Origin of the sequence: Streptosporangium sp. NPDC020145 (genome assembly GCF_040631275.1) — a bacterium.
Taxonomy (GTDB): Bacteria; Actinomycetota; Actinomycetes; order Streptosporangiales; family Streptosporangiaceae; genus Streptosporangium.
Genome location: NZ_JBEXZT010000012.1, coordinates 1 through 56,190, shown reverse-complemented (window position 1 = coordinate 56,190; position 56,190 = coordinate 1). Strand labels below are relative to the sequence as shown.

Sequence of the window (56,190 nt, the reverse complement as noted above, 5' to 3'; positions counted from 1 at the left end):
CGAGGTACGTGTCACGGTGATCGCGGCCGGGTTCGACGAGCCCGTGGCGGAGGACAAGAAGGAGGCCGCGGCGCAGCCACCGCCGCGTCAGCAGCCCCAGGCACGCCCGGCCCAGGCCTCCCCGCCTCCCTCCGTGGGCGTGCAGATGCGCCCGCCCGCGCCGACGGTGAAGGCCGAGCCCAGGGTGGAGCCGAGGGCCGAGCAGCCCGCCGCCCAGGTCAGGCCGGTGGTCAGCACGCCTCCGCCGCCTCCGCCGCCCGTCGTGGAGACCCCGCCGCACCACACGCCCCAGCCGGTCCAGCACGTTCCCCACACGCCGCCCGCGGCTGAGCAGGCCGAGCCGCCCAGGGCGGAGGAGTCTCTCACCCCGCCGGTGTCGATCCCGCGTCCGGCGCCCGAGCCGCCTCAGCCGACCCCGATCTCCGCCAGGGTCCCCGACCCCGCCAGGCGGCGTCAGGTGGTCTTCGAGGAGCAGGAGGAGGAGCTCGACGTCCCCGACTTCCTGAAGTGACATTGCTCACGGCCAGGCGGGCGACGGGCCACCTGGCCGTGGCGGGAAGAATGGGCTCCGCCGGTTTCCCAGCGTTCGAGCGGCGGAGATGTGACGGAGACAACACGACGTGACGAGATCGCGGCCGGGATGGCCGTGGTCGAGGCGACCATCACCGAGGCCTGCAAGGCCGCGGGCCGTACCCGCGAGGAGTTGACGCTCGTCGCGGTGAGCAAGACCTACCCCGCCTCCGACGTGCGCCTGCTGGCGTCGCTCGGGGTGCGGAACGTGGGGGAGAACCGTGACCAGGAGGCCTCCGCCAAGGCCCGCGAGTGTGCGGACCTTGGGCTGACCTGGCACTTCATCGGTCAGTTGCAGACCAACAAGGTCCGTTCCGTGGTCGGCTACGCGGACGTCGTCCACTCGGTCGACCGCCCACGCCTGGTGACCGCGCTCAGCCACGAGGCGGTCCGGGCGGGCAGGGAGATCACATGTCTGGTGCAGGTGGCCCTGGACGACGACCCGGGGCGAGGCGGGGTCGTTCCCGCCCAGGTCACGACCCTGGCGGACGCCGTCGCAGAGGCCGGGGGGATACGCCTCGGCGGGGTGATGGCCGTGGCACCGCTGGGGCAGGAGCCCGGCAGGGCGTTCGCGAGGCTTCGGGAGATCGCGGAGGCCGTACGGGCGGACCACCCGGAGGCGGTCGTCATCTCCGCGGGGATGAGCGGTGATCTGGCGGAGGCCGTCGCGAACGGCGCGACACACCTGCGTGTCGGTACGGCGTTGCTCGGTCGTAGAAAGCCCTTCGTCAGGTAATGTCCCTCCAAGTGGACCTTGGCGTCCACATGCCCACACAGAGGTCGTTCGGTGGTGAGCTCCAAGGGGGTGCGGCTACCGCCCCAGACAGGTCGAGGTAAGGCGGAGGAAGAAGTAGCGATGGCCGGCGCGATGCGCAAGATGGCGGTCTACCTCGGTCTTGTCGAGGACGACCGTTATGAGAGGTACGACAGCTATCCCGACGACGAGTACGAGGATTTCGAAGACTCGCGCAGGCCCGGCGAGGAGAGGCCTGGCACGGTCCACGACCGTGAGGACGAGACCGACCCGGGGGTTCCCGCCCCGAGGCCCTCGACGGCCGTTCTGGAGCGCCGTACGACCGATCTGGCACGCATCACCACGCTTCATCCCAGGACCTACAACGAGGCCCGTACGATCGGTGAGCATTTCCGCGACGGTACTCCGGTCATCATGAATTTGACCGAGATGGTTGACAGTGACGCGAAGCGCCTTGTGGATTTCGCGGCAGGTCTTGTCTTTGGCCTACACGGCAGCATTGAACGTGTTACCAACAAGGTGTTCCTGCTGTCCCCTGCCAATGTCGAGGTGACCGCTGAGGACAAGGCTCGAATAGCGGAACGCGGGTTCTTCAACCAGAGCTAGAGTTCCACCATGAACAGTTACCGGCCGGACGGGTCCGTACGAGACCGGGGGCGGCGGAGCAGCGGAATGGAGGTGGGTACGGGCCGTGGGGATCATTAGCGAGATCGTGGTCGCCGTCCTGTCCCTCTACCTGGTTCTGCTGATCGGCAGGATCGTGCTTGAGATGGTGCAGTCGTTCGCCCGCCAGTGGCGTCCCACCGGGGTCGTCCTGGTCCTGGCGGAAGTCGTGTACACACTGACTGACCCACCCCTCAAGTTCCTCCGACGTTTCATTCCACCACTCCGGTTGGGTACGGTGGCCTTTGACCTAAGCTTCACCATGCTGTTCATTGGGGTCTTGGGCTTGATCCAACTCGTGTCCGCGCTTCGTTGATCGGGTACCGTCCTCCGGACAGACTCCAAGCGCGCCAAGGAGACCGAAATGCCGCTGACGCCCGCTGATGTGCGGAACAAGCAATTCAGTACCACCCGGCTGAGGCCGGGCTACGACGAGGAGGAGGTTGACGCCTTCCTCGACGAGGTCGAGTCCGAGCTCGACCGCCTCATCCAGGAGAACGAGGAGCTCCGCGCCAAACTGGCGGAGTGCCTCAGGGGCAAGGTGCCCGGCGGGATGGGCATGGCCATGGCGCCCGCCCCGGTGGCCGAGCCCAAGCCCGAGATGATGATGCAGCAGCCCGAGCCGATCAGGCCCCCCGAGCCGGCGCCGCACCAGCAGCCCGTCCCCGTCGCGATGGGCATGCCCCCCGCCGAGGACAACATGGACACCGCCGCGCGCGTCCTCGCCCTCGCCCAGCAGACCGCCGACCAGGCGATCGCCGACGCCCGCCGGGAGGCGGACGAGACGGTGACCAGGGCCCGCCGCGAGGCCGACGACATCCTCGGGAAGGCGCGCCGCCAGGCCGAGCAGGTCATCGGCGACGCCCGCGCCCGCGCCGAGACGCTTGAGCGTGACGCCCAGGAGCGCCACAGGCAGGCCATGGGGTCGCTGGTGCAGACCCGTGACGAGCTTGAGCGCAAGGTCGAGGAGCTGCGCAGCTTCGAGCGGGAGTACCGCAGCCGTCTGAAGCTGTACCTGGAGAACCAGCTCGCCGAGCTGACCGTCGCCGCTGAGGGCAGTGGTGGGTTCCCGATCGTGGGCGGCCCGCCCGCGATGTCCCACGCCGGCGCCCCCGGTGTCCAGCCGTCCATTCCGGCCGCCGCCAGCCCGTTCGGCGGAGAGCCCGCGCAGCACTCGGGCGCCTTCCAGGGAGTCGACGGCCCGCACAACGACCGCCGCTGACGACCGCCGCCGCTAGGGTTTCGGGTCATCCGTCTGACCCGTATCCAGGAGTTCCTCTGTGATCCTTATCAGCGCTGGGCTGGTGCTCACGGCCATAGTCCTGCTCATCGCGGGGTTCGTGATGTCCCAGCCGTTCCTGGTCATGTGGTCGATCGCGGTCAGTGTGCTGTCCGCGGTCTTCCTGGTGATCGGTGCGTTGCTACGCCGCCACGAGTTGTTCCCCGCTGGCGGACGCGGCGGGGCAGCTCCGCCGCCCCCGCCGAGGGGATCGGTCCCTCCGGGGCCGCCCGTGCCGAACCAGCCCGTCATGCGGACACCGCCGCCTACGGTGCCGCACGGTGTCAGGCAGACGGTTCCCGTCGCCCCCCAGCAGGGGCCGGGCCGTACGGCGGCCGCGAGGCGGGGTCACCTCGGTGACGACGCGATCGTCCTGGTGATCCCGGGCCGTAAGCGGTACCACGTCGCCGGGTGCCGCCAGCTGGCCGGACGGGATCATGAGGAACTCACTCACGAGGAGGCGCGGGAGGAGGGCTTCACGCCCTGCACCACGTGCCTGCCCGAGTTCACCGGAGGACTCCAGCAGGGAGCCCCGCCGGAGATTCGGGAACCCGTGTCCCCTTCCCCCCGGGGGCCGGGCTCCTCCGACCGGGCGGACGCCGCAGAGGCGGGCGTCCGTGACCCGGCCGGACTCGCCTCCCACGCCGCGGTCCCGCCGGACGTCCGCGACACCCCGGTGACCCGCCCCTACGTCCAGAGTCCCTCGGCTCCAGCCGAGCAGACCCGCAGGACGGAGCCGGAGCCGGGCCCCGCGCAGCCGCCCTCGGCAGGACAGCCGGACCGGCCACAGACCGAGGAACGGGTGGTACCGCCTCGCACCGCGGAAGCACCCGCCCACCCCCAGCCTTCGCAGGCCCCCGCCCCCGGTCCCGAGAAGACAGAGGACTCAGGGGAGGCGGAGGACCCCAACGCCACCAGTTGGTTCAGCCGTGACATCGTCCGGCACCTGGTGCCCGACGACGCCTCGGCTGAGTCCAAGGAGCCCGCGACCGGCCAGGAGAAGAAGGGCGTCCCCGCCGAGGCAGGCGACCGGGAAGCGGCCGAGGCTCAGAAGGAGCCCGCGGAGCCCGCCCGGAAGACGACGTCCCCGGCCAAGGCGGCCGAGCCCTCCCAGACCGAGTCCGCTCCTGTGAAGCCCGCCTCCACGGAACCGGCCGTCACGAAGCCCGCCGACGCCGGACAGGCCCCCGCGGAGGGAACCAAGCCGGTGGAGCCGGCCGAGACCGGACCCGGGCGCGCCGGGCGGCCGGTGCCGGTCGGCTCCACCTCGGCGGCCCCCGAGCAGGTCGCCGTACCCGAGAGTCCCGCGAAGCCGGAGGCCCAGGCGCCGGACGCGAAGGAGACCGGAGAAGGCGGTGCCGCGCCGGAGAAGAAGCCGGACGCGGGCGAGCCCGAGATGGTCAAGATCATCGTCGGCACCCGCCGCTTCCACAGCCCCACCTGCCCCCTGATCAGGGGCCTGGACGCCATAAAGGGCGTCGAGGGCAGCGGCCTTGAGACTATCTCCCTTGCCGACGCCGAGGCGGCGGGCATGCGCAGCTGCTCCGTCTGCCGGCCGATCACCTGAAGAACCTGAGGGTCCCCGGAAGGCCCCGGAAGCCCCGGAAGGCATGGTCTCCCGTGAGACGGACAAGGGGGCGGGTGGCGTATGACGCCACCCGCCCCCTTGGTTTCCCGAGCCGGATCAGACGCTACGGCGGAGCTTGAAGGTCAACCCCAGGTCGGCGTCGTGGTGGACGGGGAGGTCCTCGGCTGTGCCCTCGGTGCCCTCGGTGAGGGAGTCGGCGAGGATCTCACCGGCGACCGTCGCGCCCTGGGCCCGCAAGGCCTCGGCCAGTTCGGCGTCGGCGGCCGACCACCACACCTCGATCCGGTCGGTGATGGCCAGACCGGTGGACTTGCGGGCGTCCTGGAACAGACGGATGGCGTCGCGGGTCAGGCCCGCCCGGCGCAGTTCGTCGGTGATGGCCAGGTCGAGCGCGACGGTCTCGCCGGTGCCGGTGCCGATCGCCCCGGTCTCCACCGCCCAGCCGGCCTTCGGCTGCTCGGTGACGATCACGTCCTCGGTCGTCAGCTCGACCGTGCCCAGCTCACCGGCCTCGACCGTGACGGCCGATCCGGAGCGCAGCGCGCGGGCCAGCCCGGCCGCGTCGGCCGCGCCGACGGCCGAGGCGACCAGCTTGGTCTGCGAGCCGAACCGCTTGCCCAGGGCCCGGAAGTTGGGCTTGACGGTGAAGGAGACCAGATCGGCTCCGACGGCGCCGAGGTCCTCAAGCCGCTGCACGTTCAGCTCGTCGGCGATCAGGTCGCGCAGCTCCTGGGAGAGCGCGCCCCAGCCACGGGCCCCGACCAGCGCGCGGCCGAGGGGCTGGCGGGTCTTCACCCCGCTGGAGGCACGGGCCGAACGGCCCAGCTCGACCAGGCGGCGCACCAGAGCCATCTGCTCCGACAGCTCCCCGTCGAGCAGCTCCTCCTTCACCGTGGGCCAGGTGGCCAGGTGGACGGAGGAGGGGGCCCCGGTGTCGCGGAGCACGTCCCAGACGTAGTCGGTGACGAACGGCGTCACCGGTGCCATCAGGCGGGTGACGGTCTCCAGGCACTCGTACAGCGTGGCGAACGCCGAGGTGTCGCCGGACCAGAAACGGCGGCGCGAGCGGCGTACGTACCAGTTGGACAGGTCGTCGAGGAAGTCGGCCAGCCGCCGCCCGACCCTGGCGGTGTCGAACTCCTCCATCGACGCGGTGACCTCGGCCACCGTGCGGTGCAACTCGGCCAGCGCCCAGCGGTCGATCAGCGGGCGCTCGCCGTACGGCAGGGCCTCGGGGAGCTGGGACGGCGACCAGGACTCGGCGTTGGCGTAGAGGGTGAAGAAGGAGGCGGTGTTCCAGTAGGTCAGCAGGACCTTGCGGACGATCTCCTCAAGGGCGCCGTGCCCGACCCTCCGGGCGGCCCAGGGGGAGCCGGAGCAGGCCATGTACCAGCGCAGCGCGTCGGCGCCGTGCTTGTCCATCAGCGGGATGGGCTGCAGCACGTTGCCCAGGTGCTTGCTCATCTTGCGCCCGTCCTCGGCGAGGATGAGGCCCAGGCAGAGCACGTTCTCGTAGGACGACCTGCCGAAGACCAGCGTGCCGACCGCCATGAGCGAGTAGAACCAGCCACGCGTCTGGTCGGTCGCCTCGCAGATGAACTGCGCGGGGTAGGCCTGGGTGAGCATCTCCTCGTTGCGGTACGGCGCGCCCCACTGGGCGAAGGGCATGGAGCCCGAGTCGTACCAGGCGTCGATCACGTCCGGTACCCGGCGTGCCTCGGCCCCGCAGGTGGGGCAGGGCAGCGTCACGTCGTCCACGTAGGGGCGGTGCGGGTCGAGGGCGGAGACGTCCTGGCCCGCCAGTCTGCCGAGCTCCTCCATCGAGCCGACGCAGGTGATGTGGGAGTCGTCGGCCGAGCAGACCCACAGCGGCAGCGGCGTGCCCCAGTAACGTGACCGGGACAGCGCCCAGTCCACGTTGTTGCGCAGCCACTCGCCGAAGCGGCCCCACTTGATCGTCTCGGGGTACCAGTTGGTCTTCTCGTTCTCGGCGAGCATCTGGTCCTTGACCGCGGTGGTGCGGATGTACCACGCGGGCAGCGCGTAGTACAGCAGCGCGGTGTGGCAGCGCCAGCAGTGTGGGTAGCTGTGCTCGAAGTGATCGCCCCGGTACAGCAGGCCGCGTTCCCGCAGGTCGGCGGTCAGGCCTTCGTCGGCGTCCTTGAAGAACTGGCCGCCGACCTGGGGTACGTCGTCCAGGAAACGCCCGTCGGGACCGATCGGGTTGACCACGGGCAGGCCGTACCGGTTGCAGGTGGTCATGTCGTCGGCGCCGAAGGCGGGCGCCTGGTGGACCAGGCCCGTGCCGTCCTCGGTGGTGACGTAGGTGCCGAGCACCACGTAGTGCGCGCCGGGGATGTCGACCAGGTCGAAGGGGCGTGAGTAGGTGGTGTGCTCAAGGTCGCCGCCCAGGAAGGAGGCCAGCACCTCGGTGCCCTCGCCCAAAGCCGCGGTCAGCAGCGGTTCGGCGACGACCAGCACCTCGTCGGAGCCCGCGGGGCGCGCCGCGACGTAGGTCACCTCGGGGTGCACGGCCACGGCGGTGTTGGACACCAGCGTCCACGGGGTGGTGGTCCAGATCAGCAGCGAGGCGCCGAGCTCGGCCAGCGGGCCGGAGGTCGCGGGCATGCGGACGTAGACCGACGGGCTGGTCACGGTCTCGTAGCCGCCGGGCTGGCCGAGTTCGTGGTCGGACAGGCCGGTGCCGCAGCGCGGGCAGTACGGCGTGATCCGGAAGGCGCGGCTGAGGAGGCCCTTGTCGAAGATGACCTTGAGCGACCACCAGACGGACTCCACGTAGGAGGGGTCCATCGTGCGGTAGGCCTGGGAGAGGTCGATCCAGTAGCCCATGCGCTCGGTCAGCTCTTCGAAGGCGTCCACGTGCCGCAGCACCGACTCGCGGCACTTGGCGTTGAACTCGGCGATGCCGTACGCCTCGATGTCCTTCTTGCCGGACAGGCCGAGTTCCTTCTCGATGCCGACCTCGACCGGCAGGCCGTGACAGTCCCAGCCGGCCTTGCGGGGCACGTTGTAGCCGAGCATGGAGCGGTAGCGGGGGAAGAGGTCCTTGAAGACGCGGGCCTCGACGTGGTGCACGCCGGGCATGCCGTTGGCGGTCGGCGGGCCCTCGTAGAAGACCCAGTTGGGGCCGTCGGCGTTCTGCTCGACCGAGCGCTCGAAGACCTTGCCGTCCCGCCAGCGGCCGAGCACCTCGTGTTCGAGCGCGGGCAGATCGACCTGCGCGGGAAGAGAGCGGAAATAGGCGGACATGACCGGGCTGGACCTCCACGCTGGTGCTGGCAGTGGCGTGGAGGGACGAGACCGTACGGCCCCGCGGTACCACCCTCCTTGACCTTCGCGAGAAGGCCCTCTTCCTTTGAGTCTGCTGCCGGTTCTACTGGGCGGCGCCGTTCGCGCGGCCGTTCCTCCGGCGGCTCAGGGGTGATCTTCCCTCCGGGCATCGCCCCGGGCTCGCACCGTCCCCGGGTCGCTCGTGCGAGGGGCTCGGAGGTACTCGTCCCCATCAACGCCTTGCAGGCTCACACCCTAACGTACGTCCCCGCGCGAAACTTCCCGATTTTCTCCTGCGATGTCAAGGCGCGGGCGGAATCCGGTGAGGGGGACCGGATGTTACGGGAGTGGTAAACATCCCGGCGGGTCGTTTGCCGTTCCGTTATGGGGGACCTAAGCTGCCCGCACCGTTTACCACACCGGATACGGTCCGATCGAGCAAGGAGGCCGCCATGGCCGCGACCGTACGCGCGGACGAGAGCGCGGTAGCCCCGTCGGGGAACGGCGGCACCGTCACCTGGACGGCCGAGGAACTCGCCGAGGTCCGCACGAGGCTGAGCGTGGAGATCGACGAGCTGAACGAGGAGATCCTCAAGGCCGAGAGCGAGATCGCCTCGGGTGACGTCACGGACGGAGCCGGAGACGATCAGGCGGACGCGGGCGCCCGGACGTATGAGCGGGAACGTGAGATCGCCCTTACCCTGAATTCGCGCGACCTGGTCGCGCAGAACGAACGGGCGATCGCCCGGATCGACGCAGGGACCTACGGAGTGTGCGAATCGTGCCACAAGCCGATCGGCAAGGAGCGCCTTCAGGCGTTCCCGAGGGCGACGCTGTGCGTGGCCTGCAAGCAGCGGGAGGAGCGGCGCTGACGGGAGAGGCCGCCGGCTCGCGGACGCCTCCGCCCAGGAGGCGGCGTGTCGCGCTGCTGGCGGCTCTCGCGGTGGTCGTCTACGGCCTTGACCTGGCGACGAAGACGGCCGTGCTGCGGACCCTGGAGGGCAAGGACCCGCTCGTGCTGATCCCCGGGCTGCTGCAGTTCCGGGTGATCTTCAACGCGGGGGCCGCGTTCAGCATCGGCACCGGCATGACCATCGTCTTCACGATCATCGCGGCCGGCGTCGTGGTGGCCATCCTGCGTACCGCGCGCAAGCTGCGCAGCCTGCCGTGGGCCGTCACACTCGGCCTGATGCTCGGCGGGGCGCTGGGCAATCTGACCGACCGGCTCTTCCGTGCTCCCGGCGGGCTGCAGGGGCACGTCGTCGACTTCGTCGAGGTCTTCCCCAGCCATTTCCCGGTGTTCAACGTCGCGGACTCGGCGATCGTCTGCGGCGGGATCCTGGCGGTCTTCCTCGCCTGGCGCGGCTACCAGCTCGACGGCACGCGCGACGGCGGGCAGGAGACGGCGCCGGAGACCCACAAGGCCGAGGAAGGTTCCCAGGACAGGGCGGAGAGCAGGAATGATGGCTGAACAGCGGAGTCTTCCCGTCCCCGACGGGCTTGAGGGCGAACGCCTCGACGCGGCCCTGTCCCGGCTGTTCGGGCTGTCGCGCACCCGTGCGGCGGAGCTGATCGTCGACGGGGACGTGCTGGTCGACGGCTCGCCCGCGGCCAAGTCCGACCGGGTCCACGCCGGCGCGTGGCTGGACGTCACACTCCCGCCCCCGCCGAGCGCGCCCACCCCGGTCGCCGAGCCGGTCCCCGGAATGACGATCGTCTACGAGGACGACGACATCGTCGTGGTCAACAAGCCGATCGGGGTGGCCGCCCACCCGACCACGGGCTGGACCGGGCCGACCGTGATCGGCGGCCTGCTCGGCACCGGGCACCGGGTCGCGACCAGCGGCGCCGCCGAACGTCAGGGCATCGTGCACCGCCTGGACGCCAACACCACCGGCGCGATGGTCGTGGCCAAGAGCGAGCACGCCTACTCACGGCTGAAGCGGGCCTTCAAGGAGCGCACCGTGGACAAGCGCTACCACACGCTGGTTCAGGGGCACCCCGACCCGCTGCGCGGCACCGTCGACGCGCCGATCGACCGCCACCCGGCGGGGGACGGCCGTTTCGCGGTCGTGGCGGGCGGCAAGGACTCGGTCACCCACTACGACACGATCGAGGCCTTCCGGGCCGCCTCGCTGCTCGACATCAAGCTGGAGACCGGGCGGACCCACCAGATCAGGGTCCACATGTCGGCGCTGCGCCATCCGTGCGTCGGCGACATGATGTACGGCGCCGACCCCACGCTGGCCGCGCGGCTCGGTGTCTCCCGCCAGTGGCTGCACGCCGTCTCCCTGGCATTCGAACACCCCGTCACGGGCGAGTGGATGACCTTCACCACCGACTATCCCGACGATCTCGCGCACGCGTTGAAGGTCGTCGGCGAAGAGTCCCGGTAGCCAGGTAGGGGTCAGGAGAGCACGGCGAGGGCGTTCAGGGCGTCGCCCGGGGCCACCTCGCCCACCGGCTCCTGCTCCTGGTCGTCCTCGGGGGCAGGCTCCTGAGTGTCCTGGCCGCCTTCCTCGGGCGGACCGGCCTCCTGCCCCTCGTCCTCACTCTTGTCTGGTTTGTCATCCTTTGGGGGCTTTTCTTTCTTCGGGGGATCGGGGGACTCGCTCGGCTTCGGCTTCTCGGTCCTCTCGGGCTTCTCCGGGCTCTGTGGGTTCTGTGGCTTCTCGGGCGGCGCCTCGGGGACGGTACGGCGGTCGTCGCTCTCCTGCGTCCGCTCGGGGGCGGGGTCCTTCCTGGCCGGAAGCCGTGCCTGCTCCGGCTTCGTCGCGGGGGTGCGCCCGCTCGGAGAGACCCCGGCCGGGGTGGCCGGTCCCCGGGTCGCCGGGGGAACGGAGTTCATGGCGACCCAGGCCGCCGCGCTCGCGGTGGCGGTGACCGCGAGCGCCGCCGCGGCCACGACCGCCGCCCCTCTCCGCGGTCTCCGGGGGGCAGGAGGGCCGGACGCGGCCGCCTGTCCGGTCACGGCCACGCCCACGGGCCCGGCCACCGGTCCGGTCTCCGGCGGTGAAGGCGGTGAAGGCGGTGAGGGCGGTGAAGGCGGCGCGGGGACGGGCAGGTCGATCGGCATCGTCTCCTGCGGGGCGATCCCGTTCACGATGGAGCGCAGGCCGACCTGCACCTCCTCGGCGGACATCCGCTCGGCGGGGTCCTTGCGAAGCAGTCCGTGGATCACCGGCCCGAGCGGCCCGGAGAGCCGCATCGGGGCGGGTTCCTCGTGCATGACCGCGCTGAGGGTGGCCAGCGGATGGGCGCGTTCGAAGGGGGAGCGTCCCTCGACCGCCACGTAGAGCGTCACCCCGAGTGACCACAGGTCGGAGGCGAACACCGCAGGTCCTCCGCCCGCCCGTTCCGGCGCGATGAACGCCGGGGTGCCGATCAGGGCGCCCGTCCTGGTGACGGAGGAGTCTCCTTCGAGCACCGCGATGCCGAAGTCGGTCAGCACGGCCCGGCCGTCCCTGGCCAGCAGTACGTTGTCCGGTTTGACGTCGCGGTGCAGCACACCCGCGTGACCGGCGGCCACCAGCGCCCCGAGCACGTCGAGCCCGACGCGGGCCGCCCTGCAGGCGGGCAGCGGCCCGTCCTCACGGACCACCGCCCCGAGCGTCCTGGACTCGACGAGCTGCATGACGATCCACGGCCGTCCGCGCTCCTCGATCACGTCGTAGACCGTCGCGACGCCGGGATGGCCGATCCTGCCCGCGGCCCGCGCCTCCCTGAGCGTCCTGATCGTGAAGACCTCACGCTCCGGGCCGGTCAGGTCGGGAGAGGGGATGACCTCCTTGACCGCGACGTCACGGCCGAGTACCTCGTCCTTCGCCCGCCAGACCGTGCCCATTCCCCCGCGGCCGATGGGTTCGATCAGCCGGTAACGCGTGCCGATGACCTCTCCAGAGTCGGACATGGGCCTCGTCTACCCGTGATGTGTCCCGGTATTCAGGATGAACTACGCAGATCACCGCAATAGTTGGCGCCGGGGGTCGCCGTCACGCTCCGGGTACGGTTCCCGCTCAGCCGATCAGCCACCGCAGCGCCGCGGTGACGACGGCCGCACTGGCGAGCACCACCAGGAAGGGCGCGCGCAGCAGCAGCGCGACGACGGCGGCGCCCAGCCCGGCGGTGCGCGGCCAGTCCAGATACAGCGACTGACCGTGGGCGAACATCTGCACCGCGATCAGCGCGGCGAGCAGCGCGACCGGGACCAGCGCGGCGAAACGCTGCACCCTGGGGTGGTCGAGCAGCCTGCGCGGCGCGGAGATTCCGGCCAGCTTCAGCGCGTAGCACCCCGCGCAGGTGGCGATCACGGCCCACCACACGGCACTCATCGGGGCCTCCTCAGGGTCACCGCGAGTACGGCGGTCGCGGCGATCAGCACGGGAACCCCGGGCGGGGCGAAGGGGGTCACGGCCAGCGCGATCGCGGCGCCCGTCCCCGCGACCAGTCGTAGCGCGCCGGTCTCCCGGCCGCCGCCGGTGAGCCTGGGCCACAGGATCGCCAGGAAGGTCGCGGGCCCGACCACGTCGAGGCCGAGCAGCGCGGGATCGGCCACCCAGGAGGTGCCCGCCGCACCGAGCAGGGTGGTGAGGTTCCAGGTCAGGTAGAGGCTGGCGAACGTGACGAGGAAGCCCGTCCTGGCCGACTCCTCGTCGGGCTGGGCCAGGGCGACCGCCGTCGTCTCGTCGATCACGCCGTGGGCGGTGACGAACCTGGCACCGCCCCTGGCGCCGAGCACGTCGGCCATGCGCAGGCCGTACAGGCTGTTGCGGGCTCCCAGCAGCAGGGCGCCCGCGGTGCCCGCGACGAGGTTGCCGCCGCCCGCGATGACGCCCGCCAGGGCGAACTGTGAGGCTCCGGTGAAGGCGAACAGGCTCAGCACGCATGCCTGGGCGACGCTCAGCCCCGCGGTGACCGCGCTGGCGCCGAACGCGACGCCGGACAGCCCGACCGCGATCCCCACCCCCAGTCCGTCCCTTGTCGCTGAGGAACGAGTGGATATTTCCATGATGGTGAGGTTATGTGGAGTTTTCTGCCTCGGTCTTGTACGTTCCTGCACGTTGGTAGGCGGCCGGAGGGACACCGACGACCCGCTTGAAATGCCTGGTCAGATGCGCCTGGTCGGTGAAACCGACGTCCGCGGCGACCTGGGCCGCGGGTACCCCGGCGTCGAGCAGGCCACGCGCCCGGCTGACCCGCAGCGTGTTCAGGTAGGCGTGCGGCGGCAGCCCGGTGACCGCCTTGAAGGCCCTGATCAGCCCGAACGGCTTCGCCTTCACGGCCAGCGCCAGGTCCTCGATCGTGGGCGGATCGATGAGTCTCTCGTGCAGGATCTCCCGCGCGAGCCGTACGGCCAGGTCGTTGCCGACGGAGCGCGTCTCCGGCGGACGCCGGGCGGCGTGCAGGCGCAGCAGCGTGCCGAAGGCCGTACGGGCCAGCGTCGAGGAGGCCAGGCTGTCGCCGCGCTCGGCGGCGTCGTGCGCCCTCCTGAGCAGCGCGGCACCGCGCGCGCTGGAGACGACGGGTTCGGGGAAGTACGGCGTGCCCCGCCCGGCGAGCAGTTCCTCGGCGATCCCGGACAGGACCTCGACGGAGGGGTAGAGCATCCGGTACGCCCAGCCGTCCGGCTCACCCGCGTGACCGTTGTGCGCCTGGTCGGGGTCGACCAGCACCACGCTTCCCGCGCCCGCGCGGTGCCGGGCGCCCCGATAGTCGAACTCCTCGATCCCGGTTAGGATCACCCCGATCGCGTAGCCCGCGTGGGCGTGCCGGGTGAACCGATGGGTCACGTATCTCGCCTTGAGCAGATCGACCCCGGGCAGCGCCGGATTGCGCCAGAAGCGTGCCGCCTCCAGGCTTCCGCTCCCCGGCTCCAGCCCCGTCTCCGTCTCCGTCTCCAAGGACCGCGGTCGTGTCTCCAGTGGTGTCTCCCGGCCCGACCCCCGGCCGGTCACGGACGGAAGGTCTCGGTGAACCTGTCGAAGAACGCCCGGTCCCACTCGGACTCAGGACTCTCCCAGTAGATCGCGTAAGGACGGCCCGTGATCGTGTGGAACCCCCGGTCCAGGACGTGTGTCCGGACGCCGTTCTTCAGGTAGGTGAACTCCCAGTCGGCCGCCTCCACACCACGGTATCGCAGCGGGGTTATGCCGATGCGTTCGTAGCCCGGCCAGAGCTTCTTGACCACGCGGTCCTTCTCAAGGTTCTCCCAGTGTTTGACCGGGTCCTTCTCCGGATCGGCGGTCGACTCGATCCACAGCAGGGCGGACGAGCCGGGCCTCCTGAACTCCACCCGGTCACGCCCGGAGAAGCGCTTGCTCGTCCAGCCGCGCGGCAGGGCAACGGTGAAGCCCATCACCGGGTCCTTGTAGTACTGCCAGCCCTCGGGCAGCCTGGACGGGCGCACCGTTGGGGAGGCGGTGGGGGACGGGCGCGGGCTCTTCGACGGCTTGGCGGACGGAATCGACGGGGCGGAGGTGGCGGGGGGCGTCGGGGTCGCGGTCCGGCCGGCGCCGAAGTTGTCCGCCAGCAGCCACCCTCCGGCGCCGAACCCCGCGACCAGTACCGGTATCCCCACGATCAGAACCGCCCGCCGTACGGCCGGCCGTCGCGGGGACGCCTGCGAGCCGGGCGCGGCACGCCTGCCCCGCCGTCTGCCGGGTCCCTGGTGGGCCGGTTCGGTGCCGTGGGGGAGGCCGGGAAGGGGGCCGCCGAACGGGTTTTCGGGCAGCGGGTGTCCGCCCTGGCCGTGCGAGGACGGATCGCCGGGATGAGCCTGGCCACCCGGGTGATAGGCCTGGAAGGGGTCGTTGGGGTAGGACGGCCGCCCGACCCGGGTCGCGTCGTCACGGTAGGGGGAATGTGCCGGATCTCCCGGGTATGGCGCCTGCCCGGCGGACGACGGGTCGCCGTGAGAGGCCCCGGCCTGGCCGGTGTGCCACGAGGCCGCCTGTCCCGGCCCCACCGGCTGCCCGGCCGGCTGCCCGGTCCACGGGGAGGCGTCCCACGGGGCCGCGCCCGGCCGCGTTCCCGGCTGGGGTCCTGGTTGCGGCATCGGTTGCGGGCCGGGCTGGGGTGCCGCCTGCCGCCAGGGCTCGCCGCCGTGGCGAGGATCGGCTGTGTGCCCTCCCGCGTACGGGCCCTCGTTCGGGTGCGGGAAGGCGCCGTTGCCGGTGTGGGGCGCCTCCGCCGGGTGGGGGCGGCCGTGCCGGGGGGCCGGGCCCGCCTGGGGAAGGCGGTCGTCCGTACCCGCCGCGGCCCCCGGGGCCTCGGTGCAGGCGCGGGTGAGCAGCGCCTCGGCCGCGTCGGCGGTCAGCCGGGCCGCGGGCTCCCTGGCCATCAGGCCGAGGATCGCCGAGACGAGGGAGCCGGTGTGCGACATGGGGCTCGGCTCGCCGTTCAGGACCGCCATCATGGTCGCCGCGGCCGTCGGCCGTTCGAACGGCGGACGTCCCTCAAGCGCCGCGTACAGCGTCGCCCCCAGCGACCACAGGTCCGACTCGGGGGTGGCGGGCATGCCGTGCAGCCGCTCCGGGGGCAGGAAGGCCGGGGTGCCGACCATCCCCCCGGTGCGGGTGATCCCGGTCTCCTGGGTCATCGAGGCGATGCCGAAGTCGGTCAGCACCACCCGGCCGTCATCGGCGAGCAGCACGTTCTCCGGCTTGACGTCCCGGTGCAGCACCCCGGCCGTGTGCGCGGCCCGCAGCGCGCCGAGCACCTGCAGCCCGACCTCGGCGACCCGCGACGGGGGCAGCGGCCCACCCCGGCGCACCACCTCGCCCATGGAGCGCGAACGGACCAGCTGCATGACGATCCAGGGCCTGCCCTCCTCCTCGACCACGTCGTGCACGATGATCACAGAGGGGTGGTCGAGCCGTCCGGCGCTCCTGGCCTCCCGGATCGTCCGCCGGTTCAGGTCGGCCCGCGCGGCCTCGTCGATCCCGCGGTAACGAACCTCCTTGACCGCCACGACCCGGTCGAGAAGCTCGTCGTGGGAACGCCAGACGACGCCCATCCCGCCTTCGCCGATGGGTTCGAGCAGGCGGTACCGGCCCGCGACCTTCCGTTCGGTCATTCTCTCCAGCCCCTCCCAAACCCACGCATCGTAGCCGGTCGGGAGGCTCGCCTACTTTTTCGAGGAGAAGGTCTCCGTGAATCCCCTGAAGAGGGCGAGGTTCTTGTCCCACTCGTCGGCCATGGTGTGCCAGTAGATGGCGTAACCCCTGCCGCCCTCGGTCACGAAGCCCCGGTCGATCACCCGCGCCTTACCGGCGCTCGTGTCCCAGGTGAACTCCCAGTCGGCGGCCTTCTTCATGTAGTCGACCTTCTCGATCCGGATGCGCTTGTAACCGTTGAAGTTGCCCCTGCTGTAGCGCTCCTGGTCCTCCCAGTCCTTCTTCGGGTCGGAGTTGGGAGTGTTGGTGTACTCGATCAGCAGGTAGCTCACCCGGTCGGGGCCGCGGAACCACACCGAAGGGCCGGAGCGCCTGTCGACGTCCCACCCCTTGGGCAGGCCGACGGAGAACCCGTTGGAGTCCTTGTGCGTGCGCCAGCCTTCGGGAAGCCCGGAGTCCTTCTCCTTGTCTTCCTTCTTCTTGTCGTCCTCATCGTCTTCGTCGTCCTTGGTGGGACTCTCGACGGGGCTGGGACTCGCGCTCTGGGAGGGGGAGCGTTCGGAGATCGGCTCGGTGGTCGTCTCCGCGGGCCGGTCGGCCGCCCCCACGGTCTCACTCGACTCACTCGTCCTGGGCTCCGGCAGCCCGACCTCCCTGCCGTAGCGCATTCCGAGATAACCCGCGACGAGCACGATGATCACCAGTACGGGCACCAGCAGCAGCGACCACCGCCGCAGCGGTGGCATGGAGTCCCAGCTCCAGGAGGGCTTCCCCGCCCCGGAGGGCGACGTGGGGAAGAACTCCGCCGCCGAGGGCGGCGGAGTGACGGGCGGAACGGCGGGGGGAGCGGAGGAGGGCTCGGGCCGCGAGACGGGGACCGGCGGCCGTACCGGTGCGGGCTCACGTCTGGCCGAGGGCTTGGAGAGCGGCGGCTGAGCCACCTTCCCGGCCTGGGCACGCGGCGGCGCCGGAGTCGCGGAAACCGGCTTCGCGGCGGGCTTCGGCGTGACCTTCCGCGTCGCGGCGGCCTGCTGGGCCTGCTGCGAAGCCTTCGGCACGGCCTGCCGCGGGGCATTCTGGGCGGGTTCGGCGGCCGGTTTCCGCGCTCCCTGCGCGGCGGCTCCCTGCCCCGTGCCGGAGGGCCGGTCCCTGCGCGCCTGCGTCGGAGGCTCCTCCGCGGGGGTGGCCGGGGCGGGCGCGGCGGAGCCCAGCTTCAGCCCCGTCGCGGGCACCCCCTCCGGGCGGTACCGGATGTCGGGATCGGTCTCGGCACCCGCCTCACCCGCGACGGCGGGCATGACGGTCGTCCTCGCGGGCTGCCGCCGTTCCTGAGGCCCCTCGGCCACCTGGCGCAGCAGCCGGGCCGCCTCGTCGTAGGACATCCGCAGCTCGGGGTCCTTGCGCAGCAGCCCCTCAAGCACGGGCGCCAGTGGCCCGGCGTGGACGGGGGGCTCCGGCTCGTCGTTCAGCACCGCGTGCATGGTCGGCAGCGCCCCGCCCCGATCGTGCGGGGGCTTGCCCTCCACGGCGGCGTACAGCGTCGCCCCGAGGGACCACAGGTCTGACTCGCGTTGCGCGGTGCCGGTCTTGATCCGCTCCGGCGGGATGAACGCGGGCGTGCCCGCGATCCCCGTCATGGTCAGCGCGGTCTCCGTCTCCAGAGTCGCGATGCCGAAGTCGGTCAGGACCACCCGGCCGTCGTCGGCCAGCAGCACGTTCTCCGGCTTGACGTCCCGGTGCAGCACCCCCTGGGCGTGGGCGGCGCGCAGCGCCTCAAGCACCTGCGACCCGATCTCCGCCACCCGCCGGTACGGCAGCGGCCCCTCCTGGCGCAGCACCTTGCCGAGCGAGCGGGACTCGACCAGCTGCATGACGATCCAGGGCCTGCCGTCCTCCTCGACCACGTCGTGGACGACGACCACGTTCGGATGCGTCAGCCGTCCCGCCGCCCTGGCCTCCCGCTTGGTGCGGCGGTTGAAGTCCTCCTGGCTGTCCTCGCCGAGCATGTCGGCGTAGCGGACCTCCTTGACGGCGACCTCACGGTCGAGGAACTCGTCGTGCGCCCGCCAGACGATGCCCATGCCACCACGGCCGATGGGTTCGAGCAGGTGGTAACGGGAGGCGACGCGACGTCCCTCAGGCTGTGCTTCGGCCATCGATCGCACCTCCCCCTCTCTTGGCCCCTTTCCGGAACCACCGAATACTCTCATAGGCCGAGGAGGGTGATCGACTCTCCGGAGATCTGGATCTCCCTCCCCCCTGCAGCCCCCTGGCCTGCGAGTGGCGCCTGGGGCGAGGATGCCCTATCGTCGTTTTCATGACGTTCTACTTCGTGTTTACCGAGCCGGCTCCGGGGAGCCGGTCGTGACAGCGTGACGTAGCGACCGTTCGGAGCCGGCACCAGGCAGAGACAAGGTCTCTGCCTTTTTTGTTTCTTACGATTCGCCGGCCCGGGGATGCGTGCCGGCTGAGCATGGGAGCCGAGATGTCGTTGACCGCAGACCTGGAGCGAAACCTGGAACGCGGAGCCGTACGGGTGGGGACGCTCAGCGTGGGAGCGGGACCGGCCGTGGTGATCGGCGGAGAGGGTGCCGACGCCCGCTGGATCAGCCTGCGCGACCACCACGGGCGGGTGCCCGCGGCCCAGACCGTGGCCGAGGCACGCGCCGGGTGGTCCGGGCCGCTGCTGGTCGAGCCCTTCTCCGCGGCCGATCTGCCGGAGATCGCGGCCCACGCCGACGGGATCGTGATCGGTGCGGCATGGATGCAGGACTTCCAGCTGGTCAGGGCGGTGGCCAGACTCGGGCTCCCGGTGCTCGTGCAGCGAGGACCCGCCGCGACCCTCCAGGAGTGGCTGGCCATCGCCGACTACTGCGTGGCCGAGGGCAACGACCAGGTGGTGCTGTGCGAGAGCGGCAGCCGTACGCACCAGGCGGACACGACCCTGGACCTGGCCCTGATGCGGGCGGCGCGGCGGACTTCGGGCCGCCCGGTGCTGGTCGGCCTCGGCGAGGACCCCTCGCTGGCCGCGGCGGCGGTCGCCGCGGGGGCCGACGGCCTCCTGCTCGACCCCGGCGCTCCGGAACAGGCCGCCCTGGACGCCGGGGAGGTCGCGCGGATCGTCGGCGTGGTCGTCCGCAGGGAGACGCCGGGCTCGGTGCCCGAGGCGCGTGGCGCCATCGACCGGGTGGACGCCGTCCTGGCCGTCCTGCTGGAACGACGCGCCGAACTGGCGGGGACCATCCAGCGGCTCAAGCCCGTCGGCGGCTTCGCGGGGCGCGACATGGACCGTGAGCGCCGTCTCGTCGCCGAGATGGCGCGCCGCGCCCCCACCCTCGGTGAGGAGCGCCTGACCCCCATCATGAACGCCGTCATCGAGGCGGGGCTCCACCTCGCCGAGGAACGCGCCGGGACGCGCCGGGACTGACCGGGACTCACGGCTCAGGCGCGGGACGGAGGGCGAGACGGCGGCGGGCGGTCGCGGTGAGGCGGATCAGGCGGGCGGTCTCCTCGGTGAGGATCTCGCGGCCGCGCTCCGTCAGGTCGTAGTAACGGCGGTGACGGCCGTCGACGACCTCCTCGCCCGCCATGGTCACCAGACCGTCCGTGGCCAGCCGGTCCAGGGCGCCGTACAGCGTGCCCGCGCCGAGCCGTACCCGTTCCTCGGACAGTTCCCGCACCGTCTTGGTCACGCCGTATCCGTGCAGAGGCCCCTGTGAGAGGGCCAGCAGGATCAGATAGCTCTGCTCGCGTAAGCCCACGGTCGATATATATCGTGCAACGTACTATTGATCAAGAGGTGTTCCGGTGGAACGGCGTGAGCCGACGATCCGCCACCCGGCGGCGATCCCGGCGACCAGCAGCGGGACGCAGAAGAAGGCCACCCGCTGGTCGGCGTCGGCGAACGGCATCAGCAGCACCACCAGGCCGAGGAAGGCCAGACTGCCCCAGCCCGTGTACGGCGCGCCCGGCATCCGGAAGGAGGGGCGCACGAGCAGGCCCTTCCCGGCCGCCTCACGCAGGCGGATCTGGCACAGCAGCAGGGTCCCCCAGGTGGTGACGACGCCGAGGGAGGCGACCGCGGTCGCGATGTTGAAGGCGCGCTCCGGAACGAAGTAGTAGAGGACGACCCCGGCCACGAACACGCTCGCCGTGATGAGGATGCCCCCGTAGGGGACGTGGCGGGAGCCGATCCGGCCCGCGAACGCCGGGGCCTCGCCCTTGACGGCCATGGCCCGCAGGATGCGCCCCGTGGAGTACAGGCCGGAGTTGCACGACGACAGGGCCGCGGTGATCACGATGAGGTTCATGACGTCGGCGGCCCAGGGGGCGCCGAGAGCGGCGAAGACCGTCACGAACGGCGACTGGCCGGGGCCGTACGCGGTCCATGGCAGGACCATGGCCAGCAGCAGCACCGAGCCGACGTAGAAGATCGCGATCCGCCAGATCACACCGTTGATCGCCCTCGGGATGACCTGCCTGGCGTTCTTCGTCTCACCGGCGGCGATGCCGACCAGCTCGATCGCGGAGTAGGCGAAGATCACCGACTGCATGCTCATCAGGACCACGGGGAAGCCGTTGGGGAAGAAGCCCTTGTGCGCGACGAGGTTGCCCAGGCCCGCGGTGCCGCCGCCCAGCGAGGTGCCGAAGGCGACCAGGGCCAGGGCGACGACCAGGAAGGCGCAGATGGCCAGGACCTTGAGCATGGCGAACCAGAACTCGAGCTCGCCGAAGAGCCGTACCGACAGCAGGTTGACGACCAGCACGGACGCCAGCGCGATGAGCGCGGTGAGCCAGCGGGGGAAGTGCGGGGCCCACAGTCCCACGTAGGTGGAGATGGCGGTCAGTTCGGCGATGCCGGTGAAGGCCCAGTTGACCCAGTACATCCAGCCACTGGCGAAGGCGGCCCACGGGCCCAGGAAGTCGCCCGCGTACTCGACGAACGACCCGGAGGACGGTTTGTAGAGCACCAGTTCACCCAGGGCCCGCATGACGAAGAAGGCCACGAGCCCGCAGGCGGCGTACGACAGCACAAGGGCGGGACCGGCCGCCTGCAGCCGCCCGCCCGCCCCGAGGAAGAGGCCGACGCCGATCGCGCCGCCGATCGCGATCATCTGCACCTGGCGATTGCCGAGCGCGTGGACGTAGCCCTCGTCCGTCTTCATGGGTCCCCCCGCCAGTCACCAGGAAACGACGTTACGGACAGTATCCAATCGTCGCTCAGGGTGTTCGCGCCGGGTGCCCCGAAGGCCGGAGAAGGACGTCGGCCTCCCCTCGCTCTCACGTTCTGTGCGAGGGTTTCCGGGAGGTCAGTCTTCCGCGGAGGACTCGGCGCTCTCCTGCCGGTCCTCCGGGGAGAACAGGAGGGTGGGCTCGGAGAGGATGTCCCGGCCCGTCTCGCTGCGGTAGATCACGTCGACACTGCCGAAACGGGCCGTGGAGTAGTCGAATCCGAGCAGGGCCGAGGCCTGGCGGACCGCGGCCTCGTCCGGCCCCTCGACCTCGACGAAGGTCGGCAGGCCGGGCCAGGTGTCGATGTCGAAGACGACGTCGCCGAGTTTCCACTCCTCCCGGTAGTTCTCCTGGTAGCGGGCCTCCCGGAGGCCGAGACGCCGCAGGATCTCGGCCATGGCCCGCGCGTCGCCCACCTCGGTCTCGACCTCGACGGTGCCGTCGATGACGGTGGCGTCCGTGACCTGCTTGAGCGTGAGGGTCGAACGGCCCCCCTCGTCGCGCAGCCGGAGCCACTGGCCGTCGCCGAAGACGTCGCTCTCGAAGATCCTCCTGGTCAGGAGGGTGCGGGGGAACACCTGGACGGCCCCCAGGGAGATCAGCCTGGTCCGGAGGTCGGCGACTTCGACGGACAGGAACGTGGCCTCGTACTCGTGCTTCATGGTCTCTTTCCTCCGGTGCCGGTCGTCCGGACGCGCGGGTCCTTGCGGCAGGCGGTCCGATGGGGCTCGCCCGGGGAACCCGTCCGTCCTCAAGATCAGCAGGATCTCACGGCCAGGGGAGGGCGGAGCGACTTCAGACCGGGTGCCGGACGTCGCGTGGATCCGATGGTCCCGGCGGTTTCCTCTGGCTCTCCTGGCCCTCCTGGCCGGAGGTAAACGGTGAAGTACGGGGCGGGGCCGTGTCACCACGTATACGTGTTTTCCTTTTCCCGTCGTGCACCGATTGCACGGTGGGATTCTTCGATTTTGACCGGGCGGAATATTCGGGAGGAGAAAGCGGATTCCTCTGCCCCTCGCGGCTTCTCTGGCTTCGAGGAGAGGCCGCCGCTCGGCGCGCGGTCCCGGACGCCGTGGGAGGTGCGCATCGCCGCCCGCGCCGACGATGCGGGGCCACCCGTGGCGAACCGGTGACCGGCCACGAGGCCGGTGACATCCGTTTCGCCCGCCACGGCATTCGGCCAGACACGCGACGAGTCGCGGGCGGACCGGTACGCGGTCGTTCGGCGGCGATTGTCATTCCTGAGAACGAACGTCGATTCGTCCGGAAAGGGGAGGCCCCGGGGCGGTGATTTTGTGATCGTGATGAGGTCGTGTTCCCGGTTCCGAGGAGATGGCGAATGGCGGCCTTCATGAGGCGTCGTGGGGTTGTGATCGTTGGGCTTGGGCTGAGCGCCGCGCTCGTGGCGGGCGCCGCCCTGCCCGCGCAGGCGGCGGGGCCGCCGGAGTCCGGCCCGGTGGCGCCGCAGGATCTCGACCGCGAGGGACTGGAGGCGACCCTTGACGCGGTCCGTGACGCGGGCATGTACGGCCTCTACTCCAGCGTCCGGAACGGCAGGCAGGCGTGGGACGGGGCGGCCGGGGTCGCCGACGTGGAAACCGGCAGACCGGTACGGCCGGGCATGCGCCACCGGGTCGGCAGCATCACCAAGACCTTCACCGCGGTCGCGATCCTCCAGCAGGCCGGGAAGGGGCGCATCGACCTGGACGCGCCCGTCGCGCGTTATCTGCCGAGGCTGCTCCCCGCCGACCTCGGGCGGAGGGTCACGGTGCGGATGCTGCTCAACCACACCAGTGGCATCGGCGACTACGTCCTGGGCGCCTTCCCCTCCCTGGCCCAGGGGTCGGCCGCGAGCCTGGACGAGGAGCGCTTCCGTTCCATCGCGCCGGCGGAACTGGTGAGGCTGGGCCTGCAGGCCCAGCCGACGGGGGAGCCCGGGGAGCGCTGGTCCTACTCCAACACGAACTACGTCATCGCGGGGCTGTTGCTGGAGGCGGTGACCGGCGAACCGGCGCAGCGGTACATCACCCGTGAGGTCATCCACAGGGCCGGGCTGCGCGAGACCTCCTTCCCCCGCACGCCGGTCATCCCCGGGCCGCACTCCAAGGCCTACGAGTCGCTCTACGGGCTCATCGACCCGCCGCGTGACTACAGCGTCTACGACATGTCGTGGGCGTACACCGCGGGCGCCGTCGTCTCGACGACCGGCGACCTCGACCGGTTCTACCGGGCGCTGCTCGAAGGCAGGCTGCTGCCCAAGGCCCAGCTCGCCCAGATGCAGACCACGGTGCCCGTCACCGACGGTCAGGGCGACGTCCTGATGAACTACGGTCTGGGCGTCTACGCCCAGGATCTGCCCTGCGGCCGGTTCTGGGGCCACGACGGAGGGGTCTTCGGCATGGGCACCTTCTCCCTGTCCAGCCAGGACGGCCGCCGCCAGATCTCCCTCGGGATCAACCTGATGAAGTACCAGCGCCTCGACGCCCAGGGGATTCCGCAGCAGCATCCGATCGACCAGGCGCTCGGTGATCACATGCTGCGGGCGCTGTGCGGTCCCGGTGCCGCCCTGGCCCGGGGAACGGCCCTGGTGCCCTTCCCGACCCAGCAGGTCCTGGTCAAGAGGTAGGCCTTCGGGACCGTCCCGCGCGGGGGCGGCCCCGGGGCCCCTCAGCGGGCCCGGTGGCCGGGACCGGGCCGGTGATGTCGCTGCCGCCGGTGCGGCTGTTGCTGCCGCTGCTGGTGGCGGGGTTTCCTCCAGTGGGCCCTGCCGCCCCGGTAGCCGTGGTCGGCGCCGAGGCTGTGCCGTTCGTCCGGCTCCCCGGCGTCCTGCCCGTCCGCCCCGCCGTCCCCGTCACCGCCCCCGTTCCGGCCGTCGCGTTTCTTCTCGGCCTCCAGCAGTTTGTCCATGCCCGGGGTGTAGCCACCACCGAAGCGTGACATGTCCGGGTGGTGGAAGGAGGACGCCTCGACGTCGCGCAGGGCGGCCTCCATGGAGGAGACCCAGATGGGGCCCGGCAGGGAGGCGCCCTGCACCTGCCCGTAGTACTCGCCGCCGATCGTCACGTCACGCAGCGGGTAGCGGTAGGCGCCCCTGATGTCGCCGACACTGACCGCGGCGGCCAGGTCGGGGGTGTATCCGGCGAACCAGGCGGAGGTGTAGCCGTTGTTCGTGCCGGTCTTGCCCGCCGCGTCGCGCCCGATGTCCTGTCCCGTCATGGTTCCCTTGCTGAACACCCCGGACAGCACGTGGTTGACCGCGTCGGCCACGTCACGCTCGATCGCCTGCACACAGCTCGGCGGCACCGGGACGTGCGTGCCGTCCCGTTCGACGATGTCGACGATCGCCATCGGCCTGCAGTAACAGCCCCGCGCGCCGAACGCGGCGAACGCCGCCGCGACCGTCACCGGGTCCATCTCGTTGACCCCGAGCGTGAAGGTCGGCACCTCGCGCAGCGGCGTGCCGTCGGCGCGGACCACGCCGAGCGCCTTGGCGGTCTTGACCACCTGGCACAGGCCGACCCGGCGCTCCAGCATCATGTAGAAGATGTTCACCGACTTCCAGGTGCCCGTCGAGATGCTCTGCGGTCCGCCGCTGCCCTCGCCGCTGGCGTTGAAGATCTGGCTGCGCGGGTCGTTCACCCGGTGTCCCCGGCAGTCGAAGTAGCCCCCCGAGGGCACGAACCTGCCCGGCGTCATGAAGCCGTCGTCGAAGCGCCAGCCCCTGGCCAGGGCGGTCGCCAGGGTGAACGCCTTGAAGGTCGACCCCGCCTGGAAGCCCTGCCCGCCGCCGTGCGCCATGTCCGCCGGGAGGTTGTAGGTGGTGCTCGGGCCGTTCCTGGCGTTGCCCGAGTTGACGCCGTACCTCTTGCTGGCCGTCATCGCCCTGATCCGGCCGGTTCCCGGCTCGACCATCGCCTCCGCGGCGACCTCGGTGTCCTTCGGCGAGACGTGGGAGGAGACGGCGCGCTGCGCGGCCCGCTGGGCCGTCGGGTCGAGGGTGGTGCGCAGCACGATGCCGCCCCTGGCCAGCAGCCGTTCCCGCGCGGCCCTGGTGGGGCCGAAGGCGGGGTTGGTCACCAGTTCCTTGTGGACGTAGAGGCAGAAGTAGGGGTAGGCGCTCCCGGCGCATCCGCCGGGCTCGGGCCGCATGCGGATGTCCAGCGGGGTGCGTTTGACCGCCTCGGCCTGCGCCACCGGGATGTCGCCGAGCTGGGCCATCCGGTCGAGCACGATGTCCCTGCGCTCCCGCAGGCGGTGCCTGCGCTGCGGACCGAGAGAGGGGTCGGTCGAGTACGGCGTCCGCACCGCTCCCGCCAGCGTCGCCGCCTGCTTCAGGGTCAGGTCGGCGGCCGAGACGGAGAAGAACCGCTGGGCGGCCGCCTCGACCCCGAAGGCCCCGGCGCCGAAGTAGGCGATGTTGAGATAGCGCTCCAGGATCTCCGCCTTGGAGTACTTGTCCTCCATGGCCAGCGCGTAGCGCAGCTCGGTGATCTTGCGTCTGAGGCTCGGCTCGCGGGCCCTGTCCCGTTCGGCGTCGGTCTCGGCGCTCTCGACCAGGATGTTCTTGACCAGCTGCTGGGTGAGGGAGGAGCCGCCCTGCCGTACGCCGCCCGCCTGGGTGTTGGTCACCAGGGCCCGCAGGGTCCCCTTGATGTCCAGGCCCGCGTGCTCGTAGAAGCGGGAGTCCTCGATCGCCACGATCGCCTGGCGCATGGCCGGGGCGACCTGGTCGAGCTTAACGATCTTCCGGTTCTCCGTGTAGAACTGGGCGAACTGCTTGCCGTTCCTGTCCAGGAGGATCGTCCGCTCGGGGAGCGGGTCCTCCCTCGGGCTGGGGGGCAGGTCGATGAACAGGTGTGTGACCGTGTTGGTGGTGATGCCCGCGCCGCCGACCGCTGGCAGGGCGATGGCCGCGACCAGGAGCCCGCCGAGCACGCCGCAGGCCGTCAGACCCCACAGGCACCCGGCGAGCCCGCGTCTCACCTCGGATGATCGAAATGTCACAGACAGTAACGTGCGGCCGGACGGGCTGGGGCAAACGCCCGGCCGTCAATCTTTACCCTTCCCCGACCGCTTCCCTGCTGACCTGCAGACCCAGGGAGGCGAACTGCTCGAACGGGCGGTGGTAGCCCCGCTCGATGTGGTGCACGCCGCGTAGCGTCGAGGTGCCCTCGGCCGCCGCGGCGGCCAGCACGGCGGAGAAGCCGGCCCTGATGTCGGGCAGCGTCACGTCGGCGCCGCGCAGCTTCGACACACCCCGCACGACCGCGGAGTGCTTGGCGTTGGTGTCGTGGTAACGGCAGGCGGGGCCGCCGAGGCACACGTCGAAGACCTCGATCTCGCAGCCCATCCGCTGCAGCGCGGGCACGTAGACCAGCCGGTTCTCGAAGACCGTCTCGTGCAGCACGGACATGCCCTGGGCCTGGGTGAACAGCACCATCAGCGGCGTCTGCCAGTCGGTCATGAACCCCGGATGCGTGTCGGTCTGCACCGCGGCGGCCCGCAGCCCCTCGGGGGCCGAGGCCGAGACGTAGTCGTCGGTGATGTCCATCTCCGCGCCCATCCTGGCGAGGGTGGTGATGGCCGTCACCAGGCGGTCCTGCGGGCAGCCGTGCACCCTGACCTCGCCACCGGTGATCAGGCCCGCGGCGAGGTAGGAGAAGGCCTCGATCCGGTCGCCGTTCAGCCAGGTCGAGGCGCCGCGCAGCCGCTTGACGCCCTCGATGACGATGCGCCGGTCCGGGCTGAGCTCGATGCGCGCGCCCATCCGCTGCAGGAACAGGGCGAGCTCCACCACCTCGGGCTCCATGGCGGCGCCCTTGAGGACGGTCTTGCCCTCGGCGAGCACCGCCGACATCAGGATCGTCTCGGTGGCGCCCACACTGGGATAGGGAAGCTCGATCCGGGTGCCGCGCAGCCTCCTGGCCTTGGCGTAGACCCCGGTGTCGCTCACCTCGACCTCGGCGCCCATCGCGCGCAGCGCCTCGACGTGGAAGTCCACGGGCCTGCGCCCGATCGGGTCGCCGCCGACCAGCGGTACGAACGCCTCGCCGGCCAGGTGCAGCAACGGGCCGAGCATCAGGATGGGGATGCGGTTGAGGCCGGTGAACGCCGCGGGGACGTGCGGGTTGATCCGCTCTCCCCGGGCGACCCTGATCTCCCTGGGCGTGATCTCGACGTCGATGCCGAGCGCCCGTAGCATCTGCGCGGTGATGCCGACCTCACCCACGTCGGGGGCGTTGTGAATCGTGCTCTCCCCGGCGCCGAGCATCGCGGCGACCATGTGCTTGGACACGGCGTTCTTGGAGCCGCGGACCTCGACGTCGCCGCGGAGCGGTCCGGAAGGCTCGATCAGCCACACCTCTTCGTTCACCCGGACAGCGTAACGGGATTCGCCCTGACTCTCCGGGAACACGACCCGGGATCGGTAACATCGGGCACATCAGCACAGACATCAGTACAGCGGGTAGGGGGAGACTTTGCGGCATGCGCGCGACTTCGCCGTCACCGTACTGGCCCTGGGGATCCTCGGGGTGGTGGCAGGTGTCCTGTGGTCGACGCTCGCGCCGCGCCCGCCGTACGTGATGACCGGGCAGGGCCCGCTGCTGGCGGATCCCTCCACCCAGGCGCTGATCGCGGACGACGGCCTGTTCGCGGCCGTCACCGGCGTGATCGGGCTGGCCTGCGGCGCCGTCGGCTACAGCCTCTCGCGCCGGGGCAGGCCGCTGGCGATCGTCCTCGGCCTGGCGGCGGGGGGCCTGCTGGGGTCCTACCTCGCGAGCCTCACCGGAGGGGCCGTCAACCTGGCCCCGGCGGCCGACGTCGTGGCCTCCGGCACCTCCGTCTCCCTGTTCCCCGGCCCGCTCGCCCTGACCGCCACCGGAGTCATGTTCGCCTGGCCCACACTGGCGGTCGGCCTGTTCTTCGTGCTTGAGGGCGTCGCGGGCTACCGTGACTCGCCGCTGCGCACGCCGTTCGGCGGCCGGGACCCCTACGGCCCGCTGTCCGGCTACGACATCAGCGGGCACTGACGATCACCCGGGCGGGGGAGGCGGGATCACCCTCGCGGCGGGTTCGGCCGTCCTGGGCGCCGCACTACGTTCCTCTGCCATGACGACGGCGAGACGTATGTGGTTCGGAGCGGCCCTGGTGGCCGTGGCCCTGGTCCTGGCGGGACTGAGCACCCTGGCGTTCCTGCGGGCGGGCGAGACGGGGGAGCGGCTCGACGGGCATCGGCAGAAGGTGTCCGACCTGCTCGCCGAGGCGGAGACCGTCAAGGAGAAGGACCAGAGGCGATACGACGAGCTGACGGCGGAGGCGGAGCGCTACCTCGGCTTCGCCGGGACCGACGACGAGGAGCACCGCTCCCAGTTCACCTCCGCCGCGCTCCTGGGCGCCGGGGCCTCCGCGAGCCTGGCCGGATGCCTCATCCTGTTCCTCGTGCGCACGCGTGCTCCGAGGCCCCGGCGGGCCTGAGGGGGGCGTTCAGCGCAGGTCCGGCCTGCGCGCGCCGTGGCCGGTCGCCTGTTCGAAGAGGCGGGCCAGGCGCAGCACGCCCAGGTCGTCGAACGGCCGTCCGACGATCTGCACGCCGACCGGCAGGCCGTCCCGGGTGAAACCGCAGGGCACGGAGATCGCCGGGGCGTGCAGCACGCTGATCCAGTAGGCCGAGCGCATCCACGCCAGATAGTCGGGCATCGGTTCGCCGTCGATCTCCGAGACGTACGGCTCGCCGACCGGGAACGGAGGCACCTGGCTGACCGGCGTCAGCAGGAAGTCGTGGTCGCCGAAGAAACGGCCCATCCGCCGGTACAGGCCGCTGCGCAGCCGTTCCGCCCTGGCCAGGTCGGCCCCGGTGACCTTCAGGCCCTGTTCGACGTTCCAGCGCACGTTGGCCCCGAGCCGCTCGGCGGGCATGCCGCCGTAGGACAGCGCGTAGTACCAGGCCCGGTAGACGCGGAAGGCCTCCTCGGCGTCCGACAGGTTGAGCCTGACCTGCTCGACCCGGGCGCCGAGCCCTTGGAGGACCTCGGGGGCCGACGCGGTGACCCGGGCGGTCTCCGGGTCGACCGGCAGGCCGCCGAGGTCGGGGCTCCACGCGATCCGCAGCCGCGCCGGGTCGATCTCCAGCGACCCGGCGAACGCCTGCCCGCTCTCGGCGATCGAGAGAGGGGAGACGGCGTCGAAACCGGAGATCACGCTCATCAGCAGCGCCAGGTCCGTGACGGTGCGGGCCATCGGCCCCGGCACGCCGAGGGTGAACCACGCGGCGGTGGGGGAGGGGGCGGGCACGCGTCCCGGTGTCGGCCGCAATCCGACCACGTTGCAGAATGAGGCTGGATTGCGCAGCGAGCCGCCCATGTCGGAGCCGTCGGCCAGCGGGATCATCCCGGCCGCGAGCGCCGCCGCGGCCCCGCCGCTGCTGCCGCCCGCCGAACGCGACAGGTCGTAGGGGTTGCGGGTCACGCCGAACAGTTCGTTGACCGTGTGGGAGCCGGTGCCGAACTCGGGGGTGTTCGTCTTGCCGATCGTGATCGCCCCGGCCTCGCGCATCCGCCGTACCAGGATGGAGTCGCGGGGCGGGACGTGGTCGGCGAACAGCGGCGAACCGTAGGTGGTGCGGATGCCCGCGGTCTCCGTCAGGTCCTTGTGCGCGACCGGCAGGCCGTGCAGCGGGCCGCGCGGGTGGCCCCGCGCCAGGTCGCGGTCGGCCTGCTCGGCCTCGGCGAGCGCGCGCTCGGCCGCCAGCGTGACGATCGCGTTGACGCGCGGGTTGACCTCCTCGATCCTGCGCAGGTGCGCCCGCAGCAGCTCCACGGCCCCCACCTGCCGGGTCCGCAGCAGCTCCAGCATCTCCAGGGCGGTCAGGTAGAACATCAGCCCGTCTTGCCGATGGGGGCCGTGACGGCCTGCGTCAGCCGTACCAGCCCGGCGGGGGCCGTCTCGATCTGCAGGCCCCTGCGCCCGGCGGAGAAGTAGATCGTGTCGAACCCCAGGGCGGAGTCGTCGACCACGGTCGGCAGCCGCCTGCGCTGGCCGAGCGGGCTGATCCCGCCGACCACGTAGCCGGTGACCCGCTCGACCTTGGCCGCCTCGGCCATGGCCGCCCGCTTGCCGCCCAGCGCCGCGGCGAACGCCTTCAGGTCGAGTTTGCCCGCGACCGGTACGACCGCGACGGCCAGAGCGCCCTCGACCTCGGCGACCAGTGTCTTGAAGATCCGCTCGTACGGCACGCCGAGCGCGTCGGCCGCCTCCTCGCCGTAGGCCTGGGAAGCCGCGTCGTGCTCGTAGGGGTGGAGGGTGAAGCCGATCCCGGCCTGGGCCAGCGCGACCGTCGCCGGAGTGCCCTGGCCGCCCTTGTTCCTGCTCTTGCTCACGGGGGGGAGTCTAACCACCACGAAAAATCTACAACGTAAAGGACGTGTCCGTATGATGGTACGGAACAAGACCGGGTGCCGGACGTCCGTAGACTGGGCGGGTGATTTCTCGTACCGACCTGCGCGGGTCCCTGCCGAGGGACCTCCGCGCCGTGCTGCCCCGTGCCGAGCTCGACGTCGAAACCGCCCTGGAAGCGGTCCGGCCGATTTGCGAGGACGTGCATCATCGTGGGGCCGCGGCCGTACGGGAGTTCACCGCCAGGTTCGACGGTGTCGAGCTGGACTCCACCCGGGTGCCCGCGGAGGCGATCGCCCGCGCGCTGGAGGACCTCGACCCCAGGGTCAGGGCCGCCCTTGAGGAGTCGATCCGCAGGGCCCGCCTGGTCCACCGCGACCAGCGCCGCACCGACGTCACGACTCAGGTCGTGCCGGGCGGCACCGTCACCGAGCGCTGGGTCCCCGTCGAACGGGTCGGCCTGTACGTGCCGGGCGGCAGGGCGGTCTACCCGTCGAGCGTCGTGATGAACGTCGTGCCGGCCCAGGAGGCGGGCGTGCCCTCGCTGGCCGTCACCTCGCCCGCCCAGAAGGAGTTCGGCGGCCTGCCGCACCCGACGATCCTGGCCGCGTGCGCGCTGCTCGGGGTCGAGGAGGTCTACGCCGTCGGTGGGGCCCAGGCGGTCGCGATGTTCGCCTACGGCACCGAGGAGTGCGAGCCGGTCACCATGGTCACCGGCCCCGGCAACATCTGGGTCGCCGCGGCCAAGCGGCTGCTCAAGGGCGTCATCGGCATCGACTCCGAGGCGGGCCCCACCGAGATCGCGATCCTCGCCGACGCCACCGCCGACCCGGTGCACGTGGCCGCCGACCTGATCAGCCAGGCCGAGCACGACGTGATCGCCGCCTCGGTGCTGGTCACCGACTCGGTCGAGCTGGCCGACGCCGTCGAGCGTGAGCTGCCCGGCCAGGTGGCGGCGACCAAGCACGGCGAACGCGTCACCGAGGCCCTGTCCGGCCGTCAGTCGGGCATCCTGCTCGTCGACGACATGGAGGCGGGGCTGCGGGTGGTCGACGCCTACGCCGCCGAGCACCTGGAGATCCAGACCGCGGACGCCGCCGCGCTCGCCGCCCGGGTGCGCAACGCGGGTGCGATCTTCGTCGGCGCCCACGCGCCGGTCTCGCTCGGCGACTACCTCGCGGGCTCCAACCACGTGCTGCCGACCGGCGGCTGCGCCTGTCACTCCTCCGGTCTGTCCGTGCAGACCTTCCTGCGCGGCATCCACGTCGTCGACTACAGCCGCGAGGCGCTGGCGCGCTCGGCCGCGCACGTGTGCGTGCTCGCCGACGCCGAGGACCTGCCCGCGCACGGCGCCGCCGTACGAGCCCGTTTCGGATGGGAGATCCCCGATGAGGCTTGAGGACCTGCCCATCCGTGACGACCTGCGGGGACGCACGCCGTACGGCGCGCCCCAGATCGACGTCCCGGTGCGGCTCAACACCAACGAGAACCCCTACGGCCCCTCCGAGTCCCTGGTCGCCGACCTGGCCGAGGCGGTACGGTCCCAGGCGGGCGAGCTCAACCGCTATCCCGACCGGGACGCGGTCGCCCTGCGTGAGGACCTGGCCGCCTACCTCGGGCACGGCCTGACCCACGAGCGGGTCTGGGCCGCCAACGGCTCCAACGAGGTCATCCAGCAGATCCTGCAGGCCTTCGGCGGGCCGGGGCGCTCGGCGCTCGGCTTCGAGCCGTCCTACTCGATGCACCCGATCATCACCACCGGCGCCTCGACCGAGTGGATCGCCGGGTCGCGTGAGGACGACTTCGGGATCGACCCGGACAAGGCCATCGCCGCGATCGAGGAGCACCGGCCCGCGGTCGTCTTCCTGACCTCGCCGAACAACCCGACCGGTACCGCGCTCGACCCCGAGGTCATCGCCAGGATCGTGGAGGCGGCGCCCGGCATGGTCGTCGTGGACGAGGCCTACTTCGAGTTCGCCCGTGAGGGAACGCCGTCCGCGCTGACGCTGCTGCCGGGCAACCCCCGGCTCATCGTGACGCGGACCATGTCCAAGGCGTTCGCCATGGCCGGGACCCGGCTGGGCTATCTCGCCGCCCACCCGGCGGTGATCGAGGCGCTGCTGCTGGTGCGGTTGCCGTACCACCTGTCGTCGCTCACCCAGGCGGCCGCGCGCGTCGCGCTCGCCCACCGCGGGGAGCTGCTCGGCACCGTCGACACGCTGCGCGCCGAGCGCGACGCGACGGTCGGATGGCTGCGGGCCAAGGGCCTTGAGGTGGCCGACTCCGACGCCAACTTCGTGTTGTTCGGCCGTTTCACCGACAGGCGCACCGTCTGGCGGGACATGCTCGACCGCGGGGTGCTGATCCGCGAGGTCGGGCCGCCCGGATGGCTGCGCGTGTCCATCGGAACGACCGAGGAGATGGCGGCCTTCCGCGCCGCCCTGGAAGGAACCCTGTGAGCAGTTCTGCCGGAGCCGAGCCCACCCGGCGCCTCGGCCGCGTCGAGCGCGCGACCAAGGAGACGTCCGTGCTGGTCGAGGTCAACCTCGACGGCACCGGATACGTCGACGTGTCCACCGGGGTCGGCTTCTACGACCACATGCTGAACCAGCTCGGCAAGCACGGTCTGTTCGACCTGACCGTGAAGACCGAGGGCGACCTGCACATCGACTCGCACCACACGATCGAGGACACCGCGCTCGCGCTGGGCGCCGCGTTCCGGGAGGCACTGGGCGACAAGTCGGGCATCAGGCGTTACGGAAACGCGTCGTGCCCGCTGGACGAGGCCCTGGCGCAGGTCACGGTCGACCTGTCGGGCAGGCCGTACCTCGTGCACAGCGAGCCAGAGGGAATGGCGCCGATGATCGGCTCCGCCTACGACACGACGATGACCAGGCACATCCTGGAGTCGTTCGTCGCGCAGGCCGCGATCTGCCTGCACGTCCACGTGCCCTACGGCCGCAACGCGCACCACATCGTGGAGGCGCAGTTCAAGGCGCTGGCCAGGGCGCTGCGGGAGGCCAGCGAGCCCGACCCCCGCGCCAGCGGCGTGCCGAGCACCAAGGGCGTCCTGTGACCGGCAACTGGACGGCCGTCGCCATGGCCTTCGTCGCCCTGTTCATGGTGGGCGGGATCGTGTCCTTCCTCAAGCAGGGCCTCAAGAAGGGCGCGCTGCTCCTGGGCGCGCTCGCGGCCCTGGCGACCACCGCGGCGGTGTTGTGGTGGTGAGGGTCACGGTTCTCGACTACGGGTCGGGCAATCTCCGCTCCGCCGAGCGGGCACTGGCCAGGGTCGGCGCGACCGTCACGGTCAGCTCCGACTACACGCAGGCGCTGGAGGCCGACGGCCTGGTCGTCCCCGGCGTCGGCGCCTTCGCGGCCTGCATGGCGGGACTGCGGGCCGTACGGGGAGAGCGGATCATCGACCGTCGCCTGTCCGCGGGCAGGCCGGTCCTCGGCATCTGCGTCGGCATGCAGATCCTCTTCGAGACGGGCATCGAGCACGGGGTCACGACCGAGGGCTGTGGCGAGTGGCCGGGCACCGTGGAACGGCTCGACGCGCCGGTCCTGCCCCACATGGGGTGGAACACCGTCAGCGCGCCCGAGGGCAGTGTGCTGTTCGACGGGCTCGACCCGCAGACCCGCTTCTACTTCGTCCACTCCTACGGCGTGCGCGACTGGGAGCTCAAGGCGGGCCCGGGGTTCACCGACTCCCTGGTCACCTGGTCGGAGCACGGCGTGCCGTTCGTCGCCGCGGTGGAGAACGGCCCGCTGACGGCCACCCAGTTCCATCCGGAGAAGTCGGGCGACGCGGGGGCGCAGCTGCTCACCAACTGGCTCGGCACCCTCGGGTGACGCCTTTCTCGCCGAGGTCGTCGTGAGCAGGGAACGGGCCAGGCGCAGGGCGGAACGCGAGGCCGAGCAGGCCAGGCAGGCCGCCCTGCGCGCCGTGCGGGAGGCCAGGCTCGCCCGGCGGCGTGAGCTGGCCGGGCGGGTCACCGCGTTCCTGCCCGGCAGGCCCGTCAGAATCGCAGCCCAGCGCGGCATCAAGGCTCGCCGCCGCAGGGCCCAGAACGGCGTCGTGGCGGTCCTGTTCCTCATCGCGCAGGTCATCGCCTGGCTGTTGTGGTCCTCGTGGACCGCACGGTTCGGGGTCTTTGTTATTTCTGTTCTTCTCGTACCGCTTTTTGTCACTCTCGTCTTCGACCGGAGGTCCTGATCAGATGTCGCTAGAGTTGCTGCCCGCCGTGGACGTCGCGGACGGCCAGGCGGTCCGCCTGGTCCAGGGGGCGGCAGGCACCGAGACCTCCTACGGCGACCCGCTGTCCGCCGCGCTCGCCTGGCAGGAGGCGGGCGCCGAGTGGATCCATCTGGTCGACCTCGACGCGGCCTTCGGCCGGGGCTCCAACCGTGAGCTGCTGGCCTCCGTGGTCGGCGCGCTCGACGTGAAGGTCGAGATGTCCGGCGGCATCCGCGACGACGCCTCCCTGGAGTCGGCGCTGGCCACCGGCTGCCGCCGCGTCAACATCGGCACCGCGGCGCTGGAGAACCCCGTCTGGTGCTCCAAGATCATCGCCGAGTACGGCGACCGCATCGCGATCGGCCTGGACGTGCGTGGCACCACCCTGGCCGCACGAGGCTGGACCGAGGAGGGCGGCGACCTGTGGGAGGTGCTGGAGCGGCTCGAACGCGACGGCTGCCCCCGCTACGTCGTCACCGACGTCACCAAGGACGGCACGCTGCGCGGCCCCAACCTCGACCTGCTCCGCGAGGTCTGCTCCCGCACCGACCGGCCGGTGGTCGCCAGCGGCGGCGTCTCCTCCCTGGACGACCTGCGCGCCCTGGCGGAGCTGGTCCCGCTCGGCGTCGAGGGCGCGATCGTCGGCAAGGCGCTCTACGCACAGGCCTTCACCCTTGAGGACGCCCTGGCGGCGGTCAGATGACTGTCGCGGTACGTGTGATCCCCTGCCTGGACGTGGACGCCGGGCGGGTGGTCAAGGGGGTCAACTTCGAGAACCTCCGTGACGCGGGGGACCCGGTCGAGCTGGCCCGCCGTTACGACGCGGAAGGGGCCGACGAGCTGACCTTCCTGGACATCACGGCGTCCAGCTCCGACCGTTCCACGACCTACGACGTGGTGCGCAGGACCGCCGAACAGGTCTTCATCCCGCTGACCGTCGGCGGGGGAGTGCGCTCGGTCGAGGACGTGGACAGGCTGCTGCGGGCGGGCGCGGACAAGGTGGGACTGAACACGGCCGCCATCGCCAGGCCCGAACTGCTGACCGAGGCGTCCCAGCGGTACGGCGCGCAGTGCATCGTGCTGTCCGTCGACGCGCGCCGGGTCGTGGACGGCCCGCCGACTCCCTCCGGGTTCGAGGTCACCACCCACGGAGGACGCCGGGGCACCGGGATCGACGCGGTCGAGTGGGCCCGCAGGGCCGAGGAACTCGGCGCCGGGGAGATCCTGCTCAACTCCATGGACGGCGACGGCACCAAGAAGGGCTACGACCTGGAGATGATCCGCGCGGTGCGGGCGGTGGTCTCGGTGCCGGTGATCGCCAGCGGCGGGGCCGGGGCGCTTGAGGACTTCCCCCCGGCCGTCGAGGCGGGGGCGGACGCGGTCCTGGCGGCCTCGGTGTTCCACTTCGGGCAGTTGAAGATCGGCGAGGTCAAGGACACGCTCCGGCGGGCGGGGCATCCGGTTCGCTGACCTCACCGCCGAAGGCGGAGGGAGGGGCGCCAGGGCGGGTTCCGGCGGGCGGGAGACCGGGAGAACGCGGGACCACGGGTGAGCCGTGATCCCGCGTGAAGGTCCGCGGACCACCCCGGATCAGGTCCCGGCGGCGGAGACCGGCGGGAACCGCATCCGGGTCACGGCATCAGCCGTACTGCTGGAACCACGCGTTGACCGTGTGGGCCTTGGGGCTGAGCGTGATGACGGCACGGTAGGTGCCGGCCGGTACGTTGCGGATGCGGTGGTACATCTTCCCCCCGACGCAGTAACCGCTGCTTGATCCGCCTGCCGTTATCCAGAGGCCCGCGTACCTGCGCTGGATGTAGGCCTTGGCACGCGTGCCGTCGCCGCCGTTCCAGCACTGGACGACGATCTGCAGCACCTTGGCGCGGGTGTTCCGGGAGGGGCTCTGCAGCTTCTTGGTGTTCGCTCTGCCGCTCCAGAGGGTGGACCAGCGCGCCTGCGCCGAAGCGTGGACCGCCTCACCGGCCGAGGGGAGGGAGGCCGCGGCCGGCGCGAGCGCGGTTCCGGGGGCGGCCGCGTGGGCCGCCCCAGGAACGAGGAGACCCGCGGCGAGTACGCCGGCGGCGATGGTGGCGGAAAGATTTCTCATCATGTCGCCCTTTCCAATCGTTGTCCCAGGGGGAACGTCGTCTTCCTGGGTCGGAACATAGGACGGAAGATGTTGAGAACGCGTTGAGGATCGGTTGAGGTGGCCGTCCGAACCCGGGTCACCCGCTGGGACGGCCGGGGATCCAGGCGGACGGCTCCACTTCCGGCGGACACGACCGACGGTCCGCGGGGGCGCGGATCCCGGAGCACGTGACGGCCGTGGCAGGTGTGGGCCTCGACCACCTCCTCGGCGCCGGAAGCCGTTCACCGGGCCGCAGTTCGGCGTGAGGAGGCCGTCGGAGAACCGGTGGGCTCCTACCGCCGTGATGGATTCTCACCGGACGATCCACTACGGAACCGGTGACTATGCTGGTGGGCATGACCGCCATGGCACCGACCAGCACAGCGCCCGACCTGTCGTTCCTGCTGGACCACACCGGCCATGTCCTGCGGACCCGGATGTCGGCCGCGCTCGCCGAGATCGGGCTCACGGCCCGCATGCACTGTGTGCTGGTGCACGCCCTTGAGGAGGAGCGCACCCAGATCCAGCTCGCCGAGATCGGTGACATGGACAAGACCACGATGGTGGTGACGGTCGACGCCCTGGAACGGGCCGGTCTCGCCGAGCGCCGCCCGTCCGGCACCGACCGGCGGGCCCGGATCATCGCGGTCACCGAGGAGGGCGCGCGGATCGCCGAGCGGAGCCAGCAGATCGTCGACCGTGTGCACCGGGAGGCCCTCGCCACGATCCCCGACGAGGAACGGGAGATTCTCCTGCGGGCCCTCGGCCGTCTGGTGACCGGCCATCTGGCCACCCCCGTGGAGAACCCCCAGCCGGTACGGCGCGCCCGGCAGCGGACAACTTAGATCCGAAGAAAATCGTCTATTACAAAACAATCTGCTACGGTCTCTCTTGTCGTCCTCATTCGACAGGAGAGAACCCATGTCCGTCACCTCCGCCCCTCCGGCAACCGGGTCACGCTGGATCGCCCTCGGAGCGATCGCCACAAGCCTGCTGATGACCGTCCTCGACGGCAGCATCGTGACCGTGGCGATGCCGGCCATCCAGAACGACCTGGGCTTCTCCCCGGCCGGACTGAGCTGGGTGGTCAACGCCTACCTGATCGCGTTCGGCAGCCTGCTTCTGCTGGCCGGACGACTCGGTGACCTGATCGGCCGCAAACGCGTCTTCCTCGCGGGCACCGTGGTGTTCGTCGCCTCCTCGCTGCTGGCGGGGGTGTCCACCGGCGCCGAACTGCTGATCGTGGCCCGCTTCCTGCAGGGGGTCGGCAGCGCCGCGGCCTCGGCGGTCGGCCTGGGCATCCTGGTGACGCTGTTCCCCGACCCCGGGGAGCGCGCCAGGGCGATCGCCGTCTTCAGCTTCACCGGCGCGGGAGGCGCCACCCTGGGATCGGTGCTCGGCGGCCTCCTCACCGACGCCCTCACCTGGCACTGGATCTTCTTCATCAACCTGCCGATCGGGATCGCGGCGCTCGCGGTCGCGGCGTCCGTACTGCCCGCGGACCGGGGACCCGGCCTCTCCGCGGGAGCCGACGTGCCCGGCGCCCTTCTGGTCACCGGCGGCCTGATGCTCGGCATCTACACCGTGGTCGGGGTCGAGGAGCACGGCTGGCTCTCGGCGCGCACCCTCGGCCTCGGCGCCCTCACCCTCGCTCTGCTCGCCGGGTTCGTCGTCCGCCAGGCCACCGCTAAGGCCCCGCTCATGCCGCTGCGGATCTTCAGGTCACGCGGTGTCTCCGGGGCCAACCTGGTCCAGATCCTGATGGTCGCCGCGCTGTTCGCCTTCCAGTTCCTCCTGGCCCTGTATCTCCAGCGGGTCCTCGGGTACGGCGCCGCCCAGACCGGCTTCGCGATGCTCCCCGCGGCCGTGGTCATCGGCGTGGTCTCCCTGGGGGTCTCCGCCAGGCTCAACGTCCGCTTCGGGGAGCGCAGGGTGCTGCTGGCGGGGCTGGTGCTCCTGGTCGCGCTCCTCGGGCTGCTCACCCGGCTTCCGGTGCGCGCCGACTACGTCACCGACCTGCTTCCGGTGATGCTGCTGGCGGCGGGCTTCGGTCTCGCGCTCCCCGCGCTGACCACGCTCGGCATGTCGGGCGCCGGGGAGGAGGACGCCGGACTGGCATCCGGGGTGTTCAACACCACGCAGCAGATCGGCATGGCCCTGGGCGTCGCGGTGCTGTCGACCCTGGCGGCCTCCCGCACCGGGGACCTGCTCGCCGGCGGCGCAAGCCAGGCCGAGGCGCTGACCGGCGGCTACCGCCTGGCCTTCACCGTCGGCACGGGACTCCTCGCCACGGCCCTCGTCGTCGCCCTCCTCGTGCTGCGTGAGCCACACCGTACCCGGTGACCTCAGAAGACGCGGAAGTGGTTGAACAGCTCGTAGGAGACGTCCTCGGCCGCGAAGGCGCGGGCCTCGGAGCGTTTGACGGCCAGGTAGGCGGAGGAGCGGAGCGGGCCGAGGGCGTTCATCAGCAGATCGTCGGCCTCCAGGGCGTCCAGGGCCTCATCCAGCGACCGGGGCAGGCGGGGCACGCTCCCCTCGGGGAGGGTGGCGGGGTCCACGTCGACGGCCTCGCCGGGGTCGAGCCCCCTGCGGATGCCGTCCAGGCCCGCGTGGATGACGGCGCCGAGGGACAGGTAGGGGTTGGCGGAGGAGTCGGAGGGCTTGATCTCCAGATTGGCCGACGCCTCGGCCGCCCCTCGCATGGGGGAGCAGATCCGCACCGCGGCCTCCCGGTTGTCCATGCCGTAGCAGGCGTAGGCGCTCGACCACATCCTCGGGGCCAGCCGCCGGAAGCTGTTCACCGAGCCGCAGGTCAGCGCGGTGAGCGCGGGAAGGTGCGCGATGAGGCCGCCGATGAACCGGTAGGCGGTCGCCGACACGCCGTACCGGTCGGCGGGGTCGCTGAAGACGTTGGAGCGCAGTTCGGGGTCCCACAGGGAGAGGTGCAGGTGCGCCCCGTTCCCGGCCTGGTCGGCGATCGGCTTGGGGGCGAGGGAGGCCCACAGCGACATGCCGAAGGCGACGCCGCGCACGGTCTCCCGGTAGATGACCTGGTTGTCGGCGGCGCGCATGGCCGGGGCGTGGCGGACGGACAGCTCCTGCTGACCGTGGCCGAGCTCGGGATGGTAGTGCTCGACCCGCAGGCCCTGCGCCTGCAGGGCGCGGATCAGGCGCATGGCGTAGTCGTGGGCCTGGTCGAAACCGGACGTGGCGTAGCAGAGGCTGTCGTCGAGAGGAAGGAGCCTGTCCGGTTCCCCGTCCGTGCCGGGGACACGGCGGCCCAGGGTGAACTCGGGTTCGAAGGCGGCGACCGCGACGAGCCTCTCCTCGGACAGGGCGGCCACGGCCTCGCGGAGGAAGGTGCGCGGGCACGCCGCCCACGGGGAGCCGTCGATCTCGCACAGGTCCGCGAGCATGGCCGCGGCGCCGGGGGCGTGGGGAAGGGCGACGAAGGTGGACGGATCCGGAACGAGACGGACCTCACCGACCGGGCCGAGTCCCTCGACCTCCTGAAGCTGGTCGAGCATGTTCATCGCCATCATCGCCACGGTGTGCCCGATGCCGGAGCCGAGCCGTTCCGCCAGCCGGGAGCGTGAGGCGGCCTTGCCGCGGATCACACCGCCGTGGTCGGCGTACAGGAAACGGACCAGCTCGATGCCCTCCGTCTCGACGCGTTCGAGGACGCGCCGCTCTTCGGGATCGAGAGGATGAACCCCGGTGACGCTGTAGCGCTCTGCCATGCTTCCTGCGTAACACGTCTCGGAGAACGGTGGAAGCACATCGCGTGGCGACGTGGCGTCACGGGGTACGCGGTCCCGCGTACGGAATGCGGAAACGCCGGAGAAACAGGTCAGGGGTGGGGCAAACCCCCACCGTCGGTCAGCTCAACACACGTGTGAAGAACAGCGACAGTTGGTCCGCCGCCCTCACGATCCCGTCGAAGACTCCGTTCACCGCGTTCGCCGCATCGGCGGGCCTGGTGAACAGATAAAAGGCCACGAACGCCACCGCTACATAGGTGGCGACCTTCTTGACCTGCATGGGGGGCCTCCTGCTGCTCCAGTCCCAGCCGTTATACCCGGATTTTAATGATCTTTGGCATCTTCGGCCCGGGTGGCTCCCGGATTTTGATGATCATACCTGTTGAGCGGTGGGAATCCATGGCCAGATCGTGAGATTGGCATGAGTCACCTCCGCAATGGTGCGGTGGCGAAGCGGTTCTGTCCAATCCCGAATGCCAGATATACCGCTAGCGTTAGGGCGCCGTGAAGATCGTTGACACCCGGGCAGGGGGTGTGACCAGCGAACCGGCCCCTCGCGCCGGCCGTGGAACCTCTCCCTCGTGCTGAGGCCCCTGAAGACCCCTGGCAGCCCTACGCCTCGACCGCGGCGGCCTCCCGCGCGTCGTCCGCGGACTCGGCGGGTTCGAGGGCGGGGGCGGGCGTGGTCGCGGCGGGGCTCACACGGCCGCCACGCAGCGGCAGCAGGCACAGGGGTACGGCGATCGCCGTACCGGCCAGCAGCAGGCCCGCCACGCCCAGGGTGAGGGCGTCGGGCCGTACCAGGGGCTGGCCGCGCAGTGCCTGCCAGGTCACCAGCGCCACCAGGCCGGTGTAGGAGGCTCCGGCGGTCAGGACCAGGCGCAGCCGGACGGCCTGGTCGCGGATTCCCCGGGTGAGCAGGGCCACCAGCGGCAGGGCCTGCAGGGCGTGCATGCCGAAGAAGTGCGGCACGCGCAGGTCGCCGCCGGTGGTGCTCCAGCCGAGCAGGGACAGGCCGGGACCGCCGTCGGGGACGCCGACGCCGTGCGCGCCGAGGACCGTGGTGGTGACGTCCGCGAGCTGGGCGGAGGTCGGCGGGAGCATCAGGACGGCCACGCCGAGACCGGCGGCCGAGACGACGAGCCCGACGCGGATCGCCCAGGTGTCGGCCGGGGTCGCCTGGCGCTCACGCAGCACCAGGAAGGCCGCGGCCAGGTTGACCAGCATGAGGAGCATGACGGTCGTGCCCATCAGGGCGTACAGGGAGGAGTCCAGCGCGGTGGAGAAGTTGAAGTGGCTGCGCCGCCCCCGGATGACCTGGCTGATGATCACCGTGATCTCGACGACGCACGCGATCGCCATCACGTTGCCCAACAGCCGGCTCGCGCGCTGCGCCGTACGCCTCAGGGACAGCAGCCAGGCCCAGGTCAGCCCGTAGGCGACGAAGGAGAGGGTGAACTTCAGGGGCTTGAGCCAGATGGGCAGGCCGTCCAGGGTGCGGTGGTCGAGGAGGACACCGAAGAGGGAGATCACGGACAGGACGGCCATGATCGCGGACATGAGGAGGAGCGGGCGATGCCAGCGGGTCATCCAGAAGATCCTTCAATAGATAACGGATTTATCCGTTATCTATAGCTAAACTCAGGTGCGATCACAAGAGGAGGCAGTTGCGGTGCGGATGGCGGACCTGAGTCGGGCGACGGGTGTCTCGGTCCCGATGATCAAGTTCTACCTGCGGGAGGGGCTGCTCCCCAGCGGGGAGCGAACAAGTCCTAACCAGGCGAAATACGGCCAGGAGCACGTGCGGCGGATCAAGCTGGTACGGGCCATGGCCGACTACGCCGGTCTGTCGATCGCTGAGATTCGCGACGTGCTCGGTCATCTCGACGACCCCTCGCACGGTCTGCACGACCGTCTCGGTCACGCCCAGACGAGCATCACGCCCAAGCGCGAGCCGGGGGAGGGGGAGGAATGGGCCGCGGCGATGCGCGAGGCCGAGGAACTGATCGCCCGGCACGGCTGGCGGCATCACCCGGACAGTTCTCCGATGCGGAGCGTGGCCGGGGTGCTGCTGACCCTGCGCGGGCTCGGCTACGACGGCATCCTCGACCGGCTCGACGACTACGCGGAGGCGGCGGGCACGATCGCCAGGGCCGACGTCGCGGGCATGGCCGAGGAGCCGAACCTGGAACGCATGATCGAGATCGTCGTTGTCGGGACCTCGCTCGGGGACGCGCTGGTCGCGGCGCTGCGCCGGGTCGCGCAGGCCAACGTCTCGGCCCGTCTGTTCGGCGACGACTGGAAGGTCGCACAGTGGGAGAACGTGGACTGGGAGGACGTCCGGCGGCAGGGGGGCGCCTTCGAGGGGCCTGCTCCCGAAGGGGAGATCTGCGGTGGGCCGGAGGCCTGAGTGTCCCGGGCGTGGCGGACTTGGGCAACGCCCGCTGTGTGGTGTCTTAGTACGAAAAATCACTTCAAGTAAGTCTCATAGAGACATCAACTGAAAAAGCAGATTCATGTCAACTGAGTATGTCAGGGTTGACGGGCGTATGTGGCGGCTTTAATGTCTGACACTGATCAGGTCATCTTGGTAAATCGGTCAGTATGTACGACGGGGTAGCTTTTTGTGATCAACGGGGAGTTGAGGGGGTGTGCCGTGCGGGTCAGGCGTTGTGTCGGGGTGACCGCTGTTTCTGCCGCTCACCGATGATGTGACCGGTCATGACCGACCAGGGGGGTCGGTGTCCTTGATACGGGCCTTCCTCCCGTGTGTCATCTCGCTTCGGGCGTTCTCCGACATCAAAGGACATTGACATTGGCTGTGAACTTCCTCCCGGTAAAGCCTTGTCTGCGAGCCTCCCTTCGCATCGGTGAGAAGGGTGAGGCGGAATTGCATACCCCCTCGGGGGTTCTGGAGGTCGAAGTCCCGGAGGGCATGAGCAGGGACGATTTTCTCGACCTGCTCAGGCGTCTCGACGGCAGCAGGACCATCGAGGACCTGGAACGCGAGACCGGCCTCGACGGTGAGGCGGTACGCGAGGTCGTCGAGCCCGCCGTGGTGCAGGGGCTGATCGACGAGGGCGCCGCCGTGCCGGCCTTCTCCCCGGGTACGGCCGCCCTGGCCCGTCTTGAGGGCCTCCTCAACCACCTCCTTGAGGACCTGGTCCTCACCGGCCCGTTCTGGAGGCGCATCCTGGAGCGCCCGCAGCGGTTGCACCCCAACGTCTTCTTCGGCTTCGGGCTGGAGAACTGGTTCCTGCTCTCCAGGGAGAGCGAGCTCGGCTCAGCCGTACGGGCTCTGGCGGAGAACGCCGACCTCAGGGGGGCGCTCGACGACTTCGACCGCAGGGGAAGGCGTCACGACGACGTCGCGGTCCACGCCTTCAGGTCCCTCGGCGCCACGCGCGGCGACCTGCTGCGCGCCCGTCCGCTGCCGACGACCGCCGCCCTGATCAAGATGCTGTCCTGGTGGGCGCGGACCGACCCGCTGTTCTTCGTCGCCACGATCGGCGTCATCGAGGAGCGTCTCGAAGCGGAGGACGAGGGGCCCGCCGCCCGCTGTCCCTTCCTGGCCGCCTGCGACCGGGTGGGGCTGACCCCCGGCTTCGTCGAACCGATGCGCGCGCACGCCAGGGCCGGGGCGGCCCGTCGTCACGGGGCGCTCAGCCGCGCGCTGTTCGCCCGGATGCCCGGGATCGACGAGGGGACGGAGCAGAGCTGGCAGGCCAAGGCGCACCTGTTCATGGAGACGTACGCGGGCTTCTGCGACGGGGTCCTGGACCACTACTCCGACCCGCATCGCCCGCTGCTGCGCCTGTGCGGCTGACCGGCGTTCACGCCGGTGCCGGTCACAGGTCCAGCGGCGCGCCCAGCAGCCGGGAGACGGCCTCGTCGCCGCCGATCGTCTCGACCCTGGCGTGCCGCTGACGGCCGAGGCAGAACAGCGTCAGCTCACCCGCGGTGCCCCGCACCTCGACCCGGGGACCTCCCCGGCCGCCGCCGAGGACGACGCCGCCGCCGGTGCGGTGCAGCACCACGCCGACCGGGGACCTGCGCAGTTGCAGGCGTCCCACGATCCGCAGCCGCCTCCAGAGGACCTCGTCGAGACCGGGGGGAAGCTCGCGTGGCTCCCAGTCTGGACGGGCGCGCCGGACGTCCTCGTGGTGGACGAAGAATTCGAGGGGGTTGACCAGTTCGTCCAGCCGGGGAACCAGGCGGTAGACGCCTCCGGGGCCGGTGCGGACGAGCCGGGTCAGGCCCGCGTAGCCGTACCTGGCCTTCAGGGACTCCTGGACCGAGGCGGTGCGGCGGGCCAGCGGGGCGAGCGCGATGCCGCCCGCGGCGTCCGGGCGCCTCTCCCGCAGCACAAGATGGGCGGCGAGGTCGAAGGTCGTCCAGCCCTCGCAGAGGGTCGGGGCGTCCTGGCCGAGCCGGTCGAGCAGGTCGGCGAGCGCGGCGCGTTCGGCGCTGGCATGCGTCATCCGGCGATCCTAACAACGCCACATCATAACAAAGCGTGACATGTCCGGCACTTGGTGAAGTCGGGGCCGGAAGCGGGTGAACCTCATGGCCTCCACGCCCGAGAGGTGTCACTGATGCTACGAAAGCAGTTGATCCATGGGCGTGGGGGAATAAGTGCTTGATTGAGAGTGATAGTCACATAAGTAGTGACAACTTCAACGAAAGGACACCCCCCGAGTGGCGAGCAAGGTGACCTCCGCCGTCATGCGTCAAGGGTTCCGCGTCCTGGGGGTGGCCATCCGGTCCGAGAGAGGGGTCTTCGCCGTCGCGGTCCTGTCAAGCGCCGTCTACGGTGTCATGACGGTCGCCTCCGCGTGGGCTCTCGGGTGGGCCACCCAGAACCTCGTGCTTCCCTCCCTCGCCGAGGGCCGGGTCGCGGACGGCGCGCTCACCACCGCCGTCCTCCTCATCCTCGGTGTCGCGCTGCTCAAGGCGACGGGCGTCGCGGGACGGCGCTACTTCGCGGGCGTCATGCAGTACCGGATGCAGGCGCGCTCCCGCAGGGAGGTCACCCGCCAGTACCTCAGGCTCCCCCTGGCCTGGCACCACAAGCACCCGACCGGCCAGCTGCTGTCCAACGCCAGCGCCGACGCCGAGGCGGCCTGGGCGCCGCTCGCCCCGTTGCCGATGGCCGTCGGCGTGGTCGTCATGCTGGTCACCGCGGCCGTGGCGCTGGTGGCCACCGACCCGGTCCTCGCCCTGGTCGGGTTCCTGATCTTCCCGGCCATCGCCGTGCTCAACTTCGTCTACCAGCGCAGGCTCAGCCCACTGGCCACCAGGGCCCAGCAGCTGCGCGCCGAGGTGAGCGAGGTCGCGCACGAGAGCTTCGACGGAGCCCTGGTCGTCAAGACCCTCGGCCGTGAGGACGAGGAGACCGCCAGGTTCCGCGCCGGAGCCGAGGAACTGCGCGACGCCAACATCGCCGTCGGCCGGGTGCGAGGCCTGTTCGACCCCCTTCTTGAGGCGCTGCCGATCCTGGGCGTGCTCGCCGTGCTGCTGGTCGGCGCGGGACGCCTGGAGAGCGGGGCGATCACCCCCGGCGTGCTGGTCCAGGTCGCCTACCTGTTCACCCTGCTCGCCTTCCCCATCCGCGCCCTCGGCTGGGTCCTGGCCGAGCTGCCCCGCGCCGTCGTCGGCTACGAGCGGGTGCGGGCCGTGCTCGACACGACCGGCTCCATGGAGTACGGCTCGGCGACCCTGACCGGGGAGAAGCCCGCGGGTTTGCGGGTACAGGGCCTCGGCTACTCCTACGGGGACTCCGCGGTGCTGCACGAGGTCGACCTCGACGTCCCGCCCGGCCGTACGGTGGCGCTGGTCGGGCCGACCGGCTCGGGCAAGTCCACGCTCGCCCAGACCTTCGTCCGCCTGGTCGACCCGGCGCGGGGGGCCGTTCTCATCGACGGGGTCGACCTGCGCGAGGTGGCCCGCGGCGGGGTCAGCGAGGCGGTGGCACTGGTACCGCAGCAGACCTTCCTGTTCGACGACACCGTGCGGGGCAACGTCACCCTCGGCCTGCCCGTGGGAGACGAGGAGGTCTGGGCGGCGCTGCGCCTGGCCCAGGCCGACGGCTTCGTCAGCGCCCTGCCCGGAGGGCTCGACACCAGGGTCGGCGAGCGGGGCACCTCCCTGTCCGGGGGCCAGCGCCAGCGCCTGGCCCTGGCCCGCGCGCTGGTCCGCCGCCCCAGGCTGCTCGTCCTGGACGACGCGACCTCCAGCGTCGACCCCCAGGTCGAGGCCAAGATCCTGCAGGGCCTGCGGGACACCGCCCAGGCATCGACCGTGGTCGTCGTCGCCTACCGGATGGCCACCATCGCCCTGGCCGACGAGGTCGTCTACCTCGAACACGGCAGGGTGACCGACCAGGGCCCGCACGAGCTGCTGCTGCCGAGGTGCGAGGGGTACCGCAACCTGGTCACCGCCTACGAACGCGAGGAGGCCGAGCGCGAGGCGCTCGACGCCGAGGAAGCCGAGAAAGAGGAAGAGGTCAGCGCGTGAGTTCGCTCCACGGCGTCGAAAGGTCGGCGCTGGCCACCGTACGGCACGGCCTGTCGCTGACACCGGAGTTCCGCAAGGGGATCGCCGGGACGCTCGCGCTCGCCGTGCTGGCGACGATCGGCAAGGTCATCGTCCCGATCGCCGTCCAGCAGACCATCGACACGGGACTGAAGGGCGCGGTCCCCGACCTGCCCTACATCCGCGGCGCCGTGCTGCTGTGCGCGGCGGCCGTCGTGCTCACCGCGCTGTGCGCCTACCTGATGAACGTACGTCTGTACCAGGCGACCGAGGCCTCCCTCGCGACCCTCAGGACACGCGGCTTCCGGCACGTGCACGACCTGTCGGTGCTCACCCAGAACTCCGAGCGGCGTGGCGCCCTGGTCTCCAGGGTCACCGGGGACGTGGACCAGATCAGCGTCTTCATGCAGTGGGGCGGGCTGATGATCATCATCGCCCTGGGCCAGCTCCTCGTCGCGACCGTGCTGATGTTCGTCTACTCCTGGCAGCTCGCCCTGACGGTCTGGCTGTGCTTCCTGCCGCTCATGATCGTGCTGCCGCGCTTCCAGCGGTGGCTCTCCGGCGCCTACACGCAGGTGCGTGAGCGCGCGGGCGACATGCTCGCCGCGGTCGGCGAGTCGGTCGTCGGGGCGGCGGTGATCAGGGCCCACGGCTCGGAGGCCCGCACCGCCGAGCGGCTGGATGTGACCATCGAGGCGAACAAGGCCGCGCAGGCCCGCACCCAGCGCATCGTCGCCACGGTCTTCCCGGTGACGGAGATCGTCGCGGCGCTGGCGACGACCGCGGTCGTGCTGATCGGCGTACGGCTGGGCGTCGCCGGCGACATCACCGCGGGGCGCCTGATCGCCTTCCTGTTCCTGATCACGCTGTTCGTCTCGCCGTTGCAGACCGCGACCGAGATGCTCAACGAGGCGCAGAACGCCATCGCCGGCTGGCGCCGCATCCTCGGCGTGCTCGACACGCCGCCGGACGTCGCCGACCCCGGCGAGGACGGCGTCGAGCTGCCGCGAGGCCCCATCTCCGTGTCCTTCGAGGAGGTCGGCTTCTCCTACCCGGGTGGCGCGCCGGTGCTGACCGGCGTCACGGTGGACATCCCGCCGCGCTCGCGGATCGCGGTCGTGGGGGAGACCGGTTCGGGCAAGACGACCTTCGCCAAGCTGCTGACCCGCCTGATGGACCCGGTCACGGGCCGGGTCACCGTCGACGGGCACGACCTGCGCGGGGTCCGTTTCTCCTCGCTGCGCGAGCGCATCGTCATGGTGCCGCAGGACGGCTTCCTGTTCGACGGCACCCTGGAGGAGAACATCCGCTTCGGCCGTCCCTCGGCGACGAGCGAGGAGATCCTGCTCGCCCTGACCGAGCTGGGGCTGGCCGACTGGCTCGAAGGACTGCCCGAGGGCCTGGCCACCCCGGTCGGTCAGCGGGGGGAGTCCCTGTCCGCAGGAGAGCGCCAGCTCGTCGCCCTGGTCCGCGCCTACCTGGCCGACCCCGACCTGCTGCTGCTCGACGAGGCCACCTCCGCCGTCGACCCGGCGACCGAGGTACGCCTGGCCCGCGCGCTGGACGGGGTGACGCGGGGCCGTACCGCGGTCTCCATCGCCCACCGCCTGTCCACCGCGGAGGCCGCCGACGAGGTGCTGGTCTTCGACGGGGGCCGCATCGTCCAGCGCGGCCCGCACGCCGAGCTGGTCGGCGAGCCCGGCGTCTACGCGGGCCTGCACGCCTCCTGGGTCTCGGCCGCCAGATCCTGACCACGGGTTCCCGGGCGGCGGCGCGCCGCCCGGGGCCGTCACTTCGCCGTCTGCCTGGGCAGGCCGGGCGGGTTGACCAGCGACTCGGGGATGGCCTCGTTGGAGAGGTTCCAGCGCTTGAGCACCTCGCCGTACTTGCCGTTCCCGATGAGTTCGTTGATCGCGGCGTTGAGCGGTTTGACGAGGCCGTTGTCCTTCTTGGTCATGGCCGCGATCAGGCCCTGCAGGTCGGGGCCCGCGCCCGAGACGGTGCCGACGATCTTGGTGTCGCCGCCGACGGCGTCCTGGTAGGAGAGGGAGGGGTTGGGGCCGAAGTAGGCCTCGATGCGGCCCGACTTCAGGGACAGCAGGGCGTCGACGTACTTCTGGTAGTTCTGGATCTGCGCGGGCTTCAGGCCCGCCTTCTGGTTCTGCGTGTCCCAGTCGACCAGGATCTTCTCCTGGTTGGTGCCCGAGCCGACCGCGACCCGGCGCCCGGCGATGTCCGAGGGCTGCTTGATCGAGGTGATCGGGCTGTTCTTCGCCGTCTGCCAGGCGAGCTGGTCGACCCGGTAGGTCGCGAAGTCGTAGATGTCCTTGCGCTCCTCGGTCACCGTGACGTTGTTGAAGGCCACGTCGTACTTTCCGGACTTCACCGAGAGGAACAGGTTCTCCCAGGAGGTGACCTCCTCCCTGGCCTTCAGGCCGAGGACGTCGGCCACGATGTGGGCGATGTCGGTCTCCACGCCGATGACGGTGCGGTCGTCGTCGGCGAGGAAGGTCAGCGGCGGCGCGCCTTCCCCGCTGAAGCCGACGACCAGCTCACCCTTCGCGCGGATCGCCTCGGGCACCTGGGCGGCGATCGCGTCGACCTTCTCCGCCCGGATCCGGTTCTGCTGCGGAGAGATGTTGATCTTCGAGCCACCGGTTTCCGCGGGGGCGGAGGCCTGTTCGGCGGGCTTGGCGTCGCTCCGGGGGGCGGCGGAGGTGGTCCCGGTCGAGCCGCAGGCGGCGGCGAGCAGAAGCGGTGCGGTGAGGAGGGCGGGCTTGAGCCTGGAGAGGAACGACATTTCAGTCCTGTTTTTCTGGGAATCGCAGGGAGGGGTTGTCACGGATCAGAGGACCTTGCTGAGGAAGGAACGGGTCCGTTCGTGCCGGGGGGAGTCGAGAACCTGGGCGGGCGGACCCTGTTCGACGACGCGTCCGTCGTCCATGAAGACGACGGTGTCGGCCACCTCGCGGGCGAACCCGATCTCGTGGGTGACGACGATCATGGTGGTGCCGCTCCTGGCGAGGTCCTTCACCACGTCGAGCACCTCGCCGACCAGTTCGGGGTCGAGCGCGGAGGTCGGCTCGTCGAAGAGGATGACCTTCGGCTCCAGGGCGAGCGCGCGGGCGATGGCGACCCGCTGCTGCTGCCCTCCGGACAGCTGCCCGGGGTAGGCGTCCTTCTTGTCGGCCAGGCCGACCCGGTCGAGCAGCCGTACGGCCAGCCGGTGCACCTCGGCCCTGGGCCTTCGCTGCGCGGACAGCGGCGCCTCGACGACGTTCTCCAGCGCGGTCAGGTGCGGGAAGAGGTTGAAGTGCTGGAAGACGAACCCGATTCGGGTCCGCTGCCGCAGGATCTCGCGTTCGCGCAGTTCGTAGAGCCTGTCGCCGGACTGCCGGTAGCCGACCAGCTCACCGTCGACGCGCACCGATCCGCTGTCCACCTTCTCCAGGTGGTTGACGGTGCGCAGCAGGGTCGACTTGCCGGAGCCCGAGGGGCCGAGGATCACGGTGACCTCGCCCCTGGCGACCCGCAGGTCGACGCCGCGCAGGACCTTCAGGGGGCCGAAGCTCTTGTGCACGCCCCGCAGGTCGACCATCACGGCGCTCATCTGCGACCCCTGGCGTAGTGACGTTCGACGTAGTACTGCGCGACGGACAGCACGGAGGTGATGATCAGGTACCAGACGGTCGCGACGAGCAGCAGCGCGATGACCCTGCCGTTGCGGCTGTAGATCACCTGGATCTGGTAGAAGAGCTCGGGCAGGGCCATGATGTAGACCACCGAGGTGCCCTTGACCAGGCCGATGATCTCGTTGCCCGCGGTGGGCACGATCGAGCGCATGGCCTGCGGAAGGACGATCCTGAACAGCTGTCTTCTCCAGGGGATGCCCAATGCGGCGGCGGCCTCGCGCTGGCCCGGGTCGACCGAGAGCAGCCCCGCCCTGACGATCTCGGAGCAGTAGGCGGCCTGGTGCAGCCCGAGCCCGAGCACGGCGGCGGTGACCGGGCTGATCAGGTCCATGGTCCCGATGTCGAAGAAGGAGGGGCCGAACGGAACGCCGAAGGAGATCCGCTGGTACAGCAGCGCCAGGTTGTACCAGAACAGCAGTTGCAGGATGAGCGGGATCGACCGGAACAGCGCGACATAGCCCCAGGCGACCGAGGACAGCAGCGGGTTCCTCGACAGGCGCATGATCGCGAGCACGGTGCCGAGCAGGAAGCCGATGCCGATGCCGAGCACGGTGAGCTGGAGTGTGAACAGCACGGCGTGCAGCACCGAGGGCGCGAACAGGTACTCCCCGACGACGTTCCAGTCCCAGGCGGGGTTGGTGATCAGCGCGCTCGCCGCCATGGCGAGCAGCACGCCGACCCCGGCCGCCGCCGCCCACCGGCCGGGATGCCTGGTGGTGACGACCCGCAGCGCGGGCGGGGCGTCCGGGCCTGCCGTCCCGGCGTCCGTGTCGTCCTGCGGCCGGGTCTCGACCGCGGGGCGGCTCACCGGCCCGCCAGACTGGTCGCCGGGTACTGCCGGGACTCGGCGGCCTCACGCTCGCGGTCCCGCTTGGCCACCTCCTCGCGGACGATGGGGATGACGTGACGGCCGAAGTCGACGGCGTCCTCAAGCAGGTCGTAGCCGCGCGCGGACAGGATCTCCACGCCGAGGTCGTAGTAGTCGAGCAGCGCCTGGGCCACGGTCTCCGGGGTGCCGACCAGGGCGGTGGAGTTGCCCGCCCCGCCGGTGGCCGCGGCGGTCGGGGTCCACAGCGCGCGGTCGTACCTGTCGCCCCCGGCGGCGATCGCGACGAGCCGTTGTGAGCCCGCGTTCTCCGGGGCGTGGCCCGCGGGCAGCCGTCGGGAGGAGGCACCACGCGACTTGATCGCCTCAAGCGTGCGGGCCGCCTTCTCCCAGGCCTTCTCCTCGGTCGGCGCGATGACGGGCCGGAAGGCCACCTGGAACCTGGGCAGGTCCCTGCGCCCCGACGCGAGCGCCGCGCTCCTGACTGCGGCGATCTGCTCGGCGGTCTGGGCCAGCGGCTCGCCCCACAGGCAGTAGATGTCGGCCTCGGCGCCGCCCGCCGCGTACGCCGCGGGGGAGGAGCCTCCGAAGGAGACCAGCGGACGGGGCTGCTGCACGGGGAAGACGTCGGACAGGAAGTCGTCGAAGCGGTAGTGCTCTCCCTCGTGGGAGAAGGGGGTCCTGGACGTCCAGCCCTTCTTGACGATCTGGATGTACTCCCGGGTGCGCCCGTAACGCCGGTCCTTGGACAGGCGGTCGCCCTCGCGGGCCTGCTCGCGGTCGTTGCCCCCGGTGATGAAGTGCACGGTCAGTCTGCCGCCGCTGATCTGGTCGAGTGTGGCGAAGGTCTTCAGGGCGAACGTCGGGTAGGAGACGTTCGGCCGGTGGGCGAGCAGGAGCTGTATCCCCTCGACCTGCCCGGCGACGAGGGCGGCCACCTGCGCGGGGTCCGGCGAGCCCGAGCCGTAGGCGAACAGGATCCGGTCCCAGCCGTGCTCGTGGTGGGCCCGCGCCAGCCGTAGCGTGAACTGTCTGTCGAACACGGGCCCGGAGCGGGGTCTGGTCTCCGATCCGTCGTTCGTGGCGCCTATGCCTAGGAACTCGACGGGCATGACTGAGGCCTTTCTGGCAGGTCGTCTGGGCGGGGGCGTCCGGAGCGGGGACGGCGGCACGGTGGCTCGCGGTGGCTCGCGGTGGCTCGTGGTGGCGCGCGGCACCGGATGGGCGGGGCCGGTGGCGCGAGGTCAGTGGCGACAGGAACGGGACAGCGCGCGGCACGGCGCGAGGTGACCGCGGACCGCCGGTGGGAGCTCAGCCTGCATGGCCTCACTCCAACACAGGAACCAAATCCCGTCAAGACCTACTGGTTTAGTGGGTTTATTGTCATGGGGGAAGTGAGGAGGGATGAACAGTGGCCTACAAGTCGTCAAATGGGCTGTTGATGTCCTTATGTCGGGGATTAACGTGCTGAGATGGAGGTAAGGGAGCCGCGGGACCACCGCCCCGGGCTCCCGCCGGGGGGAAGCGGGAAGGACGTCCATGACCGATCTGGTGGGTGAGGAACCCGCGCGGGGCAGCAGGTACCCCGTGCTCGACGCGCGCTCCGCCGCGTCCCGCAGCGACCTGCTCGACGAACTGCCGAACCTGCGGGTCCTCGACGACGACGATGACGACCCCGTGCTCGTACGGCTGGACGGCACCCCGGTGGACACCTGGCGGGAGAGGTATCCCTACCCGGAGCGGATGGACCGTTCGGAGTACGACAGGACCAAGCGGCTGCTCCAGATCGAGCTCCTCAAACTGCAGTACTGGATCAAGGACACCGGCGGGCGGCTGCTGATCCTGTTCGAGGGGCGCGACGCGGCGGGCAAGGGCGGCACGATCAAGCGGTTCATGGAGCACCTCAACCCGCGCGGGGCCACCGTGGTCGCCCTGGAGAAGCCGAGCGAGCGTGAGAGCACCCAGTGGTACTTCCAGCGCTACGTCTCCCATCTGCCCGCCGCGGGGGAGATGGTCTTCTTCGACCGCTCCTGGTACAACCGCGCCGGGGTCGAGCGCGTGATGGGCTTCGCCACGCCGGGGGAGTACACGGAGTTCATGGAGCAGGCGCCGGCCTTCGAGCGCATGCTCGTCCGCGACGGCATCCACCTGGTGAAGTTCTGGTTCTCGGTCTCCCGCTCCGAGCAGCGCACCCGTTTCATCATCCGCCAGGTCGACCCGGTGCGGCAGTGGAAGCTGTCGCCGATGGACCTGGAGTCGCTGGACAAGTGGGACGAGTACACCCAGGCCAAGGAAGACATGTTCCTGCACACCGACACGGAGGAGGCGCCGTGGACGGTGATCAAGAGCAACGACAAGAAGCGGGCCAGGGTCGAGGCCATGCGCTACCTCCTGAGCCGGTTCGAGTACACCAACAAGGATCACGAGATCGTCGGCGGGCCCGACCCCAGGATCGTCGTGCACGCGGCCGACCTGTTCGACGACGACCGCACCCGCTGACCGCCGGACGCGGGACCTCCGCCCAGGTGCGGCACAATTGCCACATGCCCCTTGACCCGGCCATCGCGGCCCGACTGAAGCGCACCGCCGACGGACTGGTGCCCGCCGTGGTCCAGCAGCACGACACCGGCGAGGTGCTCATGCTCGCCTGGATGGACGACGAGGCGCTGCACCGCACGCTCACCACCGGCCGTGCCACCTACTGGTCGCGCAGCCGCCGGTCCTACTGGGTCAAGGGCGAGACCTCGGGCAACGTCCAGCACGTCAGGTCCGTCGCCCTCGACTGCGACGGCGACACGATCCTGCTGAAGGTCGACCAGGTGGGCGCCGCCTGCCACACCGGTGACCGGACCTGTTTCGACGCCGACCGGCTGGCGGTGACCCCGGCGTGAGAGCGGGCCGGGCGCTGTGGACCTGGGTCGCCGCGTGCGCGGCGGGCGCGGGCCTGGTGCTGCTGGCCGCGGGCCGCGACTGGGTCACGGTGAGGTACGGCACGCGCGCCGTGCCCGTCTCCGCCGCCGAACTCGCCCCCGCCCTGGCGCCCGCGGCCTGGGCGGCGCTGGCCGCGGTGGTCGCGGTGCTCGCGACGCGAGGCGTGTGGCGCAGGGTCATCGGCGTCGTGATGGCGCTGTGCGGGGCAGGGGTGATCGTCGCGGTGGCAGCCGGCGGCGGAGCCGACGCCGGTCTCGCCGCCGCGGCCGGGCACGCGCCCATGGCCGCGGCCGCCGAGACGGCGCGGGCCACCGGCCACCTCCTCTGGCCGGTGCTCGCCGGGGCGGGCGGCCTGGTGCTGCTCGCCGGGGGAGCGGTCGCCGCGCTGTGGAGCGTGAACTGGCCCGGCATGTCGGAGCGCTACGAGCGCAGGGGCGCGGCTCGGGGGAGCGAGGCCCTCACGCGCGCCGGAGCCTCGGGCAGCGGCCGGGCCATGTGGGACGCCATCGACCTCGGCGCCGACCCGACAGCCGACCCCGCCACTGATTCCCCCACTGATTCCGCCACGGACTCCACCGCCGAGCCCGCTGCCGACCCAGGACGGGACGGGCGCTGAGCCGCGCCGTACGGTCACAACTTGCCCACGGACTAGGCGGCCCGCCGCCGCGATGATCTGATTTCGCTAGGATTTCGCCGCAACGTGTGTAGAGGGAGTAATTCATGAGCTATGGGAATCAGTCCGGTGGGTACGGGCCCCCGCAGGGCGGCTACGGGCCACCCGGCGGGTACGGCACGCCGCCCGGCGGTGGTTACGATCCCTATGGCTACGGAGCGCCGCCGCCCCGAGGCAACAACGGCATGGCCATCGCCGCTCTCATCATGGGCATCGCCGGGCTCTTCGTCTGCGGCGTGACCTCGATCGTGGGCATCGTGCTCGGTCACATCTCGCTGGGCCAGATCAAGCGCACCGGCGAGGAGGGGCGGGGCATGGCCATCGCGGGCCTGGTCCTGTCCTACTTCGGCGTCGCCTGCTGGCTGGTCGTGCTGGTGGTCTGGCTGGTCGCGATAGGCGTCCTGGCGGGCTCGGCCACCTACGGCTACTAGGAGCTGTTTGGGGTTCGGATCTAGGTGTGGCCCAGTGGCGGGCCGGCCGTGGCTGGTAGAACTCGGACGTGGCGCGTTTTGATGTGACCGA

The 56,190-nt window shown here is 70.9% G+C and carries 54 protein-coding genes (1 of these 54 only partly in view); 31 read left to right on the top strand and 23 right to left on the bottom strand.

Annotated features, from left to right (window positions below; genetic code table 11):
- From ftsZ to ABZ463_RS22320, 6 genes are all read left to right on the top strand, one after another.
- On the top strand, positions 1-511 hold the 3' portion of the coding sequence (gene ftsZ / locus ABZ463_RS22345) for a cell division protein FtsZ (RefSeq protein WP_362778557.1). Its footprint begins 902 nt before the window's first position; only the last 511 of its 1,413 coding nucleotides appear in the window; its start codon lies beyond the left edge, outside the window; the stop codon is at positions 509-511.
- 129 nt (positions 512-640) lie between these two features.
- Positions 641-1,306, top strand: coding sequence for a YggS family pyridoxal phosphate-dependent enzyme (locus ABZ463_RS22340; protein WP_352009459.1), 666 nt, complete (start codon positions 641-643; stop codon positions 1,304-1,306).
- A gap of 120 nt (positions 1,307-1,426) precedes the next feature.
- Positions 1,427-1,930 carry a cell division protein SepF gene (locus ABZ463_RS22335; protein WP_352009006.1) on the top strand — a complete coding sequence of 168 codons (504 nt, stop codon included), beginning with the start codon at positions 1,427-1,429 and terminating at the stop codon, positions 1,928-1,930.
- Between the two features lie 85 nt (positions 1,931-2,015).
- Positions 2,016-2,303 (top strand): YggT family protein, encoded by a 288-nt coding sequence (locus ABZ463_RS22330; protein ID WP_352009007.1) that lies wholly within the window; start codon positions 2,016-2,018, stop codon positions 2,301-2,303.
- Positions 2,304-2,351: 48 nt separating this feature from the next.
- Positions 2,352-3,209 carry a DivIVA domain-containing protein gene (locus tag ABZ463_RS22325; protein WP_352009008.1) on the top strand — a complete coding sequence of 286 codons (858 nt, stop codon included), beginning with the start codon at positions 2,352-2,354 and terminating at the stop codon, positions 3,207-3,209.
- Positions 3,210-3,267: 58 nt separating this feature from the next.
- A complete protein-coding gene (locus ABZ463_RS22320; protein ID WP_362778553.1) occupies positions 3,268-4,833 on the top strand; it encodes a hypothetical protein in 1,566 nt (521 codons plus the stop codon).
- A gap of 117 nt (positions 4,834-4,950) precedes the next feature.
- On the opposite strand, the gene ileS is transcribed toward ABZ463_RS22320, so the two are convergent.
- Positions 4,951-8,124 (bottom strand): isoleucine--tRNA ligase, encoded by a 3,174-nt coding sequence (ileS, locus tag ABZ463_RS22315; protein WP_362778551.1) that lies wholly within the window; start codon positions 8,122-8,124, stop codon positions 4,951-4,953.
- Between the two features lie 473 nt (positions 8,125-8,597).
- On the opposite strand from ileS, the gene ABZ463_RS22310 reads away from it, so the two are divergent.
- The 3 genes from ABZ463_RS22310 to ABZ463_RS22300 are packed head-to-tail and all read left to right on the top strand — an operon-like array spanning position 8,598 to position 10,541.
- A complete protein-coding gene (locus ABZ463_RS22310) occupies positions 8,598-9,017 on the top strand; it encodes a TraR/DksA C4-type zinc finger protein (RefSeq protein ID WP_352009011.1) in 420 nt (139 codons plus the stop codon).
- Positions 8,981-9,616 (top strand): signal peptidase II, encoded by a 636-nt coding sequence (gene lspA / locus ABZ463_RS22305; RefSeq protein WP_362778548.1) that lies wholly within the window; start codon positions 8,981-8,983, stop codon positions 9,614-9,616. The genes ABZ463_RS22310 and lspA overlap by 37 nt, the downstream gene beginning before the upstream one ends.
- Positions 9,609-10,541, top strand: coding sequence for an RluA family pseudouridine synthase (locus ABZ463_RS22300; protein ID WP_352009460.1), 933 nt, complete (start codon positions 9,609-9,611; stop codon positions 10,539-10,541). Before lspA ends, ABZ463_RS22300 begins: the two co-directional genes overlap by 8 nt.
- Before the next feature lie 11 nt (positions 10,542-10,552).
- Here ABZ463_RS22300 and ABZ463_RS22295 read toward each other — a convergent pair whose 3' ends face one another.
- The 6 genes from ABZ463_RS22295 to ABZ463_RS22270 all read right to left on the bottom strand — a co-directional run bounded on the left by ABZ463_RS22295 (position 10,553) and on the right by ABZ463_RS22270 (position 18,415).
- On the bottom strand, positions 10,553-12,055 hold the full coding sequence (locus tag ABZ463_RS22295; protein ID WP_362778544.1) for a protein kinase: 1,503 nt from the start codon (positions 12,053-12,055) through the stop codon (positions 10,553-10,555).
- Positions 12,056-12,161: 106 nt separating this feature from the next.
- Entirely contained in the window at positions 12,162-12,476 is a 315-nt protein-coding gene (locus ABZ463_RS22290; RefSeq protein ID WP_362778541.1) for an AzlD domain-containing protein, read from the bottom strand.
- Positions 12,473-13,153, bottom strand: a complete 681-nt coding sequence (locus ABZ463_RS22285; protein WP_352009015.1) for an AzlC family ABC transporter permease — start codon at positions 13,151-13,153, stop codon at positions 12,473-12,475. The genes ABZ463_RS22290 and ABZ463_RS22285 overlap by 4 nt, the downstream gene beginning before the upstream one ends.
- 10 nt (positions 13,154-13,163) lie before the next feature.
- A complete protein-coding gene (locus ABZ463_RS22280) occupies positions 13,164-14,045 on the bottom strand; it encodes an AraC family transcriptional regulator (RefSeq protein ID WP_362778538.1) in 882 nt (293 codons plus the stop codon).
- A 50-nt stretch (positions 14,046-14,095) separates the two neighbouring features.
- On the bottom strand, positions 14,096-16,219 hold the full coding sequence (locus tag ABZ463_RS22275; RefSeq protein ID WP_352009017.1) for a protein kinase: 2,124 nt from the start codon (positions 16,217-16,219) through the stop codon (positions 14,096-14,098).
- 51 nt (positions 16,220-16,270) lie between these two features.
- Positions 16,271-18,415: a protein kinase gene (locus ABZ463_RS22270; protein ID WP_362778534.1), complete on the bottom strand. Its 2,145-nt coding sequence runs from the start codon at positions 18,413-18,415 to the stop codon at positions 16,271-16,273.
- Between the two features lie 329 nt (positions 18,416-18,744).
- Here ABZ463_RS22270 and ABZ463_RS22265 point away from each other — a divergent pair, with 329 nt between their 5' ends.
- Positions 18,745-19,686, top strand: coding sequence for a chorismate mutase (locus ABZ463_RS22265; RefSeq protein ID WP_352009019.1), 942 nt, complete (start codon positions 18,745-18,747; stop codon positions 19,684-19,686).
- A gap of 7 nt (positions 19,687-19,693) precedes the next feature.
- Here ABZ463_RS22265 and ABZ463_RS22260 read toward each other — a convergent pair whose 3' ends face one another.
- From ABZ463_RS22260 to ABZ463_RS22250, 3 genes are all read right to left on the bottom strand, one after another.
- Positions 19,694-20,020: a helix-turn-helix transcriptional regulator gene (locus tag ABZ463_RS22260; RefSeq protein ID WP_352009020.1), complete on the bottom strand. Its 327-nt coding sequence runs from the start codon at positions 20,018-20,020 to the stop codon at positions 19,694-19,696.
- Between the two features lie 24 nt (positions 20,021-20,044).
- The gene (locus ABZ463_RS22255) at positions 20,045-21,424 is read right to left on the bottom strand and encodes an amino acid permease (protein WP_352009021.1); all 1,380 of its coding nucleotides are present in this window, start codon (positions 21,422-21,424) and stop codon (positions 20,045-20,047) included.
- Positions 21,425-21,568: 144 nt separating this feature from the next.
- Complete coding sequence (locus ABZ463_RS22250) at positions 21,569-22,153, bottom strand: class IV adenylate cyclase (protein ID WP_362778529.1); 585 nt, start codon at positions 22,151-22,153, stop codon at positions 21,569-21,571.
- A gap of 707 nt (positions 22,154-22,860) precedes the next feature.
- Here ABZ463_RS22250 and ABZ463_RS22245 point away from each other — a divergent pair.
- Positions 22,861-24,117, top strand: coding sequence for a serine hydrolase domain-containing protein (locus ABZ463_RS22245; RefSeq protein WP_362778527.1), 1,257 nt, complete (start codon positions 22,861-22,863; stop codon positions 24,115-24,117).
- Between the two features lie 41 nt (positions 24,118-24,158).
- Here the strand turns inward: ABZ463_RS22245 and ABZ463_RS22240 are convergent, their stop codons facing one another.
- Together ABZ463_RS22240 and murA are read right to left on the bottom strand one after the other, a co-directional pair.
- The gene (locus ABZ463_RS22240; protein WP_362778524.1) at positions 24,159-26,495 is read right to left on the bottom strand and encodes a transglycosylase domain-containing protein; all 2,337 of its coding nucleotides are present in this window, start codon (positions 26,493-26,495) and stop codon (positions 24,159-24,161) included.
- A gap of 52 nt (positions 26,496-26,547) precedes the next feature.
- Positions 26,548-27,864, bottom strand: coding sequence for a UDP-N-acetylglucosamine 1-carboxyvinyltransferase (gene murA / locus ABZ463_RS22235; protein ID WP_352009025.1), 1,317 nt, complete (start codon positions 27,862-27,864; stop codon positions 26,548-26,550).
- A 106-nt stretch (positions 27,865-27,970) separates the two neighbouring features.
- Here murA and ABZ463_RS22230 point away from each other — a divergent pair, with 106 nt between their 5' ends.
- Positions 27,971-28,522: a hypothetical protein gene (locus ABZ463_RS22230; protein WP_352009026.1), complete on the top strand. Its 552-nt coding sequence runs from the start codon at positions 27,971-27,973 to the stop codon at positions 28,520-28,522.
- Between the two features lie 79 nt (positions 28,523-28,601).
- Positions 28,602-28,967, top strand: a complete 366-nt coding sequence (locus ABZ463_RS22225) for a hypothetical protein (RefSeq protein WP_352009027.1) — start codon at positions 28,602-28,604, stop codon at positions 28,965-28,967.
- Positions 28,968-28,976: 9 nt separating this feature from the next.
- On the opposite strand, the gene ABZ463_RS22220 is transcribed toward ABZ463_RS22225, so the two are convergent.
- A complete protein-coding gene (locus tag ABZ463_RS22220; RefSeq protein WP_362778521.1) occupies positions 28,977-30,368 on the bottom strand; it encodes an amidase in 1,392 nt (463 codons plus the stop codon).
- Positions 30,368-30,868, bottom strand: coding sequence for a Cys-tRNA(Pro) deacylase (gene ybaK / locus ABZ463_RS22215; protein ID WP_362778519.1), 501 nt, complete (start codon positions 30,866-30,868; stop codon positions 30,368-30,370). The genes ABZ463_RS22220 and ybaK overlap by 1 nt, the downstream gene beginning before the upstream one ends.
- Before the next feature lie 101 nt (positions 30,869-30,969).
- On the opposite strand from ybaK, the gene hisD reads away from it, so the two are divergent.
- Genes hisD through hisF form a run of 8 tightly spaced genes read left to right on the top strand, consistent with a single transcriptional unit; the run spans position 30,970 to position 36,593 of the window.
- Complete coding sequence (gene hisD, locus ABZ463_RS22210) at positions 30,970-32,283, top strand: histidinol dehydrogenase (protein ID WP_352009030.1); 1,314 nt, start codon at positions 30,970-30,972, stop codon at positions 32,281-32,283.
- Positions 32,273-33,343, top strand: a complete 1,071-nt coding sequence (locus ABZ463_RS22205; RefSeq protein WP_352009031.1) for a histidinol-phosphate transaminase — start codon at positions 32,273-32,275, stop codon at positions 33,341-33,343. The genes hisD and ABZ463_RS22205 overlap by 11 nt, the downstream gene beginning before the upstream one ends.
- Positions 33,340-33,960, top strand: coding sequence for an imidazoleglycerol-phosphate dehydratase HisB (hisB, locus tag ABZ463_RS22200; RefSeq protein ID WP_352009032.1), 621 nt, complete (start codon positions 33,340-33,342; stop codon positions 33,958-33,960). Before ABZ463_RS22205 ends, hisB begins: the two co-directional genes overlap by 4 nt.
- The gene (locus tag ABZ463_RS22195; protein ID WP_352009033.1) at positions 33,957-34,112 is read left to right on the top strand and encodes a hypothetical protein; all 156 of its coding nucleotides are present in this window, start codon (positions 33,957-33,959) and stop codon (positions 34,110-34,112) included. Before hisB ends, ABZ463_RS22195 begins: the two co-directional genes overlap by 4 nt.
- Positions 34,103-34,738, top strand: a complete 636-nt coding sequence (gene hisH / locus ABZ463_RS22190; protein ID WP_362778514.1) for an imidazole glycerol phosphate synthase subunit HisH — start codon at positions 34,103-34,105, stop codon at positions 34,736-34,738. The genes ABZ463_RS22195 and hisH overlap by 10 nt, the downstream gene beginning before the upstream one ends.
- A 22-nt stretch (positions 34,739-34,760) precedes the next feature.
- Positions 34,761-35,102, top strand: a complete 342-nt coding sequence (locus ABZ463_RS22185; protein ID WP_352009035.1) for a hypothetical protein — start codon at positions 34,761-34,763, stop codon at positions 35,100-35,102.
- 4 nt (positions 35,103-35,106) lie between these two features.
- Positions 35,107-35,826, top strand: coding sequence for a bifunctional 1-(5-phosphoribosyl)-5-((5-phosphoribosylamino)methylideneamino)imidazole-4-carboxamide isomerase/phosphoribosylanthranilate isomerase PriA (gene priA / locus ABZ463_RS22180; RefSeq protein ID WP_352009036.1), 720 nt, complete (start codon positions 35,107-35,109; stop codon positions 35,824-35,826).
- On the top strand, positions 35,823-36,593 hold the full coding sequence (gene hisF / locus ABZ463_RS22175) for an imidazole glycerol phosphate synthase subunit HisF (protein WP_352009037.1): 771 nt from the start codon (positions 35,823-35,825) through the stop codon (positions 36,591-36,593). The genes priA and hisF overlap by 4 nt, the downstream gene beginning before the upstream one ends.
- Before the next feature lie 169 nt (positions 36,594-36,762).
- On the opposite strand, the gene ABZ463_RS22170 is transcribed toward hisF, so the two are convergent.
- Complete coding sequence (locus tag ABZ463_RS22170) at positions 36,763-37,230, bottom strand: hypothetical protein (RefSeq protein ID WP_362778510.1); 468 nt, start codon at positions 37,228-37,230, stop codon at positions 36,763-36,765.
- Between the two features lie 377 nt (positions 37,231-37,607).
- On the opposite strand from ABZ463_RS22170, the gene ABZ463_RS22165 reads away from it, so the two are divergent.
- Entirely contained in the window at positions 37,608-38,096 is a 489-nt protein-coding gene (locus ABZ463_RS22165) for a MarR family winged helix-turn-helix transcriptional regulator (RefSeq protein WP_352009039.1), read from the top strand.
- 76 nt (positions 38,097-38,172) lie between these two features.
- Positions 38,173-39,594, top strand: coding sequence for an MFS transporter (locus ABZ463_RS22160; protein ID WP_362778508.1), 1,422 nt, complete (start codon positions 38,173-38,175; stop codon positions 39,592-39,594).
- 2 nt (positions 39,595-39,596) lie between these two features.
- On the opposite strand, the gene ABZ463_RS22155 is transcribed toward ABZ463_RS22160, so the two are convergent.
- From ABZ463_RS22155 to ABZ463_RS22145, 3 genes are all read right to left on the bottom strand, one after another.
- Entirely contained in the window at positions 39,597-40,991 is a 1,395-nt protein-coding gene (locus tag ABZ463_RS22155; RefSeq protein WP_362778506.1) for a glutamine synthetase family protein, read from the bottom strand.
- Positions 40,992-41,130: 139 nt separating this feature from the next.
- Positions 41,131-41,292, bottom strand: a complete 162-nt coding sequence (locus ABZ463_RS22150; protein WP_184714415.1) for a hypothetical protein — start codon at positions 41,290-41,292, stop codon at positions 41,131-41,133.
- Between the two features lie 332 nt (positions 41,293-41,624).
- The gene (locus tag ABZ463_RS22145) at positions 41,625-42,602 is read right to left on the bottom strand and encodes a hypothetical protein (RefSeq protein ID WP_352009042.1); all 978 of its coding nucleotides are present in this window, start codon (positions 42,600-42,602) and stop codon (positions 41,625-41,627) included.
- A gap of 88 nt (positions 42,603-42,690) precedes the next feature.
- On the opposite strand from ABZ463_RS22145, the gene ABZ463_RS22140 reads away from it, so the two are divergent.
- Both ABZ463_RS22140 and ABZ463_RS22135 read left to right on the top strand, forming a co-directional pair.
- Positions 42,691-43,422, top strand: coding sequence for a MerR family transcriptional regulator (locus ABZ463_RS22140; protein WP_352009043.1), 732 nt, complete (start codon positions 42,691-42,693; stop codon positions 43,420-43,422).
- A 525-nt stretch (positions 43,423-43,947) separates the two neighbouring features.
- On the top strand, positions 43,948-44,838 hold the full coding sequence (locus ABZ463_RS22135; protein ID WP_352009044.1) for a hypothetical protein: 891 nt from the start codon (positions 43,948-43,950) through the stop codon (positions 44,836-44,838).
- A 22-nt stretch (positions 44,839-44,860) separates the two neighbouring features.
- On the opposite strand, the gene ABZ463_RS22130 is transcribed toward ABZ463_RS22135, so the two are convergent.
- Positions 44,861-45,493, bottom strand: coding sequence for a TIGR03085 family metal-binding protein (locus tag ABZ463_RS22130; RefSeq protein ID WP_362778501.1), 633 nt, complete (start codon positions 45,491-45,493; stop codon positions 44,861-44,863).
- A 244-nt stretch (positions 45,494-45,737) separates the two neighbouring features.
- On the opposite strand from ABZ463_RS22130, the gene ABZ463_RS22125 reads away from it, so the two are divergent.
- The gene (locus tag ABZ463_RS22125; protein ID WP_352009046.1) at positions 45,738-47,528 is read left to right on the top strand and encodes an ABC transporter ATP-binding protein; all 1,791 of its coding nucleotides are present in this window, start codon (positions 45,738-45,740) and stop codon (positions 47,526-47,528) included.
- On the top strand, positions 47,525-49,297 hold the full coding sequence (locus ABZ463_RS22120) for an ABC transporter ATP-binding protein (RefSeq protein ID WP_352009047.1): 1,773 nt from the start codon (positions 47,525-47,527) through the stop codon (positions 49,295-49,297). Before ABZ463_RS22125 ends, ABZ463_RS22120 begins: the two co-directional genes overlap by 4 nt.
- A gap of 38 nt (positions 49,298-49,335) precedes the next feature.
- Here the strand turns inward: ABZ463_RS22120 and ABZ463_RS22115 are convergent, their stop codons facing one another.
- From ABZ463_RS22115 to ABZ463_RS22100, 4 genes are read right to left on the bottom strand one after another with little or no spacing between them, the layout of a single operon-like run.
- Positions 49,336-50,346, bottom strand: a complete 1,011-nt coding sequence (locus ABZ463_RS22115; RefSeq protein WP_362778498.1) for an ABC transporter substrate-binding protein — start codon at positions 50,344-50,346, stop codon at positions 49,336-49,338.
- A 45-nt stretch (positions 50,347-50,391) separates the two neighbouring features.
- Positions 50,392-51,156: an amino acid ABC transporter ATP-binding protein gene (locus ABZ463_RS22110; protein ID WP_362778496.1), complete on the bottom strand. Its 765-nt coding sequence runs from the start codon at positions 51,154-51,156 to the stop codon at positions 50,392-50,394.
- Complete coding sequence (locus ABZ463_RS22105; RefSeq protein WP_352009050.1) at positions 51,153-52,046, bottom strand: amino acid ABC transporter permease; 894 nt, start codon at positions 52,044-52,046, stop codon at positions 51,153-51,155. Before ABZ463_RS22105 ends, ABZ463_RS22110 begins: the two co-directional genes overlap by 4 nt.
- Positions 52,043-53,107 (bottom strand): LLM class flavin-dependent oxidoreductase, encoded by a 1,065-nt coding sequence (locus tag ABZ463_RS22100; RefSeq protein ID WP_362778493.1) that lies wholly within the window; start codon positions 53,105-53,107, stop codon positions 52,043-52,045. The genes ABZ463_RS22105 and ABZ463_RS22100 overlap by 4 nt, the downstream gene beginning before the upstream one ends.
- A 496-nt stretch (positions 53,108-53,603) precedes the next feature.
- Here ABZ463_RS22100 and ppk2 point away from each other — a divergent pair, with 496 nt between their 5' ends.
- From ppk2 to ABZ463_RS22080, 4 genes are all read left to right on the top strand, one after another.
- Complete coding sequence (gene ppk2, locus ABZ463_RS22095; protein WP_352009052.1) at positions 53,604-54,563, top strand: polyphosphate kinase 2; 960 nt, start codon at positions 53,604-53,606, stop codon at positions 54,561-54,563.
- Positions 54,564-54,607: 44 nt separating this feature from the next.
- Positions 54,608-54,955 carry a phosphoribosyl-AMP cyclohydrolase gene (gene hisI / locus ABZ463_RS22090; protein WP_352009053.1) on the top strand — a complete coding sequence of 116 codons (348 nt, stop codon included), beginning with the start codon at positions 54,608-54,610 and terminating at the stop codon, positions 54,953-54,955.
- The gene (locus ABZ463_RS22085; RefSeq protein ID WP_352009054.1) at positions 54,952-55,611 is read left to right on the top strand and encodes a Trp biosynthesis-associated membrane protein; all 660 of its coding nucleotides are present in this window, start codon (positions 54,952-54,954) and stop codon (positions 55,609-55,611) included. Before hisI ends, ABZ463_RS22085 begins: the two co-directional genes overlap by 4 nt.
- A 104-nt stretch (positions 55,612-55,715) precedes the next feature.
- Positions 55,716-56,099 carry a DUF4190 domain-containing protein gene (locus ABZ463_RS22080; protein WP_362778489.1) on the top strand — a complete coding sequence of 128 codons (384 nt, stop codon included), beginning with the start codon at positions 55,716-55,718 and terminating at the stop codon, positions 56,097-56,099.
- The last annotated feature ends 91 nt before the right edge of the window (positions 56,100-56,190 follow it).

Excerpts from the sequence above, each read along its gene's own strand:
- ABZ463_RS22135 (WP_352009044.1), top strand. The coding sequence starts at position 43,948 with ATGAGCAGGGACGATTTTCTCGACCTGCTCAGGCGTCTCGACGGCAGC.
- ABZ463_RS22270 (WP_362778534.1), bottom strand. The coding sequence starts at position 18,415 with ATGGCCGAAGCACAGCCTGAGGGACGTCGCGTCGCCTCCCGTTACCAC.
- ABZ463_RS22220 (WP_362778521.1), bottom strand. The coding sequence starts at position 30,368 with ATGTTCTACCTGACCGCCCTGGAGATGCTGGAGCTGCTGCGGACCCGG.
- ABZ463_RS22275 (WP_352009017.1), bottom strand. The coding sequence starts at position 16,219 with ATGACCGAACGGAAGGTCGCGGGCCGGTACCGCCTGCTCGAACCCATC.
- ABZ463_RS22310 (WP_352009011.1), top strand. The coding sequence starts at position 8,598 with ATGGCCGCGACCGTACGCGCGGACGAGAGCGCGGTAGCCCCGTCGGGG.
- ABZ463_RS22150 (WP_184714415.1), bottom strand. The coding sequence starts at position 41,292 with ATGCAGGTCAAGAAGGTCGCCACCTATGTAGCGGTGGCGTTCGTGGCC.
- ABZ463_RS22335 (WP_352009006.1), top strand. The coding sequence starts at position 1,427 with ATGGCCGGCGCGATGCGCAAGATGGCGGTCTACCTCGGTCTTGTCGAG.
- ppk2 (WP_352009052.1), top strand. The coding sequence starts at position 53,604 with ATGACCGATCTGGTGGGTGAGGAACCCGCGCGGGGCAGCAGGTACCCC.
- ABZ463_RS22145 (WP_352009042.1), bottom strand. The coding sequence starts at position 42,602 with ATGACCCGCTGGCATCGCCCGCTCCTCCTCATGTCCGCGATCATGGCC.
- ABZ463_RS22340 (WP_352009459.1), top strand. The coding sequence starts at position 641 with ATGGCCGTGGTCGAGGCGACCATCACCGAGGCCTGCAAGGCCGCGGGC.
- ABZ463_RS22225 (WP_352009027.1), top strand. The coding sequence starts at position 28,602 with ATGACGACGGCGAGACGTATGTGGTTCGGAGCGGCCCTGGTGGCCGTG.
- ABZ463_RS22295 (WP_362778544.1), bottom strand. The coding sequence starts at position 12,055 with ATGTCCGACTCTGGAGAGGTCATCGGCACGCGTTACCGGCTGATCGAA.
- ABZ463_RS22285 (WP_352009015.1), bottom strand. The coding sequence starts at position 13,153 with ATGGAAATATCCACTCGTTCCTCAGCGACAAGGGACGGACTGGGGGTG.
- ABZ463_RS22080 (WP_362778489.1), top strand. The coding sequence starts at position 55,716 with ATGAGCTATGGGAATCAGTCCGGTGGGTACGGGCCCCCGCAGGGCGGC.
- ABZ463_RS22160 (WP_362778508.1), top strand. The coding sequence starts at position 38,173 with ATGTCCGTCACCTCCGCCCCTCCGGCAACCGGGTCACGCTGGATCGCC.
- priA (WP_352009036.1), top strand. The coding sequence starts at position 35,107 with ATGTCGCTAGAGTTGCTGCCCGCCGTGGACGTCGCGGACGGCCAGGCG.
- ABZ463_RS22170 (WP_362778510.1), bottom strand. The coding sequence starts at position 37,230 with ATGAGAAATCTTTCCGCCACCATCGCCGCCGGCGTACTCGCCGCGGGT.
- ABZ463_RS22265 (WP_352009019.1), top strand. The coding sequence starts at position 18,745 with ATGTCGTTGACCGCAGACCTGGAGCGAAACCTGGAACGCGGAGCCGTA.
- ABZ463_RS22165 (WP_352009039.1), top strand. The coding sequence starts at position 37,608 with ATGACCGCCATGGCACCGACCAGCACAGCGCCCGACCTGTCGTTCCTG.
- ABZ463_RS22140 (WP_352009043.1), top strand. The coding sequence starts at position 42,691 with ATGGCGGACCTGAGTCGGGCGACGGGTGTCTCGGTCCCGATGATCAAG.
- hisI (WP_352009053.1), top strand. The coding sequence starts at position 54,608 with ATGCCCCTTGACCCGGCCATCGCGGCCCGACTGAAGCGCACCGCCGAC.
- ABZ463_RS22300 (WP_352009460.1), top strand. The coding sequence starts at position 9,609 with ATGGCTGAACAGCGGAGTCTTCCCGTCCCCGACGGGCTTGAGGGCGAA.
- ABZ463_RS22325 (WP_352009008.1), top strand. The coding sequence starts at position 2,352 with ATGCCGCTGACGCCCGCTGATGTGCGGAACAAGCAATTCAGTACCACC.
- ABZ463_RS22290 (WP_362778541.1), bottom strand. The coding sequence starts at position 12,476 with ATGAGTGCCGTGTGGTGGGCCGTGATCGCCACCTGCGCGGGGTGCTAC.
- ileS (WP_362778551.1), bottom strand. The coding sequence starts at position 8,124 with ATGTCCGCCTATTTCCGCTCTCTTCCCGCGCAGGTCGATCTGCCCGCG.
- ABZ463_RS22250 (WP_362778529.1), bottom strand. The coding sequence starts at position 22,153 with ATGAAGCACGAGTACGAGGCCACGTTCCTGTCCGTCGAAGTCGCCGAC.
- ABZ463_RS22115 (WP_362778498.1), bottom strand. The coding sequence starts at position 50,346 with ATGTCGTTCCTCTCCAGGCTCAAGCCCGCCCTCCTCACCGCACCGCTT.
- ABZ463_RS22155 (WP_362778506.1), bottom strand. The coding sequence starts at position 40,991 with ATGGCAGAGCGCTACAGCGTCACCGGGGTTCATCCTCTCGATCCCGAA.
- ABZ463_RS22205 (WP_352009031.1), top strand. The coding sequence starts at position 32,273 with ATGAGGCTTGAGGACCTGCCCATCCGTGACGACCTGCGGGGACGCACG.
- ABZ463_RS22130 (WP_362778501.1), bottom strand. The coding sequence starts at position 45,493 with ATGACGCATGCCAGCGCCGAACGCGCCGCGCTCGCCGACCTGCTCGAC.
- ABZ463_RS22110 (WP_362778496.1), bottom strand. The coding sequence starts at position 51,156 with ATGAGCGCCGTGATGGTCGACCTGCGGGGCGTGCACAAGAGCTTCGGC.
- ABZ463_RS22255 (WP_352009021.1), bottom strand. The coding sequence starts at position 21,424 with ATGAAGACGGACGAGGGCTACGTCCACGCGCTCGGCAATCGCCAGGTG.
- ABZ463_RS22125 (WP_352009046.1), top strand. The coding sequence starts at position 45,738 with ATGCGTCAAGGGTTCCGCGTCCTGGGGGTGGCCATCCGGTCCGAGAGA.
- hisF (WP_352009037.1), top strand. The coding sequence starts at position 35,823 with ATGACTGTCGCGGTACGTGTGATCCCCTGCCTGGACGTGGACGCCGGG.